At 66.3% G+C, this 41,071-nt stretch carries 27 protein-coding genes and 1 tRNA gene; 8 read left to right on the forward strand and 20 right to left on the reverse strand.

All coding sequences use genetic code 11. The annotated features are described in order from the left end of the window. Positions 1-45 precede the first annotated feature (45 nt). Complete coding sequence (locus TEP_RS11755; protein ID WP_025878940.1) at positions 46-747, forward strand: pirin family protein; 702 nt, start codon at positions 46-48, stop codon at positions 745-747. 54 nt (positions 748-801) lie between these two features. Here TEP_RS11755 and TEP_RS11760 read toward each other — a convergent pair whose 3' ends face one another. Next, the gene (locus TEP_RS11760; protein WP_132825397.1) at positions 802-2,997 is read right to left on the reverse strand and encodes a TonB-dependent siderophore receptor; all 2,196 of its coding nucleotides are present in this window, start codon (positions 2,995-2,997) and stop codon (positions 802-804) included. A 340-nt stretch (positions 2,998-3,337) separates the two neighbouring features. Between TEP_RS11760 and TEP_RS11765 the strand changes: the two genes are divergently transcribed. Continuing rightward, positions 3,338-4,477: an MFS transporter gene (locus TEP_RS11765; protein WP_132825398.1), complete on the forward strand. Its 1,140-nt coding sequence runs from the start codon at positions 3,338-3,340 to the stop codon at positions 4,475-4,477. A gap of 3 nt (positions 4,478-4,480) precedes the next feature. Here TEP_RS11765 and TEP_RS11770 read toward each other — a convergent pair whose 3' ends face one another. Then, complete coding sequence (locus tag TEP_RS11770; RefSeq protein WP_132825399.1) at positions 4,481-5,632, reverse strand: alpha/beta fold hydrolase; 1,152 nt, start codon at positions 5,630-5,632, stop codon at positions 4,481-4,483. Between the two features lie 183 nt (positions 5,633-5,815). Here TEP_RS11770 and TEP_RS11775 point away from each other — a divergent pair, with 183 nt between their 5' ends. The 4 genes from TEP_RS11775 to TEP_RS11790 all read left to right on the forward strand — a co-directional run bounded on the left by TEP_RS11775 (position 5,816) and on the right by TEP_RS11790 (position 12,700). Continuing rightward, positions 5,816-7,162 (forward strand): cytochrome c, encoded by a 1,347-nt coding sequence (locus TEP_RS11775; protein WP_132826521.1) that lies wholly within the window; start codon positions 5,816-5,818, stop codon positions 7,160-7,162. Beyond that, the gene (locus TEP_RS11780) at positions 7,159-8,085 is read left to right on the forward strand and encodes a c-type cytochrome (protein WP_132825400.1); all 927 of its coding nucleotides are present in this window, start codon (positions 7,159-7,161) and stop codon (positions 8,083-8,085) included. The genes TEP_RS11775 and TEP_RS11780 overlap by 4 nt, the downstream gene beginning before the upstream one ends. A 117-nt stretch (positions 8,086-8,202) precedes the next feature. Continuing rightward, positions 8,203-10,581 carry a TonB-dependent receptor gene (locus TEP_RS11785; RefSeq protein WP_132825401.1) on the forward strand — a complete coding sequence of 793 codons (2,379 nt, stop codon included), beginning with the start codon at positions 8,203-8,205 and terminating at the stop codon, positions 10,579-10,581. A gap of 10 nt (positions 10,582-10,591) precedes the next feature. Beyond that, positions 10,592-12,700 carry a phospholipase C, phosphocholine-specific gene (locus tag TEP_RS11790; protein WP_132825402.1) on the forward strand — a complete coding sequence of 703 codons (2,109 nt, stop codon included), beginning with the start codon at positions 10,592-10,594 and terminating at the stop codon, positions 12,698-12,700. A 55-nt stretch (positions 12,701-12,755) separates the two neighbouring features. On the opposite strand, the gene TEP_RS11795 is transcribed toward TEP_RS11790, so the two are convergent. From TEP_RS11795 to TEP_RS11810, 4 genes are all read right to left on the reverse strand, one after another. Beyond that, positions 12,756-14,351: an alkaline phosphatase D family protein gene (locus tag TEP_RS11795; protein WP_132825403.1), complete on the reverse strand. Its 1,596-nt coding sequence runs from the start codon at positions 14,349-14,351 to the stop codon at positions 12,756-12,758. 11 nt (positions 14,352-14,362) lie between these two features. After that, a complete protein-coding gene (locus TEP_RS11800) occupies positions 14,363-17,296 on the reverse strand; it encodes a TonB-dependent receptor (protein WP_132825404.1) in 2,934 nt (977 codons plus the stop codon). A gap of 141 nt (positions 17,297-17,437) precedes the next feature. After that, entirely contained in the window at positions 17,438-18,475 is a 1,038-nt protein-coding gene (locus TEP_RS11805; RefSeq protein WP_132825405.1) for a FecR domain-containing protein, read from the reverse strand. Beyond that, positions 18,472-18,987: a sigma-70 family RNA polymerase sigma factor gene (locus tag TEP_RS11810; RefSeq protein ID WP_132825406.1), complete on the reverse strand. Its 516-nt coding sequence runs from the start codon at positions 18,985-18,987 to the stop codon at positions 18,472-18,474. Before TEP_RS11810 ends, TEP_RS11805 begins: the two co-directional genes overlap by 4 nt. A gap of 272 nt (positions 18,988-19,259) precedes the next feature. On the opposite strand from TEP_RS11810, the gene aceE reads away from it, so the two are divergent. Then, complete coding sequence (gene aceE / locus TEP_RS11815; protein WP_132825407.1) at positions 19,260-21,932, forward strand: pyruvate dehydrogenase (acetyl-transferring), homodimeric type; 2,673 nt, start codon at positions 19,260-19,262, stop codon at positions 21,930-21,932. Between the two features lie 57 nt (positions 21,933-21,989). On the opposite strand, the gene TEP_RS11820 is transcribed toward aceE, so the two are convergent. From TEP_RS11820 to folP, 14 genes are all read right to left on the reverse strand, one after another. Then, the gene (locus TEP_RS11820) at positions 21,990-22,472 is read right to left on the reverse strand and encodes a LuxR family transcriptional regulator (protein WP_099842256.1); all 483 of its coding nucleotides are present in this window, start codon (positions 22,470-22,472) and stop codon (positions 21,990-21,992) included. Positions 22,473-22,641: 169 nt separating this feature from the next. Further along, on the reverse strand, positions 22,642-27,372 hold the full coding sequence (locus tag TEP_RS11825) for an ATP-dependent helicase (protein WP_132825408.1): 4,731 nt from the start codon (positions 27,370-27,372) through the stop codon (positions 22,642-22,644). Positions 27,373-27,661: 289 nt separating this feature from the next. Continuing rightward, positions 27,662-27,754 (reverse strand) — tRNA-Ser (locus TEP_RS11830). Positions 27,755-27,832: 78 nt separating this feature from the next. Beyond that, the gene (gene csrA / locus TEP_RS11835; RefSeq protein WP_025878924.1) at positions 27,833-28,036 is read right to left on the reverse strand and encodes a carbon storage regulator CsrA; all 204 of its coding nucleotides are present in this window, start codon (positions 28,034-28,036) and stop codon (positions 27,833-27,835) included. A gap of 148 nt (positions 28,037-28,184) precedes the next feature. Then, positions 28,185-30,833 (reverse strand): alanine--tRNA ligase, encoded by a 2,649-nt coding sequence (gene alaS, locus TEP_RS11840; RefSeq protein ID WP_132825409.1) that lies wholly within the window; start codon positions 30,831-30,833, stop codon positions 28,185-28,187. Between the two features lie 105 nt (positions 30,834-30,938). Next, a complete protein-coding gene (recX, locus tag TEP_RS11845) occupies positions 30,939-31,430 on the reverse strand; it encodes a recombination regulator RecX (protein WP_132825410.1) in 492 nt (163 codons plus the stop codon). Positions 31,431-31,540: 110 nt separating this feature from the next. Then, the gene (gene recA, locus TEP_RS11850) at positions 31,541-32,578 is read right to left on the reverse strand and encodes a recombinase RecA (RefSeq protein WP_117310083.1); all 1,038 of its coding nucleotides are present in this window, start codon (positions 32,576-32,578) and stop codon (positions 31,541-31,543) included. A 201-nt stretch (positions 32,579-32,779) separates the two neighbouring features. Continuing rightward, entirely contained in the window at positions 32,780-33,415 is a 636-nt protein-coding gene (gene lexA, locus TEP_RS11855; protein ID WP_025878920.1) for a transcriptional repressor LexA, read from the reverse strand. Between the two features lie 196 nt (positions 33,416-33,611). After that, on the reverse strand, positions 33,612-35,294 hold the full coding sequence (gene ubiB / locus TEP_RS11860; protein WP_132825411.1) for a 2-polyprenylphenol 6-hydroxylase: 1,683 nt from the start codon (positions 35,292-35,294) through the stop codon (positions 33,612-33,614). A gap of 35 nt (positions 35,295-35,329) precedes the next feature. Further along, positions 35,330-35,824 carry a CinA family protein gene (locus TEP_RS11865; protein WP_093820053.1) on the reverse strand — a complete coding sequence of 165 codons (495 nt, stop codon included), beginning with the start codon at positions 35,822-35,824 and terminating at the stop codon, positions 35,330-35,332. A gap of 96 nt (positions 35,825-35,920) precedes the next feature. Next, positions 35,921-37,231, reverse strand: a complete 1,311-nt coding sequence (hflX, locus tag TEP_RS11870; protein WP_025878917.1) for a ribosome rescue GTPase HflX — start codon at positions 37,229-37,231, stop codon at positions 35,921-35,923. Between the two features lie 14 nt (positions 37,232-37,245). Then, positions 37,246-37,521, reverse strand: coding sequence for an RNA chaperone Hfq (gene hfq / locus TEP_RS11875; RefSeq protein ID WP_025878916.1), 276 nt, complete (start codon positions 37,519-37,521; stop codon positions 37,246-37,248). A 95-nt stretch (positions 37,522-37,616) separates the two neighbouring features. After that, entirely contained in the window at positions 37,617-38,570 is a 954-nt protein-coding gene (gene miaA / locus TEP_RS11880; RefSeq protein WP_132825412.1) for a tRNA (adenosine(37)-N6)-dimethylallyltransferase MiaA, read from the reverse strand. Then, the gene (gene folP / locus TEP_RS11885) at positions 38,570-39,466 is read right to left on the reverse strand and encodes a dihydropteroate synthase (protein ID WP_132825413.1); all 897 of its coding nucleotides are present in this window, start codon (positions 39,464-39,466) and stop codon (positions 38,570-38,572) included. Before folP ends, miaA begins: the two co-directional genes overlap by 1 nt. Positions 39,467-39,685: 219 nt before the next feature. Between folP and TEP_RS11890 the strand changes: the two genes are divergently transcribed. Next, positions 39,686-41,037 (forward strand): IS3 family transposase gene (locus TEP_RS11890; RefSeq protein ID WP_132825414.1). Its coding sequence is split into 2 segments (ribosomal slippage): positions 39,686-40,142 and positions 40,142-41,037, totalling 1,353 coding nucleotides; the frame shifts between segments, so codons are not numbered across the junction. Positions 41,038-41,071 lie beyond the last annotated feature (34 nt).

A 41,071-nucleotide genomic window follows, 5' to 3' on the forward strand; every position in this document is an offset into this window, starting at 1 on the left:
CGCCCACCCCGCCCCATCGAAACCATCGAACAAGGAGATTCCATCATGCTGCAGATCCGCAAGAGCGCTACCCGTGGCCTGGCCGAGCATGGCTGGCTGTCCTCGCGCCATACCTTCTCGTTCGCCAGCTACTACGACCCCCGCTATGTGAGCTTCGGCCCGCTGCGGGTCATCAACGAAGACAAGGTGATCGGTGGCCAGGGTTTCGGCACCCACAGCCACAGCAACATGGAGATCGTCTCCTACGTGCTGGGCGGCGCGCTGGAACACAAGGACTCGATGGGCACCGGTTCGGTGCTGCGCTACGGCGACGTGCAGCGCATGAGCGCAGGCAGCGGCGTCAGCCACAGCGAGTTCAATCATTCGGCCAGCGATCCGGTGCATTTCCTGCAGATCTGGATCTTCCCGGAGGCCGAGAACATCGCGCCGTCGTATGAGGAGACTCACTTCACGCCGGAGAGCAAGCGCGGCCAGCTGCGCCTGATCGCCTCGCCGGATGGCGCCGATGGTTCGCTGCATATCCATCAGGATGCGCGCATCTTCGCCACCATCCTCGATGGCGAGCAGAAGCTGCACCACGCCCTGGCTGCTGGCCGCGGCGCGTATGTGCAGGTGGCGCGCGGCCAGCTGCAGGTCAATGGCATCACCCTGGAAGCGGGTGACGCACTGCAGGTCAGCGACGAGGCACAGCTGACCCTGGAAAACGGCAACGACGCCGAAGTGCTGGTGTTCGACCTGAAGCTGTAACCAGCATGCCCGCGATGCCATCCGGCATCGCGGGCATGTCCTGTTGCAACGCGATCAGAACTTGTACGTCACTGCCAGCCGCACGTTGCGCGGCTCGCCCCAGGTGTAGGTGCTGTACCAGCTGAAGATCGTGTAATAGCGCTTGTCCAGCAGGTTGTTGACGTTGACCGTGGCCGACAGGCGATCGTTGAACTGGTACCGGGCCATGGCATCCAGCAGCCAGTACGGCTGGGTGCGATGAACCACCGACGTGCCACTGGCCGGGTTGGTGATGTCGCCGAACGTGGAGTCCTGCCAGCGCGCACCGCCACCGACAGTCAGGCCCTGCCAGTCGCCGCGCAGGCGGTAGCTGGTGTGCAGGCTGAACTGGTTTTCCGGCTCCAGCGTGGTCACCTTGCTGCCGGCCTGGCGGGCGATCTTGTGCGCAAAGCCACCCTGCACCTGCCAGCCCTCGGCCAACTGCCCGGACATCTCCAGTTCGTAGCCCTTGGTGCGTACGCCCATCAGTGCGCGATAGGCGTCTTCTCCGTTGGGCGTTTTGCCGCCTGTAGGCTGGGCGAAATTGTCCTGGTCGAGCTGGAACAGTGCCGCGCTGGCATTGAAGCGGCCGTCGAGGAACTCCGCCTTCAGGCCCATTTCGTAGCTGCGGCCTTCCAGCGGATCCAGTGCCTTGCCCTGTTCATCGCGTTCGCTGTGCGGCTTGAAGATGGTGCTGTAGCTGGCATACACCGAATAGTGCTGGCCAAGGTCGTAGACCACGCCGGCATAAGGCACGAACACGCCGGTCTCGCGCGTCTGCGGCGAACGGTAGCTGGCCAAGCGGCTGCCGACGATCACCTTCAACGGGTCGGCCACGTCGAAGCGACCGACCACGTACAGGCCGTTCTCGCGGGTCACCTCATTGTTGCCATAACCGCGCTGCCATTCCGGCTCCGGGATGTCGCCCTTCCAGCTGTTGTAGTCGGCAACGGCGGTCGGGTACCCGGGCTGCGGCGAATAGCCGGTGTTGGTCCAGCGCTTGCGCGAGGCACTGCCGCCAACCACCAGTTCATGCTGGCGACCGAACAGGCCGAAATTGCCGCTCAGATAGAAGTCGGCCGCGTTGCTGACCGTCTTGCCGACGTACTTGCCCAGCCACAACGAGACACCTTCGCCGCTGACCGGATCGGGATTGGCACCGGCCGCACCGGCCAGTGCTGCATCGTAGCCGTTGACCTGGTGGTTGAGCTGCAGCTTGGCTACCCAGTCGTTGTCGAAGGTATGTTCCAGCGTGGCAAAGCCGGTGCGCACGTATTGGCGCCAACCGCTCCAGTGGGTGCCGTTGTTGAACGAGCGCGGCATGTCGTTGAAGTTGCCCTGGCTGTCCAGCAGCGGAATACCGCCCCAGGTCGAGCCCTTGGGATCGCTCTCCAGCACGTCGCCACCGACTGTCAGCAGCGTGCGTTCGCCCAGATCGGCTTCCAGCACGGCATAGCCGACCTTGCTGGTGCGCTGGTAGAAATCCAGATTGGAATGCTTGTCCTGCCAGGCACCTACCGCGCGCCCACGCACGCGCCCATCGGCAGTCAGCGGGCCGCCGACATCGACTTCGGCACGGTAATCGTCCCAACGGCCGACGCCGAGCGTCGCACTGCCAGCAAATTCCCTGCCCGGCTTCTTGCGCACCAGGTTGATGGTCGCGCCGGGATCGCCCATGCCGGTCAGCAGGCCAGTGGCGCCCTTGAGCACTTCGATGCGGTCGTAGATCGCGGTATCGCTGAGGGTATTGCCGGCCGAGTAGGCCGAGTCGCGTGACATCGGAATGCCGTCGTACTGGAAGTTCTGCACGGCAAAACCACGTGCGTAGTACTCGGTGCGCTCACTGTCGTAGGTGACGATGCTGATGCCCGGGGTCACCCGCATCACGTCATCGATGCCATCCAGACCGAAGTCGTCCATCTGCGCGCGGGTGATCACGCTGATGGTCTGCGGGGTCTGCCGCGGGGTCAGCACCAGGCGGGTGGCGGTAGCGATGGTGCCCGGCGTGTACGCGCCGCTGCCTTCGGTTATGGTGCCCAGCTGGTTGGCGGTGACCTGCACGGTCTGCAGGGTCTGCGAGGTTGTCCTGTCCTCCTCTGCAGCCGGCGCGGATTGCGCCGAGGCAATACCGGCAGCGGCAAGTGAGGTCAGCAGGAGCCCCTGGGCAAGGGCATTCGCCAACGGGCGACGACGCAGGGACAGCACGGAAAAACGGACAGGCACAGACGACACGACGAGACCTCCACGATGGGGTGGGATCCTCTGGCGGCGGCTGGAGGGGGATGGGGAACAGCGGCCAAGGGCCGCAGGCGCAGGAGTCTACTCTGCCGGGCCCGGGCTGTCGTCGGTTGCGACCCGGGCGGCACCGCTTCGCGCGATGGCCAGCCGCTGACGGCAGCCACCGCTTCCGGGATCAGTGCAACCACGCGGTCGGTGTGTTCAATGGCATTGATCAACGGTGACGCATCCGGACCGCTGCATTCGTATGCGTCGCCCGATGTCATCCATGGCACTTGCCCATCGCCTCTGAAAACGTTTTCATGAAGGCGATCCTCTGGAGCCTTCCTCGCGCATGACGCCCTCTTCTCCCCGCGCCCAGCAGCACGCGACCCGCGCTGCGTTCTTCATTCCCGGCTTTGCCACCGCTGCCTGGGCACCGATGGTGCCCTTCGCCAAGGCCAAGGCCGGATTGTCCGACGCCAGCCTGGGCGGGCTGCTGCTGTGCCTTGGCCTCGGCTCGCTGCTGGCGATGCCACTGGCCGGTGCGTTGACCGCGCGCCTGGGCTCGCGCCGCTTGATGATCGCGACCACGGCCCTGATCCTGATCGCCCTGCCACTGCTGACGCTCGCCCCCACGCCGCTGGCACTGGGAGCAACGCTGTTCGTGTTCGGTGCGGGTGTGGGGGCGATGGACTGCACGATGAACATGCAGGCGGTGGCCGTCGAGCGCGATGCCGGGCGGCCGATGATGTCCGGCTTCCACGCGTTCTACAGCATCGGCGGCTTCATCGGCGCCGGCTGCATGACCGGCCTGCTGGTTCTCGGCACGCCCCTGTGGCTGGCGTCATTGGCTGCCGTGGCGGCAATGCTGCTGGTGGCCGTGTTGTCGGCACCGCACTGGCGCCCGCAGCGCATTCTGCATGACGGCCCGATGCTGGCCCTGCCGCACGGCGTGGTGCTGTTCATCAGCGTGCTCGCCTTCGTGGTGTTCCTGGCCGAGGGTTCGATGCTGGACTGGAGCGCGGTGTTCCTGGCCGAAATACGCCACGTGCCGCGCGACCAGGCCGGTGCCGGTTTTGCCGTGTTCACGCTGGCGATGACGGCGATGCGCCTGTTCGGCGATGGCATCGTCGAGCGCCTTGGCCGCACCCGTACCATCGTCATCGGCGGCATCACCGCTGCGGCCGGTTTCGCGCTGGCCACGCTGGTGCCCTCCTTCGCCATGGCGCTGGTCGGCTACGTGCTGGTGGGCCTGGGCTGCGCCAACATCGTGCCTGCCCTGTTCTCGATGGCCGGCCAGCAGCGCGCGATGCCGGAGAGCATTGCGATCACCGCAGTCACCACGCTGGGCTATGCCGGCATTCTTGCAGGCCCCGCAGCAATCGGCGCGCTCGCCCATGCCACCAGCCTGGGCTTTGCCTTCCTGTGCGTGGCAGCGATGCTGCTGGGTGTAGCGGCATCTGCACGTTCGCTGGCCCGCCGCCTGCCCTGACGCTCAGCCGCGTGCTGGGGTTTTTGCGGGTGTGTCGACGCCATGCACCAGCCATTCGGCCTGGGCCGGCAACTGCGGTGCCGGACACGCGGCTTCCGGATGGTGCTCGTCGCGCGCCATCCAGTCATCGACCACCCCGGCCAGCAGGTCCAGCCGCAGCGGCAGGGTGATGTGATCTTCGCCGCGCATCTCGATGTAGTGCGCACGCGGATTGGCCTGCGCCAACGCGCGGCCCTGGCTGACCGGAATGTGCTGGTCGCCCTGCCCGTGCAGCAGCAGCACGCAGGCGCGGGTATCGGCCAGCGCACGGGCAACATCCACCTTGTCCAGATCCACGTCGATGCGACGGCTGGCGGCGGCCACCACCTGGTTGATGTCCTGGCTGCCGTAGCGCCAGCGTGCATACGAAGCGATGGCCTGTGCCTTCAACCCTTCCGGCTGCAGGGCCATCAGATGCGGAATCATGGTGCGGATCGCGACCCCGGCATTGGCGAACGATTCCATCGCCACCACGCCGGCGACCTGGTCGCCCAGCTTGTCGGCGGTGAACAATGCGGTGGCAGCGCCGTAGGAAACACCGAACAGGTACAGCGGGCCGGTCACTTCGCCGCGCGCGCGCAGTTCGGCGATGACATCCACAACATCGTCCGACTCATAGGTGCCGTAACCGGAGGGACCGGCGCCGGACTGGCCATGGTTGCGCAGGTCCAGGGTGATCACGCGGTAGCCCGACTCGGCCAGCTGCAGCGACCATGGCAGCATCGAATCACCGTTCATCATCCAGCCGTGCAGCAGCACCACGGTGCCACGCGGTGCCTGCGCGCGGAACGGCTGCGGTACGGACAGGCTCAACCCGGTATCCAGTGGCAGGCCGTTCTGGTGGTGCTGCGGCAGGTAGTGGTAGCGCGCACCGTAGTCGCCCGGATCGAAAGCACGCCAGAAGATCGGCACGCCATCACGGCCCGGGGCGAAGCCATGCCGGTTCGGCAGCGCGGCCACAGCTGCGGCGATACGCGGTTGATCAAGCAGGGTCGAAACGCCACCGGGCGCGATCAGGCGGTCGCTGAGCGAGGTGGACGAGGCCGTCATCGAGGAAGAACATGCGGCCAGCCACAGGCCGGCGCACGCCAGCAAAAGCAGCAGCAGGCGCTTCATGGGCAGTCAGGGGAAAAGTGCGACAGCGTGGCAGGTTAGCGGCCACGCCCGCCGCCATCTATCGCAGCTGGATGACGGGTTGATGACAGCGCAGGATCGATTCAGCTTGTCACAATGTCGCGACCGGCCAAAGCATTGATCCGGATCAATGAACGCCATCGCATGAATGGCCACAGTGCCGGCATGCGCACCCCGTTCAAGCTCGCCATTGCCCTGGCCGCCACCTTGGCCGCCGCTTACGGCATCGCCCGCAGTACGCCGTACTGGTTCGCCCCACGGCAACAGGCCGAGGTCGACATCCACGACCCGGCCCTGATCGAGCAGGGCCGGTACCTGTCGCGTGCCGCCGACTGCGCCGCCTGCCATACCGCACCGGGCGGCAGGCCGTTCGCCGGTGGCCTTGGCATGCAGACCCCGATGGGCACGCTGTACTCGACCAACATCACACCGGACACGGAGACCGGCATCGGCGCATACGACTACGCCGATTTCGAGCGCGCGGTGCGGCGTGGCATCCGCCATGACGGCCAGCCGCTGTATCCGGCCATGCCCTACGCCTCGTACGTGATCGCCAGCGATGCCGAGATCAAGGCGCTGTATGCCTACTTCATGGGTGCGGTGCAGCCGGTCCGGCAGGACAACGCCGACAGCACGATTCCGTGGCCGGCAAACATGCGCTGGCCGCTTGCCTGGTGGCAGCTGTTGTTCGCACGCCCGCGCAGCTTCATCCCTGATCCCACCCTGGATGCCGGCCAGCAGCGCGGCGCCGAACTGGTTGAAGGCCTGGCCCATTGCGGCGCGTGCCATACCCCGCGTGGGCTGGCCTTCCAGGAAAAGGCGATGGCCGACGATGGCAGCCGCCAGTTCCTGTCCGGCTCGGTGCTGGAAGGCTGGTACGCGAAGAACCTGCGCAATGAGCAGACCGGCCTGGCCAGCTGGAGCGAAGCCGAAATCGTCGAGTTCCTGCGCACCGGCCGCACCGATCGCTCCGCGGCTTTTGGCGGCATGGCCGATGTGGTCGAGCACAGCACGCAGTACCTGTCCGACGCCGATCTGCTGGCGATGGCCCGGTACCTGAAGCAGCTGCCGGCCCGCGAAGGGCGCAGCGCGCAGTGGACGCCGGGCACCGACACCACGACCGCCGCACTGCGCGGCGGCGACTACCGGGTGGCCGGTTCGCTGGCCTACGCCGAACACTGCCAGGCCTGCCATCGCGCAGATGGCCGTGGCGTGCCACGGGTCTACCCAGCCCTGGCGGGCAACTCCATCGTCTTCGCCGATGATCCCAGCTCGCTGGTGCAGGTAACCCTGACCGGCGGGCGCACGCCACATACCGCACATGACCGCATGGCATTCACCATGCCGGGCTTCGAGCAGCTGCCCAATGCGCAGCTCGCCGACATCCTCACCTTCATCCGCAACAGCTGGGGCAACCAGGCCAGCGCGGTCACTGAACTGGACGTAGCGCGCATGCGCCGGGTGGTGCGTGACAAGCCGGCGCATGTGGTCCCGCAGGAGACGGCGCAATGAGGCGTTCGAAGAAGCGCTCGACAGCGTTGATCGCCAGCACGGTTGTTGCAGTGTTGCTGGCCGGTGCTGGCACGCTGCTGTACCAACACCTGTACCCGGACCTGGACGCGGAAGTCGCAAGGACCCTGGACATCCTCGACAGCCACGGCCAGGTGGTGGGCCAGTACCAGGTACCCAGTGCCGAGGAGATCGCCAGCCTCGGCAACGCCGACGCGGTGATGTTCGGCCGTCGCCTGCTCAACGAGACCGCACGCCTGCTGCCGGACAACGTCGGCAACGATCTGAACTGCAATTCGTGCCACATGGCCGAGGGCAAGCGACCGTTCGGCAACCACTACCTGAACACCGGAGGCGGCAGCTACCCGCGCTACATGCCGCGACCGGGCAGGGAAATCGGCCTGGCCGAGCGCATCAACGGTTGCCTGCAGCGTTCGATGAACGGCAAACCGCTGGCCAAGGACGCGCCGGAGATGCGTGCGATGCTGGAATACATGGCGTGGCTGAGCCGCCCGGTACCGGAGGGTGCGCGCGTGGCCGCGCCCAGCGAAGGGCCGATCGACAGCACGCTGACACCGGACCCGATACGTGGACAGGCGCTGTATGCCGCGCAGTGCGCCGCCTGCCACGGCGACAACGGCGAAGGCCGGCGCGACGCCAGCGGCGATATCGCGTTCCCGCCGCTGTGGGGCGAGCGCAGCTTCAACATCGGTGCCGGCATGGCGCGTCTGTACAAGGCCGCAGGCTTCGTCAAGCACAACATGCCGCCGGCAGTGACCCGTGAACCGCCACTGGGCCAGCAGGTGATGCTCGACCAGGACGCGGTGGATATCGCCAGCTACTTCATCAACCAGCCGCGCCCGGACTTCGCCGGCAAGGCCAAGGACTGGCCGCGCGATCCGAAACCGAAGGACGCGCGCTACTGAGCAATGCCCCGGCCTTGCCGGCGGTCACACAACACACTCCCTGCATCTGCGCGTCACCGCCATGTCATCGGCGCTGCCGACACTCCCGGACTTTCCTCCCTTGAAGGTCCGGTTTCGATGCGAACGATTGCGCGCTTTCCCCGTATCTCGCTGCTTGCCCTGCTGATTGCTCCCGCACTGGATGCCCTGGCTGAAGCACCGCAGGGCGATGTGGCCGATACGCGAAGCGCCGATGCGCGGACCCTGGACCAGGTACAGGTGATCGGCCAAGCCACCAGCTATGCCAAGACCTCGGTGCGCCAGGAAACGTTGAACCGGCAGACCGTGTTGAGCAGCGTCAATGGCGCGCTCAACGAAGTGCCCGGCGTCGTCGTCAGCGAAGCCGATGCCACCGGTTCGTCGGTGTGGGGCACGCAGATCAGCATGCGCGGCTTTGTCACCAACCGCGACACCCAGCAGATCGGCACCACCATCGATGGCCTGCCCAATGGTGGTTCCGGTTATGGCGGCGGCTCGCTGGCCAACCGCTACATCGACACGCTCGACCTGGAAACGGTGGAAGTGAGCCAAGGCACGGCCGATATCTCCTCGCGCTCGAACGAAGCACTCGGTGGCACCCTGAATTTCCTCACCAGCGACCCACTGCAGGAGCAGCGACTGCGCATGGTGGTAGGTGCCGGTGACAATGAAGCGCGCAAGTACTACGTGCGCTACGACACCGGCCTGCTTGCAGGACACACCCGCGCGTGGATCAGCGCATCGTCGGCGCGCGTGCATGACTGGATCGACGGCACCGGCCACACCAGCAACGACAACATCGCCGGCAAGTTCATCACCGAGCTGGACCGCTGGACCCTGACCGGCTACCTGTCCTACAACGATGCCGACGAGCCGGAGTACACCAGCGTTTCGCCAAAGGGGTTCGCCACCAACCCCGACCGCGACGGCCTGGTCGGCACCCTGACCGGCATTCCGTACCTGGACCAGAACTACCGCTCCGGTTCGCGCGCACTGCGCGAGAACACGTTCGGCTACCTGCGCGCCGCCTTCGATGGCGGCAACGGTTTCAAGGCCTCGATGGCCGCCTACGGGCACCGCATGCAGGGCCGCGGTGACTGGCTGCCACCGTACCTGGCCGACGTCAACGACGACGGTGCCGGTCGCCCGCAGTCGGAGTACCTCGGCGGCAGGACCGTCTACGGTGGCAGCAACCGCGGCCAGATCTACTTCGTGAACCCCGACGGCAGTTCCGCCCAGCGCCTGGCCAGCTGCACGCCGCGACTCGGCTTCAGCGCCGAGTACGACCCCAACTGCTACGCCGGCAACGTGCAGGGCGCGCAGTCCTACCGCCACTCCCACTACGACAACGATCGCGTGGGCGTGACCGCCGACGTCGAATGGCGGCAGACCTTTGGCGCCATCGACAACACCGTACGCGGCGGGCTGTGGGTGGAGAAGCTGGACCGTTCCGTGCGCCGCGATTGGCACCGCCTGCTCAACGTCGGCCAGGACATCGCCTTCGACCACCAGCCCTACTGGCTGCAGTTCGAGGACAAGTACAAGGTCGATGAGCAGATGTACTACGTCGAGGACGTGGCCCGCTTCGGCCCGTTCAGCGCGCGCCTGGGCGTAAAGCAGTTCTTCGTCGACCAGTCCCGCCGCCGCGTGATCGGCGCCGCCGAGAATGTGAAGTCCGACTCGAAGTCCGATCCGCTGCTGTCCACCGGCTTCACCTGGGCCCCGGGCGTGGAGGGCATGGAACTGTTCGCCGGCTACTCGCAGAACTTCGCCGCTATCCCGTCCGGGGTGCTGGGTGAAACCGATCCCCAGCGCTTCCGCAACGTCGAACCGGAGACCGCCGACAACATCGAACTGGGCATGCGCATCAGCCGCTGGCCGCTGACCGCCTCGGTCACCCTGTACAACATCAAGTTCGACAACCGCATCGTGTATCTGCCGGCCGGCCTGGTCAGCGGCATCGACTACCTCGGCGAGACCGATGGCGTCTACGAGAACTTCGGCGGCGTGGAGAGCAACGGCCTGGAAGCGGCCTTCGGCTACGGCTGGGACAATGGCTGGCGCATCAATGCGGCCTATACCTACAACCGTTCCAAGTACCTGGGCAGCGGCAACGACGCGCGCGACACGCAGCTGGGCATCGTCGATGGCGCCAAGGTGATCGGCCAGCCGGAGCAGATCCTGGTGGTGTCGGCCGACTGGCAGGGTGAGCACTGGAACTTCGGCCTGTCCGGTCGCTACCTGGGCGAACGCTACCTGGACGCGGCCAACGTCAACAAGCTGCCCTCGGCCACCGTGTTCAACGCCAACATCGGCTTCGACCTGCAGGGCCTGTCGCCGCGCCTGAAGGGCATGGGCGCCAACCTGGTGGTGAGCAACCTGACCGACAAGCGTTATCTTGCAGGGGTGGACGGCCGCGACAACGCCTTCATCGGCGCCCCGCGCACCGTCGGCATCTCCTTCCGCGTGGACCTGTGAGTGTGACCCTGTGACTGATACCGGCCGACGCCGACTGTTGCAGGCCGGCGTCGCCGCCGGCCTTTCGCCGCTGCTGCCCAGCATCGCCCGGGCAGCAGCGATCGTCCCTGCTTCGCGCACGCGCAGCCTGCAGGACCTGCAGCACATCGTGGTGTTCATGCAGGAGAACCGCTCGTTCGACCACTACTTCGGCACGTTGCCGGGCGTGCGTGGCTTCGGTGACCGTTTCGTTGCCCCGGCGTCGCCGCTGCCCGGTGGCGACCGCCCGCGCAGCCTGTGGCTGCAGCCCGACGCCAGCGGACAACGCGCCATCGCCCCCTTTCCGTTGGATACCGCTGCGCACTTCGGCTACATGCGGGTGGAAGGCACGCCCCACACCTGGCCTGATGCACAGCAGGCGTGGGACCACGGGCGCATGGCGCACTGGCCCAAAGCCAAGCAGAACCATTCGATGGGCTACTTCCAGCGCAGCGACATGCCGTTCCAGTTCGCCCTGGCCGATGCGTTCACGCTGTGCGATGCCTACCACTGCGCGATGCAGGCCGGCACCAACCCGAACCGCGTGTTCCTGTGGACCGGCCACAACGACGCCCAGGGCCAGGCAGGCGGCCCGGTGATCGCCAATTCGCACGACAATTTCCCCGAGCTGGGCGGCCATCCGGACTCGTACCGCTGGGCCAGCTATGTCGAGCGGCTGCAGCAGGCCGGCGTGTCCTGGCAGATCTACCAGGACATGGCCGACAACTTCACCGACAACCCGCTTGCCGGGTTCGAGACCTTCCGCCAGGCGTACCGCGGAGACCCGGGGCATGACCCGGAGCTGCGCGCGCGCGGCGTCAGTACCCGTGGCCTGGCGCAGCTGTGCGAGGACGCGATCAGTGGGCGCCTGCCGCAGGTCAGTTTCATCATCGCCGACGCAGCCGGCAGCGAGCACCCCGGTCCGTCCAGCCCCGCGCAGGGCGCCGCCTATACCGCGCGCCTGCTGGATGCATTGACCGCCGATCCAGAGGTGTGGAGCCGTACCGCCCTGCTGCTGATGTTCGATGAGAACGATGGCTTCTTCGACCATGTGCCGCCACCGGCACCGCCCTCCCCGCTTGGTGCCGGCTGGGCCGGTGCGTCGGCGGTCAGTACCGAGGGCGAATACCACCACCGCCCGGCACCGGGCGACGAGAAATACGATGCCGCCGAGCTGCGTGGGCGCCCCTATGGGCTTGGCCCGCGCGTACCGTTGTATGTGGTTTCACCGTGGAGCCGCGGCGGCTGGGTCGACTCGCAGGTGTACGACCACACGTCGGTGCTGCGTCTGATCGAGCGCCGCTTCGGCGTGGCCGCGCCGGACATCTCGCCGTGGCGGCGTGCGGTCTGCGGTGATCTGAGCAACGCCTTCGACTTCGCCCAGCGCGACACCCGCCCCTTCGCCAAGGCGCTGCCCGATGTCACCGCTGTCGCCGCGCGCGCCGCCGCCCTGCCCGGCCGTACCGTGCCCGCGCTGCCCGATGGCCTGCATCCGGCCCGCCAGGAGCCAGGCGTACGTCCTGCACGGGCACTGCCCTATCGGCCGCAGGTGCAGGCCACATCGGTGGATGGTGCTGGTCTCACCCTGCAGCTGGCCAGCGATGGCGCCGCGGCCGTGCTGCATGTCTACGACCGCCTGCGCCTGGACGCCGTTCCGCGCCGTTACACCGTGGTACCGGGTGCCCCGCTGCAGGATCGCTGGCCGCTGGATGCGCAGGGCCGTTACGATCTCTGGCTGCTGGGACCGAATGGATTCCATCGCCATTATCGCGGCGATGGCACGCTCGCGCCGCTGCACGCGCACGTGGAGCGCGCGGACGGCCAGATGCGCCTGACACTGCGCAATCCATCGCCTTCGGCGCGGAAGGTCCAGGTGCAGGCCGGCGCCTACGCCGGCCACATGCCCACCCGCGAACTGCAGCTGGTGGCCGGCGCGGAAACCGTACTGGCCTGGGATCCCGCGCCAACCGCAGGCTGGTACGACCTGATCGTGCGCTCGCAGGGCGTCGAGCAACGCCTCGCCGGACGGGCCGAAGACGGCCGGCCTGGCACCAGCGACCCTGCCATGGGCAGCGAACCGCTGCGCTTCGATCACGGCTGAAAGTGATTCTGTGGAGCCGGGCGCGTGCTCGGCTCCACAGGGTGGGACATCCCGCTCAGGCCTCCTGCAACCCCGGCCGGCCATGCTCGACGGCATAGCGCTTCCAGCTCTGCAGCGCGCCGTTCGGCTGCATGACCGTATCGAGCGTCTTCATGTCACCGATCCAGGCATCACGGGTGACGTCGCACAGCACATAACCGCGCTTGTCCGTCGTCGCCTTCAGGTGCGGACTGTGCCGCAGCTGGTTCTCTGCATAGGCATCCACGCCCTGCCCGTCCGCGCCCGACGTGATCGAAGTGGCCAGGAACTCACTGGAAATCACCCCGGAATCGGCATTGTCCTGTACCAGGTCACTGGCATAGTGACGGTGCGCATCGCCACAGGCGGTTACCACGTTGCCGAAGCCCACCTTCTGGATGTGATCGAGCAGGCGCCGGCGGCTGGACAGATAACCGGACCACTGGTCGTCGGAGGCCTGCACCACGCCGTCCTTCTCGCGCAGGTAGTTGCCCAGCGAAACCTGGTGGGCGATGGTGTGCCAGCGCGGCGCGGCGTCGGCCAGGCCGTCGAACAGCCATCGCTCCTGCTTTGCGCCAACAATGCTGCGTTCGGGAGATTCCACTTGCCCGCGCTGCGCGATGTCCACCTGCTTGCTGCGGTACTGGCGGGTATCGAGCAGGTGCAGGTCCAGCAGCGTGCCATAGCGCGCGCGCCGGTACATCTGCATATGGCCGTCGCGCGGGAACGACGAAGCACGCAGCGGCATGTTCTCGTAGTAGGCCTGGAATGCCTGTGCGCGGCGCAGCAGGAACACTTCACTGGGCGTGCCGTCCTGGTCTTCGGTGCCGGCCCAGTTGTTGTCCACTTCGTGGTCATCGAACGTGACGAACCACGGCGACGCGGCGTGCGCGGCCTGCAGGTCCGTATCGGTCCTGTACTGCGCGTAGCGCCGGCGATAGTCGTCGAGCGTGTAGGTCTGCGGGCCGACATGGTTGCGCAGGTTGGTGAACGGCTGGCCGTTCATCCTGCGCACGCCAGGCTGGCTTTCGCCCTCGTAGATGTAATCGCCGTAATGGAACACGAAGTCGAGCGGCTCCTCGGCGATGTGCCGCCATGCACTGTAGTGCCCCTCCTCGTAGTGCTGGCAACCGGCCACCGCGAAGCGCACGCGGTCGACCCGCGCGTTGGCCGCAGGCAGGGTGCGGGTGCGGCCAATCGCACTGGCATGGCCTCCCACGGTGAAGCGGTACCAGTACGGCCGGCCCGGCAGCAGGCCGTCCAGTTCCACGTGCAGCGCATGGCCAAGCTCGGGGTGGGCCAGCGCGGTGCCCTGCCGCACCACGGTGCGCATGCTCTCGTCGGCGGCCAGCTGCCATGCCACCGCCATCGGCCGGGTTGGCATGCCGCCGCCGAACACCAGTGGCTCGGTGGCCAGCCGCGTCCACAGCACCACGCCGTCGGCCGACGGATCACCCGACGCCACGCCGAGAGTGAACGGCGTACTGGCAAAGCGCGGCGATGCGAGCAGGTTGCGCGGATTCAGCGCTGCCACATCGTTCTGCGCGGCCAGCGCGCGGGCCGTTCCGGCCCACGCACCCAATGCGGAAAGTCCGGACAGGGCAAGGAAACGCCTGCGATTGATCGTATCCAAGACGGTCGCCTTCAGTTGTAGATGATGTGGAAGTAGAAGAAGCGGCCGTAGTCATCGATCTCGGTGCGGAAGCGCCCGTTCGGACCGGTGCTGTAGGTCGGCTGGGTGTTGAACAGGTTCTTGGCCTCGTACTTCAGCGTCACGTGCTTGCTGACCTTGTGGCTGAAGGCCAGGTTGAAGGTCATGTACGGGTCGTAGTACGAATCCAGCCACTGGGTATCGCCGAAGTCGACCAGCATCCGGCTGCGGTAGGTGCCGGATACGCGCAGCTGCGAGCTCTTCCATGGCATGCGCCAGATCACCGAGCCGTTCACCGACCAGTCCGGCTGGTACAGCAGGCGGTCCAGGCGGCGCTCGCTGCCGTCGCTGATGCGGTATTTGGTCTGCCCGTCCAGGCGCGTGGCATTGAGGTACATGTCGAAGCGGTGGCGGCCCCACTGCAGGTTGCGGTTGGCTACCGCGAACTCGACACCGCGCAGCGTCGACTCATCGGTGTTCATCGGCTGGGTGATCCGGTAGCGGATGTCGCCGACGTTCTCGAACGTGGTCAGGGTGTAGATGTCGTCCTTGATGACCTTGTCGAACAGCGCCACCGAGACCAGGCCGTTGTTGCCGTTGAAGTACAGGTCCCAGGCAAGATCGAGGTTGGTCGAGCGGCGTGGCTGCAGCGAGGCGTTGCCCTGCTTGATGGTGCAGAAGCCTCCGCCCAGCTCGTCGTCGCCGCAGCTGGTGCTGGTGGCCTGGGCGATGTTGCTGGGCGTCGGCCGGCCCAGCGTGCGGCTGGCGGAGAACCTCAGGCGCTGGTCTTCGCTCAGCTTGAAGGTGGCGTTCAGCGACGGCAGCAGGTTGTTGTAGCCGCCACTGCTCTTGCGGAATGCCGATGTGTAGGTGGTGCCACCATCCTCACTGAACGGGCTGAACGCATCGAAGGTGGTGTGGTCGTAGCGCAGGCCGCCGATCAGCAGCAGCCGGTCCCAGGCGTAATGCGCCGACACGTAGGCGTTGGCGATGTCTTCCACGTACTTGTAATCGCTGGTGAAGTCGGCATTCGGGTACGCCGCATCGTTGTTGCCCAGCTTCGGGTAAAGCTCGTCATGCCACTTGCGGTTGTCGATCAACGGGAAACCAGGAACGCTGCCAAGCAGGGTCGAACCCGGGTACAGATAGTCATTCAAGGTCGCGCTGGTCTTGTAGTAATCGAAATCGATGTCCTGCCAGATCTTCAGGTGGCGATACTCGGCACCGGCAGCCAGACCGAAACCGCGGGCATCGGCATCAACGTTGTAGCTGAAGTCGGCGCGCAGGTTCTCGATGCTCTCCTTGGCGTCGCGCGGCGAGATATAGGCCTGCGCCGGATTGAGCTTGAACGCCGAGCTGGTCAGCAGGCTGGAATCGGAAACACCCACGGCGTTCGGAAAGCCATGGCTGTCGTTGGCATAGTCAACGAACAGGTTGCTCGGATAGGCGCGCACGCCCCAGTAGACCTGGTTGTTGTGGAAGGTCTCTTCGGTGTGGCCGGCACGCAGGGTCAGCTGCGAGAGGTCACCGATATCCCAATTGAAACTGGCGATCGCGCCGCGGTTGCTGCGGTCCCAGCGGTCGTGGCGGTTCTTGATGTAGATGCTGTTGATCTGGGTGGTGCCGCCGTCCTCGCTCTGGTTGCGTATCGGGAACTTGGCGTTGCCATACAGATCGGTCTTGTTCATCGTCGAGTTCTCGTAGAACCGATACGAGTACAGCAGCAGCGAGGCATAGAACGGGTCGTCCGATGGCTTCCATTCCAGCTTGGCCGAGCCACCGAAGTTGGTGATGTAGTTGGTGTAGGTGCCGGTGCTGAAGTTGCCCGGCGCGCGCAGGCCGTTCCAGCCTTTCGCCTCGTCGGGGCCAGTGGTTCCATCGGTGAGGTACTTGCCGGCATCGTTGTAGTAGTAGTTCGATTCCACCCAGCGCTTGACGCTGTTGCGCGAGCGCTGTTCGTAGCGCGCGACCGCGACGATGCCGAACTGATCGTCGCCGCCGAACTGATTGGAGAACACTGCCTTGGCGCTCTTGCCGAAGTGCCCCAGGGTCTTGTGGTCGCCACCCGCGCTGCGCCCCACATTGGTCTCGGCCGTGGAATGGATGCCGGCCACGTCGGCGAATACGTACTTGCCGGAGCGGTCAAAGGCGCTGCGGCTGATGATGTCGATCACACCACCGATGGCATCCGGTGCCTGCTCGGCGCTGAAGCTCTTGTAGATGTCGGTGCGGGTGCCGATGTCGCTGGGAATCAGCTGCAGGTTGTTCATGCGCTCGCCGGAGCCACTGCCGCCCACGCTTGCGATCGCGATGCCGTCGATGGTCGTGTAGTTGAGATTGGCCTGCACGCCGCGCACGGTCACGTAACGCGGTTCGCCCGCATCTTCCACCGCACTCAGACCGGGCGCAGCCATCAGGCTTTCGGCCAGCGTCTCATCGCCATAGCTGTCCATCTCGTCGTAGATCACCGAATCCTTGATCACCGGCGAGGTCTTCTTCTGGTCGATGACCTCATGGGCGGCGATCACCTTGACCGTGCCCAGGGTCGGGGCCACCACCGCTTCCGGTGGGCGCGATGCCGGTGAGGCCTGCCGGCTTTCCCGCGAGACCGGTGCCGCGTCAATGGCGATCACGTTGCCGTCCACCACCGTGTAGCGCAGGCCGGTGCCGGCCAGAAGCGTGTCCAGCGCCTGCTTGACGGTGGCTCCTCGCGGTACCGCGCCCGCCATGGGTGCAGCGCCCGCGCCGGCATACAGGAACTGCACGCCCGAACTGCGTGACAGCTGTTCCAGCGCCTGGCTCAGCGGCTGCGCGGCGATCGCTGCGGTGACCCGGATCTCAAGCCCATTGGCCGACGCCGCCTGTGCATGCGCACCCAGACAGGGAGACAAGGCCAGTACCACCGACAGATAGAGCTTCTTGCGCATCACGGTTCCTTGGAGGAGAGAGGACTGCTGGTACCGCGTCGGCAGGCGACGGCGGCTTCTCCCAAGTAAGAGCCGGCATCGGCGGAAGTGGAGAACGCCGATTCGATGAATTTTTTCTGACAGCCCTTCGCCGAACCGCGATCAACGGCTGGACACCCACACCGTGTCCGCTTCGCGGCGGATGACGAAGCGCGCGTCCTGCTGCAGGAATGCCTGCAGCGCTGCGACCCGGTGTGCCTCCAGGCTGCCTGACAGGCGCGCCGCGCGCGCCGCGTCATCGGTCAGCCGCACCTGTACCTGGTTGTGGCGGTTGAAGGCAGCCGCCACCTCGTCCAGCCGCTCATCGCGGAACGACACCCGGCGCTGCTGCCAGTCCAGCAGCATGGACACCGGTATTTCCAATGGCTGCACCGCATGGCTGCGGTGATCGACCTGGACTACCTTCCCGGCAGGCAACTGCGCCAGCCGTCGTTGCCCGCTGCCGACGGTCCAGACCTCCACCTCGCCGGACACCACGCCGATGCGCGTACTCTGCAAACGGCGCGAGACATCGAACACGGTGCCGATGTCGCGGATCTGCAGATCGCCAACCTGCACCTCGAACGGCCGGCGATCCGCTGAGATATCGAACGTGGCCTCGCCGCTCAGCAGTTCAACCCGACGGCTGAACCAGCCGATGTTCACCCGCAGACGGCTGTCTGCGTTCAGGCGCACCTGCGTCTGGTCAGCCAGCACCACCTCACGCAGTTGCCCGTGGCCGGCGATCAGCATCTGTTCGCGAGGCATCAGCCACGGCACCAGTCCTGCCGCCAGCAACAGGCAGGAGGCCACCGCCGCCACCCGCCCCCAGAGTGGCCGGCGTGATCGCGATGCAACCACGGCGCGCGGCACGGGCGCCGGTACGGCAAACAACGGCACGACTTTCGCCGTTGCCGGCAGCTCCGGCAACGCGGCCCTGTCCCCCTGCTCCTGTCCGTACGCCACCATCACCGCGCCTACCTGCCGGTGCACGTGCAGGACATGCAGGTACGCGCGTATGTGTTCGGGGGAGCGCTTCATCCATGCCATGAACTCGATGCGCTGAGCGGCGCTCAGGTCACCCTCGCGGTTGCACAGGAACCAGTGCGCGGCCTGCTCGGCCACCTCGTCATCCATCGCTGCAGGCTCCTGCCGGTTCATCCATCCTTCCCGGCGCCGAGCGCCTTCCTGCAGGCATCCAGTCCCTTGCCGATGTGCTTGCGCACCATGTGCACCGACACATCCAGCTGTGCCCCCACCTGCCGGCAATCCAGCCCGTCGCGATAGTGCAGTTCCATCACCCGCCGCGTCGTCGGCGGCAGTTGCGCGATGGCGCCGCGGATTCCGCTCCAGCGCTGCGCCCGCTCGAAATCAGCTTCGATGTCCTCCTCGCTGCGCAGTACCTCGGCCAGCAGGTCGATGTCCTCGATCTGTGGCAGGCCGGAGCGCGAGCGCGCCTGTTCACGCGCCAGGTTGGCCGCCACCGTGAACAGATAGGCTTCGGGGTTCTCGATCGCCTGGGCATCTTCGCCGGTACTGCGCAGCAGCCGCAGATAGACCTCCTGGGCCAGGTCCTCGGCATCGGCAGCCTGTGAACCACGCCGAAGGAAGAAACCACGCAGCAGGCGGCGCCGCAAGGCGTAGCTCTTCTCCCAGATCCTGACGCTGTTCACAACCGACCAACCACCCCGAGGCTGGAAAACCCAGCAGGGTGCACACCAACGATGACATCCGCATTGCAGCGCCGCATGGCCAAGCGAAGGTTCGCGCAGACCCAATCGTTGCCCGTCTACCCGCCAGCCGATACGGCGCCTACGCTTGTCTCCTCGGCAGCCACCACGGCCGCCCCCGCGCCACGGACCTGCCGGCGCGACTCCGCTCCAGAGCTGTCGCCCTGCCGGCGGTGCCGTGCAGGTGCAGAACCGGCGCTCTCTGGAGACGCAGCATGAACCAGGCACACTTCCCTCTCGATGCCGATCCGCAGGAAACCCGCGAATGGCGCGAGTCCCTGCAGGCGGTGATCGAGGCCGGCGGCCGCCCCCGCGCGCACTATCTGCTGGACCAGCTCGATGCACTCGATGTGCAGCAGCATGGCGACCTGCACACGCGCGCGTGGACCGCCTACACCAACACGATTCCCCCCGAACGCCAGCCCGCCTACCCGGGTGACCTGGCCATCGAGCGGCGGTTGAACGCGATGATCCGCTGGAACGCCATGGTGATGGTGTTGCGTGCCGGCAGGCATTCCAATGTCGGCGGCCACATCGCCACCTACCAGTCCGCAGCAGTCATGTATGACGTGGGCTTCGATCACTTCTTCCGTGGACGGACCGAAACCTTCGACGGCGACATGATCTACATCCAGGGTCATTCCGCGCCGGGCATCTACGGCCGGGCGTACGTGGAAGGCCGCATCAGTGCCGAGCAGATGGACAACTTCCGCCGCGAAGCCGGACGCGAAGGCCTGTCCTCGTATCCGCACCCGCGGCTGATGCCCGGGTTCTGGCAGTTTCCCACTGTGTCGATGGGCCTGGGCCCGTTGACGGCGGCCTATCAGGCCCGCTACATGCGCTACCTGGAATACCGGGGGCTGAAGCAGCACCAGGGCCGCAAGGTCTGGGCCTTCCTTGGTGACGGCGAAATGGACCAGCCCGAATCGCTGGCGGCCATTTCGCTGGCCGGGCGCGAGCGCCTGGACAACCTGGTGTTCGTGGTCAACTGCAACCTGCAACGTCTGGACGGACCGGTGCGTGGCAACGCCAAGGTGATCCAGGAACTGGAAGGCACCTTCCGCGCCGCGGGATGGAACGTGATCAAGGTGATCTGGGGCAGCGGCTGGGACGAGCTGCTGGCACGCGATCACAGCGGGCTGCTGCGCCAGCGCATGATGGAGTGCGTGGATGGTGACTACCAGACCTTCAAGTCGCAGAGCGGCGCCTACGTGCGCGAGCACTTCTTCGGGCGCTACCCGGAACTGCTGGCGCTGGTGGCGGACATGAGCGACGACGAGATCTGGGCACTGGCACGCGGCGGCCACGATCCGCAGAAGGTATTTGCCGCCTACCAGCAGGCGGTGAACACCAGCGGTCGCCCGAGCGTGGTGCTGGCCAAGACGGTGAAGGGCTTCGGCATGGGCGAGGCCGGCGAAGGCCAGAACATCAACCACCAGCTGAAGAAGATGAGCGCCGACGCGGTGCGTGCGTTCCGTGACCGCTTCGACCTGCCGGTCAGCGACGGGCAGCTGGAAGAGATGCCCTACCTGCGCCCGCAACCGGGCAGCGCCGAGGCGCTCTACTTCGCACAGCGTCGCCAGGCGCAGGGCGGCCAGCTGCCGGCACGGCTGACCCAGGTCGATCCGTTGCCCCTGCCGCCGCTGTCCACGTTCAACGCGCAGTTGCAGGGCAGCGGTGATCGTAGCCGATCCACGACCATGGGCTTCGTACGCATCCTCACCACCCTGCTCAAGGATCCCGAACTGGGCAGGCTGGTGATCCCGATCGTGCCCGATGAATCGCGTACCTTCGGCATGGAAGGGCTGTTCCGCCAGATCGGCATCCATTCCTTCCTGGGCCAGCTGTACACCCCGCAGGACGCCGGCCAGCTGAGCTATTACAAGGAGTCCAAGGACGGTCAGATCCTGCAGGAAGGCATCAACGAATCCGGTGCGATCTGTTCATGGATCGCCGCCGGCACCGCCTACAGCAACCACGGCCTGGCCACGATTCCGTTCTACATCTTCTACTCGATGTTCGGCCTGCAGCGCGTCGGTGACCTGGCCTGGGCCGCTGCCGATGCGCGTACCCGCGGCTTCCTGCTCGGTGCCACGTCGGGCCGCACCACGCTGATGGGCGAAGGCCTGCAGCACGATGATGGCCACAGCCACGTGCTGTCGTCGGTGATTCCGAGCTGCGTGTCCTACGACCCGACCTACAACTACGAGCTGGCGGTGATCATCCATGACGGCCTGCGCCGCATGTATGTGGACCAGGAAGACATCTACTATTACATCACCCTGCTCAACGAGAACTACCCGCACCCGGCCCTGCCTGACGGCGCCGAAGCCGGCATCCTGAAGGGGCTCTATCTGCTGCGTCCCGCTGCCGCCGACAGCACGGCACAGCCTCGCGTGCAGCTGATGGGCAGTGGCTCGATCCTGCGCGAGGTGCTGGCGGCCGCCGATCTGCTGCAGCAGGATTTCGCCATCGCAAGCGATGTCTGGAGTGCCACCAGCCTGACCGAACTGCGCCGTGATGGCCTGGCTGCCGAGCGCTGGAACCTGCTGCATCCGGCCGACGAGCCGCGCGTTCCCTACGTGCAGCAGTGCCTGCAGGACCATGCCGGCCCGGTGGTGGTGGCGACCGACTACTTGAAGATCGTCGGCGACCAGATCCGCCCCTTCATCAACGACCGGCGCTTCATCGCACTCGGCACCGATGGCTTTGGCCGCTCGGATACTCGCGAATCGCTGCGCACGTTCTTCGAAGTCGATCGCCACTTCATCGTGCTGGCGGCACTGAAGGCCCTGGCCGATGACGGGCATGTGGAACGGGGCCTGCTGCAGCAGGCGATCGACCGGTACGGCATCGACACCGGCAAGCGCGATCCCACCGCGGCATGACAGAACAGCAACGGCACCCGCAGAGCACGCTTCTGCGGGTGCCGCTGCATCACATCACTACGGCAGCCGCTTGAACAGGTTGGTCTGCAGGATCGGCGTGCCGTCATGGCCGAAGAAGGCCTTGGTCTCGGTCATCGTTGAACGATCGGCGGCCACCGTGTACACGCGGGTGGACGCCGGCGCGCCATGATCGACCAGCTGCATCACCAGCGTATTCGGCGCCGGCAGTTTCAGCGTTGCCTGGTTGGCGCCGTAGCTGCCGGTCAGCGCCGCGGGCGTGCCATCCAGTGCCAGCGTACCGTCGGATTTCATGGTCTTGCCATCATGCAGGACGATGTCCACGTGCGAGCTCCACCTGCCCGCACCGGCATCCTTGAATTCCAGCACGACCTGTTGCGGCCGCTGTGCCTCAGGGAGTGCGGAAGTGGCGATCTCCAGCGACCAGCGGCCGAGCAGGGGCGAAGGCAGAGCGTCGGCCGCCTGCGCCGTCGATGCCTGCAGCGAAAGAAGGGACAGCAGCACAGCAGAAAACAGCTTCATGTGAGTCTCCTGTCGAGTGATGAACCGTCTGCGCAACGTGCACGATGCCACGCTACCCGGACTCTGCAGCCACCGGGGCAGGCGCGTAACGAACTGCATCACAGTCCGGCAGTCCGATCCGGGGCCCGGCCCCACGGGGTGAGCATTCATCGAGGTGATTCCGCCGCGCTCAGCCGTTCCATCCCAGCCCGCGCGGCTCGTTGCTGAAGCCTGCGGCCCGCAGCGCGTCCACCAGCGCGCCGCGATGCACCGGCACATCATTGATCCGTTCCAGGGTGAAGGACAGGCGCCGCCCCCGGCGCAATGCCACCGCCAGGGCCTGTGCAGCGGCAACCAGAGTGTTGGCCGCATCCTCTGCCCCGCCCTCGATCCAGCTGGCCAGTTGCCGCCCGCCCTGCGCCAGGTACAGCAGCAACCGGCCGTTGCCGATCACCACCATCGCACCGGAACGCCGCAGCGGACGTGCACCGGCCACCGGCTGCGGCCACGGCAGCAGGCTGCCGAAGGGATTGGCCGGATCCAGCGCTGACAGGGCGACGACCGACAGCTCACGCGGCACACGCTCGGACAGCTCGCGCAGATGGTCGATGGTGCCGCGCTCTGCAAACTGTGCTCCGCCCAGCCCCGCCACGAAGCGGCCGCGCAGGACCTGCCCGGCATCTTCCATGCCTCGATAGACAGGCTGCAGTGCAGGGAACCCACCGGCTACCGCTTCGGTCATTGCCGCCGCCCGGGTCACTACCCGGTAGCGATCAAGCAGGCCTTCGCCCAGCGCCAGCGCCCGCACGGTGTCGTTGCTGCGCTCGCGGGGCAGCAACGACCATCGCCCCGCCAGGGTCGGCCCGCTGGCAATGGCCGGGTCCAGCGCCGTGGCCCGCGCGTCCAGCATCGGCATGAAGCGGAAACCCCGCGTGCGCCGCGAGGCCGACGCTACGCGCGCCCGCTGCTGGCGCACACCGGCCAGGGCCCGCAACGGCGACCACAGGTCGCTGCTCACTTCGCCCCTCCAGGCCAGCTGCCACAGCGCCAGCTGGAAGTCCTCGGCCGCCGCCGTACTGCCGGCCAGGCGTGACCGCACCTGCGTGGCCAGCTGCCGCGCGAAGTAGGCGCCGCCATCGGCCAGGACCTGCACGATGGCGTCCTGCATCGGTGTACGCAGCGCCGGATCTGCTTCCGGCAGCAGCGGCAACGTTTCGGCGGCATGGTCCTGCAGGTGCAGCGACACCAGGCCGTCGTCGTCACCCAGCCGCCCGTGCCCGGCCCACAGCACCATGCCGGTGGCCAGCAGCTCGTCAAGCAGGGCCGGTGCGTAGTCGCGCACCCGGGCCGGCAGGACCTGGTGTTCCCAGACCGAAACCGGCAGCGGCAACCCCGCCAGCTGCTCGACCACACGGGCAACGCCGTCGCTGCCCTCAAGCATGGCCGCAACGGCACCCTTGCGCGCACGCCCGGCGCCGCCTTCCAGCAACACCCCCTGCCCTTCCAGCAGCAGGCGCACATAGGCCGCCGGTGGCACCGGCCGGGTGGCTTCACGTGCGGCCTGCAGCGAACGCAGGCGCAGACGCTGCAACACTTCTTCGCTGACCCATTCGTGCACTGCGTCCGGCGACGGATGCACCCCCTTGTTTTCCTGCTGTCGCCGTGCTGCGCCGAAGTTGCCACGCAGCACCCGCCCTTGCTCCCGCTGCCTTTCCAGCGCGCCGTCGACCACCGCGACACCCAGCCCGAACCGCTTGGCCAGCGCGCTGCTGGTGAAGGGCGCATGCGTACGTGCGTGGCGGGCCAGCAGATCGCCGAGGGGATCGGGCATGCCTGCAAGAAACACCTCGGGCAGCCCGCCCGGCAGCGCCGTACCCAACGCATCGCGCACACGTGCGGCGTCCTCCACGGCGACCCACTGCGTGTGGCCGGCAATTGAAGCCGGGATGGCGCGCTGCTGCGCCTGCAGCGCTGCCAGGTGCACTTCCACGCATTCCGGATCGGACAGGCGCAGCGCCAGGTCCGATGCAGGCAACGGCCCAAGCTCGCGCAGCAGGTCGGACACGCCTTCCATGCCGTGGGCCCTGCGCACAGGTTCCAGCCGCTGCAGTTCACGTTCAACCTGATCGACCACCCCCGCATCCAGCAGTTCGCCCAGGTCTACCTGGCCCAGCAGCTCGGCAAGCAGGCCACTGTCCAGTGACAGCACCGAGGCGCGGCGCTCGGCCAGCGGCACGTCCGCCTCGTACATGAACTCGGCGACATAGCCGAACAGCAGATTGGCCGCGAACGGCGAAGGCACCTCGGTCGCGACGTCCAGCAACTGCACCTGGCCGCGTTGAACGCGTTGCATCAGCGCGTCCAGCGCATCCAGGTCGTAGACATCCTGCAGGCACTCGCGGGCGGTCTCGATCAGGATCGGGAACTCCGCATGGGCCTGCGCGATCTCCAGCAACTGGCCGGCGCGCAGGCGCTGCTGCCACAGCGGCGATCGACGCCCCGGCGTGCGCCGCGGCAACAGCAGTGCGCGCGAGGCACACTCGCGGAAGCGCGCCGCGAACAGTGCCGAATGACCGACGGCCGCGGTGATCGTACGGCGCAACCGATCCGGTTCGAACACGAACATGTCCGCCCCCGGAACGCGCCCGGTACTGTCGGGAATACGCGCGATGATGCCATCGTCGCTGGCGACCACGGCCGGGTCGATGCCCCAGCGTTCGCGCAATCGTGCTGCCACCGCCAATGCCCACGGATCATGCACGCGGCGGCCATACGGCGAATGCAGCATCACCCGCCAGTCGCCCAGTTCGTCGCGGCAACGTTCCACCACCAGGCGCAGATCGGTGGGCAGCACGCCCGTGGCCTGCCGCTGCTCGGCGACCAGGCCGAGCATGTTGCTGATCGCGTTGGCGTCCAGGCCACTGGCCTGCAGGCGTGCGTGCAGCGCCGTCGCAGGGGTGTCACTGCTGTCGATGTGCGCCTCCAACGCGGCGAGAAACGCGCCGATGGCCTGTCCCAGTTCGGCAGGGCGGCCCACACCTTCGCCACGCCAGAACGGCAGGCGCGCCGAACGTCCGGGTGCAGGCGTCACCACCACCTGATCGTGGGTGATCTGGTCGATCCGCCATGAGGTCGCGCCCAGCGTGATCACATCATTCACCCGCGACTCGTGGACCATCTCCTCGTCCAGCTCACCGACGCGGCGCGACCCGGCCCGCTCTTCTCCTTCAGGCAGCACCACGCTGTACATGCCACGGTCGGGAATGGTGCCGCCGCTGGTAACTGCCAGTTGCTTCGCACCGGGGCGAGCGCTGAGCTCACCGCTCTGCCGGTTCCATACCAGCCGCGGCCGGAAGCCGGCGAAGTCCTCGGACGGATAGCGGCCGGAAAGCATGTCCAGCACCGCGTCGAAGGCACTGCGCGGGAGTGAACGGTACGGTGCGGCACGGCGTACCCGCGCATACCAGGCATCGGCCTGCCACGGCTCCATCGCCACCGCCGCCACCGTCTGCTGGGCCAGCACATCAAGCGGGTTGCGCGGCGGAGCGATGGCCTCGATGCGTCCGGCCAGCATGCTGTCCACCACCACGGCGGCATCGATCAGGTCGCGCCGCGTACGCGGATACACCAGACCGCGGGACATGCCGCCCACCTGGTGGCCGGCGCGACCAACGCGCTGCAGGGCGCTGGCCACCGACGGCGGCGCGGCCACCTGGATCACCAGGTCGACCAGCCCCATGTCGATCCCCAGCTCCAGGCTGGACGTGGCCACCACGCAGCGCAGTGCACCCGATTTCAGCGCCTGCTCGATCTCGCCGCGCTGCTCCTTGGAGACCGATCCGTGATGCGCGCGTGCAATCAGTGCCGGCGCAGCGGAGACCCGGTTGACCGTACTGCCGGTGAAAGAGCCATAGGCCAACCCGTTACCCGAATCGCCACGGATTGCGCCGTCTTCGCCACTGCGTCCGGCGTGCAGCTCGTTCAGGCGTGCGGTCAGCTTTTCGGCTACGCCACGCGAATTGGCAAAGACAATCGTCGAGCGATGGCGCAGCACGTTGTCGAGAATGCTCGCCTCCACGTGCGGCCAGATCGAGCCGATCCGCGCGCCGCCGTCACGCTCCCCCGGCGTGCCCTGCGTGGTCAGGCTGGACATATCTTCCACCGGCACCACGATGCGCATCTGCAGCTGCCGCGCCGAGCCGGGCTGGACCACGCTCACCGGGCGGTCGCCGCCCAGGAACGCCGCCACCTCGTCGACCGGCCGCACCGTGGCCGACAGGCCGATGCGCTGCGCCGGCTCGTGCAGCAGCGCATCCAGCCGTTCCAGGCTCAGCGCCAGATGCGAACCGCGTTTGCCGCCGGCCACTGCATGGATTTCATCGACGATGACGGTCTGCACATCGCGCAGGATCTCGCGTGCCTGCGAGGTCAGCATCAGGTACAGCGACTCGGGCGTAGTGATCAGGATGTCCGGCGGCCGCCGCACCAGGCCTGCACGTTCACTGCTTGAAGTATCGCCGGTACGCAGTGCGACGGTCAGCTGTACCGCCGGCTCGCCGCGTCGGGCGCGCTCGTCGGTGATGCCCTGCAGCGGCACCTGCAGGTTGCGCTGCACGTCGCTGCCCAGCGCCTTGATCGGCGACAGGTAAAGCACGCGGGTGCGCCGCACCGGCTTGGCCAACGGCGCTGCACGGGCTTGCCGATCACGCTCGGCGAACAGCTGGTCGATGGCATGCAGGAATGCGGCAAGCGTCTTGCCCGATCCGGTTGGCGCGATGACCAGGGTATGTTGGCCCGCACCGATCGACGACCAGGCCTGATTCTGCACAGGCGTGGAGGCGTCGAACGCGGAACGGAACCAGGCCTGCGTCGCGCGGTGGAAGCGCTGCAGCGGGTCCTGCGGGGAATCAGGCGGCGTCATGGTCCGTCGATCATACCCAGCTGCGACCCGTTGGCCGGGCCTTGATTGGCGCTGGCTGCATCAGGCAGCTGATCCGGGGCCGACGACAAAGGCCCGGAGCATAGCCATCCTGCCGTCACCGAAACGCCAGACATCGCTGCAGGAAGGTGGCCTTCTTCGCACTGGTCATCGGCGTGCTCCGCTCGGCGATCATGCTGCGATCCTGGCACCGCGATCGTAGGCCGCGGGTCAACGCGAAGCAAAAAGAAAACGCCCGCGGATCCAAGATCTGCGGGCGTTCTTTTGCATCTGGCGGAGTGAGAGGGATTCGAACCCTCGATAGAGCTTTTGACCCTATACTCCCTTAGCAGGGGAGCCCCTTCAGCCGCTCGGGCATCACTCCGGGGTTTTCTCCGCGTCTGGTGCGTTGCACCTCAGCGGGGCGTGAATCATAACGTTAATCACGCGCGAAGGTAAAGCCTTATTCCGCAGAATTTTCACCACCGGTGCTGCCGGCTTCGTCACCACGCTGGATGCGCTGGTAGATCTCTTCGCGATGCACGGCGACGTCCTTCGGCGCAGTGATGCCGATACGCACCTGGTTACCCTTGACGCCAAGCACGGTGACGCTCACCGAGTCACCGATCATCAGGGTTTCGCCGACGCGGCGAGTCAGGATCAACATTTTTTTAAGTCTCCATGGAACCGTGTGGAAGGGTATCCCCCACCGGCTTGACGCTCCGTCAAGAAGCGCGCCCACGACAAAGGGAAAAGATTCGCAATGGTACCGTCAGCCGTCCCGCTCCTACAAGGAGGGGGACGACAGGGGTTCATCACAGGCGGGGGCTGACCCATTCGACGACCGCAGCCAGCGCGGTAGCAAGGGCGGGCCCGTCCTCGCCACCACCCTGGGCGAGATCCGGGCGTCCGCCGCCCTTGCCCCCGATCTGACCGGCGATATGGGACAACAGTTCCCCGGCCTTGACCTTGCCCATTGCACTGCCGTTCACGCCCGCGACCAGGGCCGCCTTGCCGTCCTGGGCACCGGCCAGCACGATCACCGCGTCGCCCAGCTGCTGCTTCAGGCGGTCCATGGCATCACGCAGGGCCTTGGCGTCGAAGCCTTCCAGGCGGACAGCCAGAACCTTCACACCGGCGACCTCGACGGCCTGGCCGGACAGGTCGGCGGTGGCGCCAGCGGCGACCTTGGCCTTCACGGCCTCCAGCTCGCGCTCCAGCTGCTTCTGGCGCAGGCCCAGCGCGCGGATCTTTTCGACCACGTCGGCAGCACTGCCACCCAGCAGCTCGGCGGCCTCGGCCAGACGGGCCTCCTCGGCGTCCACGAAGTCCAGCGCGCCCTGGCCGGTGACGGCCTCGATACGACGCACACCGGCAGAGACACCGCCTTCGGAGGTGATCTTGAACAGACCGATGTCACCGGTCCGGTTGACGTGGGTACCACCACACAGCTCGGTGGAGTAGTCGCCCATCTTCAGCACGCGCACGTTCTCGCCGTACTTTTCGCCGAACAGGGCCATCGCGCCGAAGTCCAGCGCTTCCTGCATGCCCATGTTGTGCACTTCGGCGGCGTTGTTGGCGCGCACCTGCTGGTTGACCTTGCGCTCGATGATCGCCAGTTCCTCGGCGCTGATCGGCTGGAAATGCGAGAAGTCGAAGCGCAGGCGGTCCGGCGCCACCAGCGAGCCCTTCTGCTGCACGTGGGTGCCCAGCACTTCGCGCAGGGCAGCATGCAGCAGGTGGGTCGCGGAGTGGTTGAGGATGGTGGCGCCACGGCGCTCGCCATCGACCTGGCCGGACAGCACATCACCGATCTTCAGGCTGCCCTGGGTGAGCTTGCCGACGTGGCCATGGAACTGGCCCGCGAACTTCTGGGTGTCACTCACCTGCAGCTGTACGCCGGCAGCGGACAAGGTGCCGGTGTCGCCGACCTGGCCACCGGACTCGGCGTAGAACGGGGTCTGGTTGGTCAGCACGATGACCTCGTCACCGGCCTGGGCAGCGTCCACCGGGCGGCCATCCTTGAGGATCGCCACCACGCCGAGGCCGTCGGCCTGCAGGCGGTCATAGCCCAGGAAGACAGTCGGCTTGAGCGTGGCAACCAGATCGGCCGACAGCGTCACGCCACCGCCGAACTTGCCGGCGGCACGCGCGGTCTCGCGCTGCGTCTCCATCGCGGCGTTGAAGCCGTCAATGTCCACGGTCAGGTCACGCTCGCGGGCGATGTCCTGGGTCAGGTCGAGCGGGAAGCCGTAGGTGTCGTACAGGCGGAATGCGTCCACGCCCGGGATCACGCCATTGCTGACCTTGGCCGCAACGTCGTCGAAGATCTTCATGCCCGAGTCCAGCGTCTCGGCGAAACGCTCTTCTTCTGCCTGCAGGGCACGCACCACGGTATCGGCCTGTGCCGGCAGTTCCGGGTAGGCCTCGCCCATCTGCTCGACCAGGGTCGGCACCAGCTTGCTGAAGAACGGCTGGCGCACGCCCAGCATCCAGCCGTGTCGCAATGCGCGGCGGATGATCCGGCGCAGCACGTAGCCGCGGCCTTCATTGGACGGCAGCACGCCATCGACGATCAGGAACGAACAGGCGCGGATGTGGTCGGCGATCACGCGCAGCGACTTGTTTTCCAGATCAGCGGTGCCGGTCAGCTCCGACGCCTTGCGGATCAGCGCCTGGAACAGGTCGATTTCGTAGTTGGTATGCACGTGCTGCAGGATCGCAGCCAGGCGTTCCAGGCCCATGCCGGTATCCACGCAAGGCGCCGGCAGCGGCATCAGCGTGCCGTCCTGCTGGCGGTCGAACTGCATGAAGACCAGGTTCCAGATCTCGATGAAACGGTCACCATCCTCCTCCGGCGAGCCCGGCGGGCCACCGGCGATATGGTCACCGTGATCGTAGAAGATCTCGGTGCACGGACCGCAGGGACCGGTATCGGCCATCTGCCAGAAGTTGTCCGAGGCGAACGGCGCGCCCTTGTTGTCGCCGATGCGGACGATCCGGTCTTCCGGAATGCCGATCATGTCGCGCCACAGCGCGTAGGCCTCGTCGTCGGTCTGGTAGACCGTGACCAGCAGGCGCTCGGCGGGCAGCTTCCAGACCTGGGTCAGCAGCTCCCAGGCCCAGGCGATCGCATCCTTCTTGAAGTAATCGCCGAAGGACCAGTTGCCCAGCATTTCGAAGAAGGTGTGATGGCGGGCGGTGTAGCCCACCTGGTCGAGATCGTTGTGCTTGCCACCGGCACGCAGGCAGCGCTGGACGTCGGCCGCGCGCACGTAGCTGCGCTTTTCCGCGCCCAGGAACACGTCCTTGAACTGCACCATGCCGGAGTTGGTGAACAGCAGGGTCGGATCGTTGCCCGGCACCAGCGGCGCCGACGGCACGATGGTGTGGCCTTTGCCCTTGAAGAATTCAAGGAAGTCGCTGCGGATCTGGGATGTCGTGAATTTGGCGGATGCGTTCATGGGGGCTGGCAGTCTGCGGGCCGGGGCCCGTGCCGCCGGCCGTAGTGGCCAGGGTCGAACGGACCGCCGAAACCCCAAAGGGTATCAGGCCCGGCGCCATCAGTCTCAGTCGTCCGGATCGTAGCGGGTCGCGCGGCGGATGCTGTCGCCATCGAAGCCCCGGCGGGCCAGCAGATCGGCGGCCTTGCGGCGCTGCGCGAGGTCCTGCGGACCGGCCTCACCAAAGCGGCGACGGACCAGATCCCGGGCATTCTCCGTCCAGTCGCCCTCGAAGGTATCCATCGCGGCAGCGATCTGCTCGCTGTCCAGCCCGTGGGTTCCCAGCTCGGCACGTACATGGATGGGGCCATAGCCCGTATTGGCGCGCATGCGCACCAGATTCTCGGCAAACCGGGTGTCGTCCTGCCAACCTGCCTCGGTCAGCTTGTCGACCGCCGCCTGCGCAGCCTCGTCCTCGATGCCCCGGGACGTCAGCTTGCGGGTCAGCTCCTTGCGCGAGTGCTCACGACGGACCAGCAGGCCCAGGGCGCGCTGGACAGGCGTCTGTTCGCGTACGCGGCGCTTGCGGCCAGGTGCCGGGGCGTCGGAATCGTTCATTCTCGCCTTCAATCAAATGCGCCGTCCCTGGCGCGTCCCCCGTCGGGGAAACCGAATCTGCAGGACAGGGCGACGTCACTGACGGCGCCGCCCTGCCCCACAGCAAGCCTTTACTCGTCGTCGCCTTCGTCTTCGCCTTCCTCACGGACGGCTTCGGTCGGCTGGAACTTCTCGCGCAGCTCAGCCTCAAGCTTGGCAGCAACCTGGGGGTTGTCGCGCAGATAGCCACGGGCGTTGTCCTTGCCCTGGCCGATGCGCTCTTCACCGTAGCTGTACCAGGCACCGGCCTTCTCGACCAGCTTGGCTTCGACACCCATATCGATCAGCTCGCCTTCGCGGCTGATGCCTTCGCCGTACAGGATCTCGGTGATGACCTGCTTGAACGGGGGCGCCAGCTTGTTCTTGACGACCTTGATCTTGGTCTGGTTGCCGATGATCTCGTCGCCCTTCTTGATCGCGCCGATACGGCGGATGTCCAGGCGCACCGAGGCATAGAACTTCAGCGCGTTGCCGCCGGTGGTCACTTCCGGGCTCTGGCCCGGCATCATCACACCGATCTTCATGCGCAGCTGGTTGATGAAGATCACCAGCGTGTTGGAACGCTTGATGTTGCCGGTCAGCTTGCGCAGCGCCTGACTCATCAGACGCGCCTGCAGACCCGGCAACTGGTCGCCCATCTCGCCTTCGATTTCAGCCTTGGGGGTCAACGCGGCGACCGAGTCGACCACCAGGATGTCCACCGAACCGGAGCGCACCAGCATGTCGGCGATTTCAAGCGCCTGCTCACCGGTATCCGGCTGCGACAGCAGCAGATCGTCGACATTGACGCCCAGCTTGCCTGCGTAGATCGGATCCAGCGCGTGCTCGGCATCGATGAAGGCAGCCGTACCACCCAGCTTCTGGCACTCGGCGATCGCCTGCAGGGTCAAGGTGGTCTTGCCGGAGGATTCCGGACCGTAGATTTCCACCACGCGGCCCTTGGGCAGGCCACCAATGCCCAATGCGATATCCAGCATCAGAGAACCGGTCGGGATCGCCTCGACGGGCTCGACCACGCGATCGCCCATGCGCATCACCGAGCCCTTGCCGAACTGCTTTTCGATCTGGCCCAGAGCTGCAGCGAGGGCGCGCTTCTTGTTCTCGTCCATCGGATTGGTCCTTGCAGAGGTCACGTCGTTGGAGGTGCTGTCTTTGGAAGTCTTCTTGGCCATGGGTTCACTTTAAGGCTGGCGTATCGCACAGGCTGAGATTCTGCCCGGCGTTCGGAAAAAAATTATCGGACATCCGTACCAACCTCAGCAGAACCAGAGAATCGCCACAAAAGACCGCGGGAATTGCAGGGTGAATCGTCAACGGTTCGGTCGCAGCAGCCCGCAGTACAGGCCCTCGATCGAGAAATCCTGGTCCGGAAGCACGTCAATCGGCTTGTAATCGGGATTGCGCGGCAGCAGGCGGATGCGATCCTTGGCGATCTTCAGCAGCTTGACGGTGATCTCGTCATCGATGCGGGCCACCACGATCTGCCCGGAATGGGCATCGCGGGTGCGGTGCACACCGATCAGGTCACCATCGAAAATGCCTTCGTCGATCATCGAATCGCCCTGCACTTTCAGCAGGTAGTCCGGTGCCGGCGAGAAGAACACCCGGTCCAGCACCACGAAATCATCCGAGCCGATGTCGGCACCGATCGGCAGACCGGCAGCAACCCGACCCAGGATCGGCAGACGCAGGACGCTGTCGGGCAGGCCCGGCTCGGCGAGCTTCTCCACCGGCGGTGCCTGCACCAGGCGGATGCCGCGGGCTTGGCCCGGCACGCGACGGATCGCCCCGGCCTGCTCCAGCGCCTCCAGGTGATACTGCGCTGCGCGTACGCCCTTGAAGCCGAAGGCACGCGCGATTTCAGTCTGCGAAGGGGGTGCGCCTTCGCTCTCGATACGCTCGGCGATCAACTGCAGGATCGCCTGCTGGGTGTCGGTCAGGTCCATGGTTAGTAGTATTACTACTAACGACCGGGACTGCAAGTGCTGGTTGCGACACGGCGGGCTGCAGGACTGACGGGGAACGTCCATGGCGCCGAGCCATGCTCGGTAACCGTCGCCGGGCTTGGCCCGGCGCTACCGGAATCGCTGCGCCATTCTGCGGTTCCCCTGGAACCGCGACAGGCGCACTTTGTGCACCTGCCTACGTGTGCTTGCCGCTGCGCCAGATCGAGAACAGGATCCATACCCCGCAGAATCCTGCGCCGATGAAACCGCACACGCCCAGCGCCAGCAGCCAACGGCTGGAAACGCCTCCTACGCTGTGCATCACGATCGAGGAGCCGATGATCAAGGCTGCCGTGACGATCCCCATCACCAAGCGGTTCGCGGCGCGATTGACCTGGTCGCCGAAGCCCTGCAGCGCGTTCGTCTCCACCTTCAGCTGCAGCCGGCCACGGCGCGCCGCCTGCACCAGCTTGCGCAGGTCCCGTGGCAAATCACCGGCGAAGTCGATCATGCCGAGCAGGCTGCGTCGGCCACGCTTGAACAGCGCCCGCGGCGCATAGCGCTGCAGTACCACCCGCTCCAGGAAGGGACGCGCGGCGCTGGCCATGTCGAAATCCGGGTCGAGCTGGCGACCCATGCCCTCCAGCGTCAGGAAGGCCTTGATCATCAGCGCCAGGTCTGCCGGCAGGGTCAGGTTGTAGCTGCGCAGCAGCTGGGTGATGTCGCCCAGCATCAGGCCGATGCGCAGGTCCTTCAGCGGCACGCCGCGGTACTGGTCGACGAACACGCTGATGTCATGCTGCAACCGGTTCTCGTCCACCTCCACGCCGCCGGCCCAGTCCAGCAACACATCGGCCACGCCCTGCGGGTCCTGTTCCACCAGACCGTGCAGCAGCTGCGCGACCTGGAAGCGACGCACCTCCGACAACGCGCCGACCATGCCGAAATCGATCACGCCGATGCGGCCGTCGCGCAGGTAGATGATGTTGCCCGGGTGCGGATCGGCGTGGAAACTGCCGTCCTCCAGCACCATCTTCAATACGATGTCGGCGCCACGGCGGGCCAGTTCACGGCGGTCGATGCCGGCCGCATCGACACCGGCCAGATCACGTCCGGCAATGCCGTCGACGAAATCCTGGACATTCAGGCTTTCGCAGGTCCATTGCCAGTGCACCGCCGGAATCAGGATGTCGTCACGGCCCTCGAAGTTGCGCGCGATGCGCTCGGCGTTGCGGCACTCCGCGGCGAAATCCAGCTCGCGGCGCAGCGACACGGTGAACTGCTGCACCACCTCGGCGGGCCGGTAGCGGCGCAGATCCGGCAGCCGTGCCTCAACGATCTCGGCCAGCCGTGCCAGCAGGCGCAGATCGGCTTCAACCACGTCACGGATACCAGGGCGACGCACCTTCAGCACCACTTCGCGGCCATCACGCAACCGCGCCCGATGGGCCTGTGCCAAAGAAGCTGCGGCCATCGGGGTTTCATCAAGGAAGGCGAACACCTGCGACGGCGGTGCACCGAGATCGGCCTCGAGCTGTTCGCGGATCTTCTCGTAGGGCAATGCGGGGACCGCGTTCTGCAACTCGGAGAGTTCGGCGATCCAGTCCGGCGGCAGCAGGTCGACGCGGGTGGCGAGCACCTGGCCCAGCTTCACGAACGTCGGCCCGAGATCCTGCAGGGCGCTGCGCACGCGCACCGGCGCGGTCATCCGCAGCATCTCCTGCCGCTCCTCGTTCCAGTGCAGCAGGCGGCCAGCACGTTCCAGTACCGTGGCCAGGCCGATGCGCCGCACCACGTCGCCGAAGCCGTAGCGGATCAGGACGGCGGCAATTTCCTGCAGCCTGCCAAGGTCACGGACGGTGCCCAGCGTCTCCCACATCGTTGCCTACTCCGGTTGATTGCCAGAGCAGCATGTCACAGCTGGGCGTCGATGCCGTGCAATGCCGCCGCTACGGTCTGCCGGCGGATGGCTTCACGGTCACCATCGAACTGGAACAGTTCGGCCCGGGCATAGCCGCCACGGCGCTTCCAGCCGATCCAGACACTGCCGACCGGCTTGTCCGGGCTGCCACCGCCCGGCCCTGCGATGCCGGTCACCGCCACCGCGATGCCGGCACCGGAATTGACCAGCGCCCCGGACACCATCTCCAGCACGGTTTCGCGGCTGACCGCACCGAACTGCTCCAGCGTCTGCGCGCGCACGCCGAGCAGGCGCTGCTTGGCTTCGTAGCTGTAGACCACCATGCCGCAGTCGAAGAACGCCGAGGAACCGGCGATGTCGGTCATGCACTTGGCGATCCAGCCGCCGCTGCAGCTTTCAGCAGTCACCAGCTGCAGCGAAGCCTGTTGCAGGCGCTGGCCCAGCGCAGCGGCTTGGGCATTGAGTTCGGCGTCGGTCGGGAAGGCCATCGGGGTAGCTGAAAAGTGAAGAACCTGCACGTTGTACCGCAGATCGCAGGGTGGTGTCGCGGCCGCAGGACATGCCGGCCAACGGCCGGCACTGCCTCACCATTCGGGCAGCTTCTCCGGCAGCAGGGCCCGGATCGGCTCGCCATCGGCGCTGGCCGCCAGCTTCTCGGCCTCGGCGATGGGAAGATCGACCTGCAACAGCCAGCCTTCTTCGTCAGCCTCTTCACTGCGCACCACTTCCAATTGGTGCAGGCGAGCGCGAAGGCGGCCGGCACTGGGTGGCAGGCGCAACTCGCCGGTGACGTGCTGCAGACCCAACCGCTTGCCGAGCACGGCCTGCAACAGCTCGATGCCCTGCCCGTCGCGTGCGGAAATCCACACCCGCTCACGCCGCGATTCATCCGGCACACCGTCCTGGCCGTCGTGGCGCACGTCGGCACCCTCGATGCGGTCGATCTTGTTGAACACCAGCAACTGCGGAAGGTCGCCGGCACCGACGGCGGTCAGTACTTCGTCGACCTGGGCGATGCGCTCCTCGCGGTGCGGATCGGCGGCATCGACAAGGTGCAGCAGGAAATCCGCTTCCCGCGCTTCAGACAGCGTCGAGCGGAAGGCCGCCACCAGGTCATGCGGCAGGTCGCGTACGAAACCAACCGTATCGGCCAGCACGACGTTGCCACCGGGCACGGCGATCCGGCGTACGGTCGGATCCAGGGTGGCGAACAACTGGTCGGCCGCATAGGCCTCGGCGCCGGTCATCGCATTGAACAACGTCGATTTGCCGGCATTGGTGTAGCCGACCAAGGCCACGCGCGGCAGTTCGCTGCGCACACGCGCGCGACGCATCTGGGTGCGCTGTACTTCGACTTTTTCCAGCCGCTTCTGCAACTGTTCAACCCGCTTCTGCAACAGGCGCCGATCGGTTTCCAGCTGGGTTTCACCCGGGCCGCGCAGGCCGATCGAACCACCACGCTGGCGCTCCAGATGGGTCCAGCCGCGCACCAGCCGTGTCGACATATGGCGCAGCTGGGCCAGCTCGACCTGCAGCTTGCCTTCATGGCTGCGCGCACGCTGGGCAAAGATGTCCAGGATCAGACCGGTACGGTCGATCACCCGGCGCTCGAGGAAACGCTCCAGATTGCGTTCCTGGCCCGGGCTCAACGCGTGGTTGACCAGGATCAGGTCTGCGCCGGTCGCTTCGGCGGCGGCCTTGATCTCATCCAGCTTGCCGCTGCCGATCAGGGTCGACGGGTTGGGGCGATCCAGCCGCGCGGTGATGGTCACCGCGATGCTGGCCCCGGCCGAGCGGGCCAGATCACCGAATTCTTCCAGCACATCGTCTTCCAGCTTGCCGAAATGCGGCTGGATCAACAGGGCGTGTTCGCCCTTTTTCGAGCGGTCAAACATTCACCGCTCCACCATCATTCGTCTGCTTCATCACCCGCCTGACCATCCTCACCTGATTGCACGTACCCACCACCCGGGCCGACCTTGACGTTGCGCGCCGGCACCACGGTGGAAATGGCGTGCTTGTAGACCATCTGGCTGACGGTGTTGCGCAGCAGGACCACGAACTGATCGAACGATTCAATCGTGCCCTGCAGCTTGATGCCGTTGACCAGGTACACCGAAACCGGCACGCGCTCGCGCCGCAGTGCATTCAAGAAAGGATCCTGCAGCGATTGCCCCTTGGACATTGCACACTCCTGATTATTGTTCTTATTGGTAGCCGGCGGTTGCCGCGGCCCCCGAGCCGCTTGCCGGCCCATGATGGTACACGGCCAGCGTCGGTTCAGCGTGCAACGAAGGTCGACACCGCGGCTGCCAGGCGCTCCCCATCCATATGGGGGTCGAACCAGCGCGCATCAAGCTCGTCGCGCAGCCAGGTAAGCTGGCGCTTGGCCAGTTGCCGGGTAGCGAAAATGGACTTGTCCCGGAAGCGGGCCGCGTCCCCGTCCCCGTCCAGGTACTCCCAGGCCTGGCGATACCCCACCGCGCGGACGGCGGGCAGGTCCAGCGGTGCGGCCACCGCCCGCATTTCCGGCAATGCACGCAGGGCGCGCACTTCGTCGAGGAAGCCCTGCGCGAGCATGGCGTCAAAGCGGGCCCCGATGCGCTGGTGCAGGACGGCGCGGTCGCGCGGCGCCAGAATCAGCTTCAACGTGCGCACCGGCAATGGGGCCACCCCGGGGCGGCGCTGCCATTCACTGATCGGCGTGCCGGTCAGCCGGTAGACCTCCAGCGCCCGCTGGATGCGTTGCGGGTCGGTGGCATGGATGCGCGCTGCGGCGGCGGGATCAACGGCGGCCAGTTCGGCGTGCAGCGCAGCCCAGCCTCGATCGGCGGCCTCGGTGCTCAGCACGGCACGCATCGCCGGGTCGGCCTCCGGCATCGGCGACAGACCCTGCAACAGCGCGCGGAAGTACAGCCCCGTGCCGCCGGCCAGGATCGGAGTCTTGCCACGGGCGACGATGTCGGCCACCACGCGGGCGGCGTCGGCAGCGAACTCGGCCGCCGAATAGGTCTGCCAGGGATCACGCAGGTCCAGCAGGTGGTGCGGTGCCTGCGCGCGCTCGGCAGCATCCGGCTTGGCCGAACCGATATCCAGTCCGCGATAGACCAGCGCCGAATCAACGCTGACGATTTCACCGTCCAGCTGCTGCGCCAGCGCGATCGCGGTGGCGGTCTTGCCGCTGGCGGTCGGCCCCATCACGGCGATCGCCAGCGGCCGCTGATCCACTGCCATCAGTCTTCGTCCGGCCAGCGGAGGGTCGGCTTGGCGTCCACCCGCACGGCAGGTACCGCCTCGACCGCCTGCCAGACCTTCAATGCATCGACCGTCGCTGCCACATCGTGCACGCGCACGATACGGGCGCCGCGCTGCACGGCGATCAGGTGTGCGGCCACCGACGCAGCGACACGCTCTGCCGGCGACTGGCGACCGGTCAGCTCGCCCAGGCTGCGCTTGCGCGACAGCCCGGCCAGCATCGGCACGCCCAGTTCAAGGAAACGCTCCGAACGGGCCAGCAGCGTCATGTTGTGGGCAGTGGTCTTGCCGAAGCCGAAGCCGAGGTCGATCACCAGATTCTTCTTGGCGATACCGGCCATCTCCGCGGCGAACAGCCGCTGCACCAGGAATCCATGAACCTCGGCGACCACATCGTCGTACTGCGGGTCTGCCTGCATGTGACCGGGTTCGCCCTGCATGTGCATCAGAACCACCGGCACGCCTGCGTCGGCGGCCGCCTGCAGCGCACCGTCCTGGCGCAGGCCGAAGATGTCGTTGATCATCCCGGCGCCTGCGGCAACTGCGGCACGCATCACCTCCGGCTTGAAGGTATCGATGCTGATCGGCACCGTCGTGCGCGTTGCCAGCTGCTCGATGACCGGCACGACGCGACGCAGTTCCTCGTCGATCGACACCGGCGCCGCGCCTGGACGGGTCGATTCGCCGCCGATGTCGAGCAGGTCGGCGCCCTCCTCCACCAGCTTCAGGCCATGCGCGACCGCCGCTTCGGTGGTGTCATGGGCACCACCATCGGAGAACGAATCCGGGGTGACGTTGACGATACCCATGACCCGGGCACGGTCCAGGCGCAGGATGCGGCCGGCGCAATCGAGCTGGGGCGAGATGTCGAACATGGCAGATCCTGCGGGCAACGAAGGTTAGTTTAAGGTGGCAGGGCTGCGCCCTGCACCCGCAGAGGCGGTAGTGNCGGCCGCTGGCCGGCAACCTCAACAGCAAAAGCAGCCGCAGCATTCCGTGGGATGGCGGGGTGGGTCCGGTTGCGGGGGACGCCGTAAACCCGTCCATGAAGTGACCCCCTGGAGTTGGACACCTGATCCGACCCCGAGGGTTACATGAATAGATATGAGGTTTGTTTCAAATTGCAGGTCGCCAAAGAGGCCTGCAAGACCTCCACATCGGTCAAGGCGGTTGCCCGCCGCCATGGCCTGGAGTTCTCCACGGTCAGGCGGTGGGCAGCGACCTACCGGTTGCATGGTCGGCAGGGGTTTGACCGCAAACCCCGATCCTATGATCTCCAGTTCAAGCTGGAGGTGCTTGAAAAGATGGGCCAGGAGGGCATGTCCGCGCGCGAGGCCACCACGCACTTCCAGATCGGAGATGCCGGCGCGGTGGGGCGATGGCAACGGTTGTATGCTCGCGCTGGCGCTCAAGCGCTGGCACCACCTCCACCACCGCCACCAAGACCGATGAAAAAGACCCGCTCGTCCAAGCCCGCCGAGGACATGAGCCGCGATGAGCTCCTCAAGGAAGTGGCCTATCTGCGTGCGGAGACCGCCTACCTAAAAAAGCTCGATGCCTTGATCCAGGAAGAGCAGGCGGCGCAGCGCGCAAAGCGCAAGCCGTCCAAGGATTGAGGCAGGCCCATGCGCTGCCGCCTTTGCTCGAGGCGGCCGAACTGTCACGCAGTACGTTCTATTACCAGGTGAACGCCTTGGCCCATCCCGATGAGGGCGAGGAGCAACTGCGTGGGCGTATCCGCGCGATTTACGATGAGAACCAAGGGCGCTACGGCTACCGTCGCATAACGCTGGAACTGGCCAATCAGGGCGAGGCCATCAACCACAAGCGGGTGCAGCGGCTGATGGCCGAGCTGGGCCTGCAATCGCGGGTACGCATCAAGCGCTACCGCGCCTTCAAGGGAGCGGCCAATGTCGTGGTCTCCAACGATCTGGGCCGCCAGTTTGAGGCCCAGACGCCCAACCAGAAGTGGGTGACCGACGTAACCGAGTTCAAGGTGCAGGGCATGAAGCTCTATCTTTCGCCGATCATGGATCTCTACAACGGCGAAATCGTGGCGTACCAGATGAAGCGCCGACCGGTGTTCGACCTGGTGGGGGAGATGCTGGACCAAGCGATCAAGAAGCTATCGCCCGAAGATCGACCGATGATCCACTCCGACCAGGGCTGGCATTACCAGCACGAAAACTACCGCCACAAGCTCGCCAAGCACTCGCTGAAGCAGAGCATGTCCCGGCGTGGCAACTGCCTGGACAACGCGGCCATGGAGAGCTTTTTCGGGACACTGAAGTCGGAATTCTTCTACCTGAACACCTTTGACAGCATCGAAAGTCTGGAAGCCGGACTGGTGGAGTACATCCGGTACTACAACGAAGACCGTATCCGACTGAAACTAAAGGGCCTGAGCCCGGTAAAGTACCGGGAACAGGTCGCGCTGGCTGCCTGACCCCCCAACTGTCCAACTTTAAGGGGTCACTTCA

Source organism: Stenotrophomonas sp. TEPEL, assembly GCF_004348785.1.
Lineage (GTDB): Bacteria > Pseudomonadota > Gammaproteobacteria > Xanthomonadales > Xanthomonadaceae > Stenotrophomonas > Stenotrophomonas indicatrix.

What these genes read in the sequence shown, in the direction of transcription:
- TEP_RS11755 (WP_025878940.1), top strand. Translation starts at nt 46, where the DNA reads ATGCTGCAGATCCGCAAGAGCGCTACCCGTGGCCTGGCCGAGCATGGC.
- TEP_RS11765 (WP_132825398.1), top strand. Translation starts at nt 3,338, where the DNA reads ATGACGCCCTCTTCTCCCCGCGCCCAGCAGCACGCGACCCGCGCTGCG.
- TEP_RS11770 (WP_132825399.1), bottom strand. Translation starts at nt 5,632, where the DNA reads ATGAAGCGCCTGCTGCTGCTTTTGCTGGCGTGCGCCGGCCTGTGGCTG.
- TEP_RS11775 (WP_132826521.1), top strand. Translation starts at nt 5,816, where the DNA reads ATGCGCACCCCGTTCAAGCTCGCCATTGCCCTGGCCGCCACCTTGGCC.
- TEP_RS11780 (WP_132825400.1), top strand. Translation starts at nt 7,159, where the DNA reads ATGAGGCGTTCGAAGAAGCGCTCGACAGCGTTGATCGCCAGCACGGTT.
- TEP_RS11785 (WP_132825401.1), top strand. Translation starts at nt 8,203, where the DNA reads ATGCGAACGATTGCGCGCTTTCCCCGTATCTCGCTGCTTGCCCTGCTG.
- TEP_RS11800 (WP_132825404.1), bottom strand. Translation starts at nt 17,296, where the DNA reads ATGCGCAAGAAGCTCTATCTGTCGGTGGTACTGGCCTTGTCTCCCTGT.
- TEP_RS11805 (WP_132825405.1), bottom strand. Translation starts at nt 18,475, where the DNA reads ATGAACCGGCAGGAGCCTGCAGCGATGGATGACGAGGTGGCCGAGCAG.
- aceE (WP_132825407.1), top strand. Translation starts at nt 19,260, where the DNA reads ATGAACCAGGCACACTTCCCTCTCGATGCCGATCCGCAGGAAACCCGC.
- TEP_RS11820 (WP_099842256.1), bottom strand. Translation starts at nt 22,472, where the DNA reads ATGAAGCTGTTTTCTGCTGTGCTGCTGTCCCTTCTTTCGCTGCAGGCA.
- TEP_RS11825 (WP_132825408.1), bottom strand. Translation starts at nt 27,372, where the DNA reads ATGACGCCGCCTGATTCCCCGCAGGACCCGCTGCAGCGCTTCCACCGC.
- csrA (WP_025878924.1), bottom strand. Translation starts at nt 28,036, where the DNA reads ATGTTGATCCTGACTCGCCGCGTCGGCGAAACCCTGATGATCGGTGAC.
- alaS (WP_132825409.1), bottom strand. Translation starts at nt 30,833, where the DNA reads ATGAACGCATCCGCCAAATTCACGACATCCCAGATCCGCAGCGACTTC.
- recX (WP_132825410.1), bottom strand. Translation starts at nt 31,430, where the DNA reads ATGAACGATTCCGACGCCCCGGCACCTGGCCGCAAGCGCCGCGTACGC.
- recA (WP_117310083.1), bottom strand. Translation starts at nt 32,578, where the DNA reads ATGGACGAGAACAAGAAGCGCGCCCTCGCTGCAGCTCTGGGCCAGATC.
- lexA (WP_025878920.1), bottom strand. Translation starts at nt 33,415, where the DNA reads ATGGACCTGACCGACACCCAGCAGGCGATCCTGCAGTTGATCGCCGAG.
- ubiB (WP_132825411.1), bottom strand. Translation starts at nt 35,294, where the DNA reads ATGTGGGAGACGCTGGGCACCGTCCGTGACCTTGGCAGGCTGCAGGAA.
- TEP_RS11865 (WP_093820053.1), bottom strand. Translation starts at nt 35,824, where the DNA reads ATGGCCTTCCCGACCGACGCCGAACTCAATGCCCAAGCCGCTGCGCTG.
- hflX (WP_025878917.1), bottom strand. Translation starts at nt 37,231, where the DNA reads ATGTTTGACCGCTCGAAAAAGGGCGAACACGCCCTGTTGATCCAGCCG.
- hfq (WP_025878916.1), bottom strand. Translation starts at nt 37,521, where the DNA reads ATGTCCAAGGGGCAATCGCTGCAGGATCCTTTCTTGAATGCACTGCGG.
- miaA (WP_132825412.1), bottom strand. Translation starts at nt 38,570, where the DNA reads ATGGCAGTGGATCAGCGGCCGCTGGCGATCGCCGTGATGGGGCCGACC.
- folP (WP_132825413.1), bottom strand. Translation starts at nt 39,466, where the DNA reads ATGTTCGACATCTCGCCCCAGCTCGATTGCGCCGGCCGCATCCTGCGC.